Origin of the sequence: Streptomyces sp. WAC07094, from assembly GCF_036320405.1 — a bacterium.
Taxonomy (GTDB): Bacteria; Actinomycetota; Actinomycetes; order Streptomycetales; family Streptomycetaceae; genus Streptomyces; species Streptomyces lannensis.
This window is the reverse complement of sequence record NZ_JAVMJZ010000001.1, coordinates 4980704-5038374: the sequence shown is the minus strand read 5'-3', so window position 1 is coordinate 5038374 and position 57671 is coordinate 4980704. Positions and strand designations below refer to the sequence as shown.

Here is a 57671-nt window from a genome sequence, read left to right as displayed (position 1 = left end):
GAGCGCGCGGCGCGACCCCACGCCCGCGGGCATGTGCAGCGGTCCAGTAGCCCACCTCGGCCGACGGCCGGCCGGCGACGGCCTCCTTCAGCACCACATGGCCCACCAACTGCCCGTCGGCCGGACCGGACCGCTTCTCGAGGACCGCGAAACCGAAGCGCTCCCCCGCCGACCAGCCCCGCTCCTGGCCCCGCACCCACCGCGCCGCATCGGCCTCGTTCTCCACGACCGAGCTGGTCCACTGGCGCAGTACGGGATCCCGGAACACTTCGACGAGGGCGGCGACGTCCTTTGCACACCAGGGACGAAGGAGGAGGGCCGCAGCGGACGGCGTGGCGTCCGCATGCAGGACGACGGTGTCGTTCACCGGCAGATCGTATGCGTCGGCGCTCTGCCCCGTCGCCGACGATTCCCGGCCCACTACCGCTCCATTCGGACCCGCACGGCCTGGACCGACCAACCGAGCGCCGGTGCCAGGCTCTCCGGGGCAGGCCAGCCGTTGATCACTGCCAGCAGCTCGACGTACCGATCCCGGCGCGGGTCGCTCACGCTCTCCAGCCGGGCCAGCAGCAGTCGGCGCAGCTCGTTGTCGTCGGGGCGGCCGAGAACCTGCGCCTGGTGGGCCGCCAGTGCCGCGACGATCGGATCGGCCCGGCGGGAAGCAGGATCCATACCTGCCGCCAGGGCGGGGCCGACCCGGTCACGGACGACGGCGGCGAGGCCGCGGCGCGGGGTGGCGGTGTCGCCCAGTGCCTGTTCGGCCGCGTGGTCCTCGACCATCCGCCGCATGCCGGCGCGGAAGTCCGGGTCCAGGACCAGTTCGTCCCACTCCACCCACGCCCGCAGCTGCTCCGCATCGGGACTGTCGGGCATCTCGGGTGACATCGAGCGTCTGACTCCGGCGAACGCGGCACCCGAGCCGAGACCCCCGAATGCGGCATCGAGGAATTCCCCGATCAGACGCCGGCGCTCGTCCTCGGAGAGCTGGGCCAGTCTGTGCATGACATCCGCCTCCTCAGCGGTCAGCCCGCGCTCGGCCACCGCCGTCAGCAGCGCATGCCGCAGGCGCAGGACGCGGATCTGCACGGCCAGGGCTCCGGCGTGTGCCGCCGCGACCTCGGGAAGCGCGAGCTCCCGATCCACGACCCTGCGGATCGTGGACAGGTCCAGCCCCAGGTCCCGCAGGGTCCGTACCAGATCCAGGCGCGCGACGGCGTCGCCGTTGTAGCGGCGGTAGCCGGCCGGGCTGCGGTCCGTGGGCGCCACGATTCCGCGATCGGAGTAGAACCGGATCGTCTTGACCGTCAGACCGGTCCGCCGGGCCAGTTCGCCGATCGAGTAGAGCGTGTCGCCGTCCATGCCCCCACCTTGGCGTCTCCCCTTACGGGAGACTCAAGACCATCCGTCCGCCGACGGCCGGCCGCTGGGGGCCCGGACGCGCGAGCCCTCCCACTCAGAGCGGCTGACGTGACCCCTCACGCAGCGCGGCCAGTGCCTCCGAGGTCACGGGCGAGACGACACCCTCTTCGGTGACGATCGCCGTCACCAGCTCGGGAGGCGTCACGTCGAAGGCCGGGTTGTACGCCTGGGTCCCCAGAGGGGCCACCGGTATCCCGCCTCCCGCTTCCGCTCCCGCCATCGGCGCCCGGGGGGCGGCGACTTCCGTCACCTCGTGTGCGGCCCGCTGCTCGACCTCGATGGACGCCCCGTCCGGCGTGTCCGGATCCACGGTGGTCACGGGCGCCACCACGATGAACGGCACATGGTGATACCGGGCCAGCACCGCGAGCGGATAGCTTCCGACCTTGTTCGCCACCGAACCGTCGGCGGCGATCCGGTCCGCCCCGATCAGTACGGCGTCCACCTCCCCGGCCGCGAACAGCGAGCCCGCCGCGTTGTCCGTGAGCAAGGTGTAGGCCATCCCGTTGCGGGCCGCCTCGTACGCCGTCAACCGAGCGCCTTGCAGCAACGGACGCGTCTCGTCCACCCAGAGCCTGCGCAGCCGGCCCGCGCGATGCGCCTCGAGCGCCACCGCGAACGCCGTGCCCTCCCCGCCGGACACCAGCGTTCCGGAGTTGCAGTGCGTGAGCACCCGGTGTCCGCCGCCCGGCAGCAGTTCGTCCAGCAGGGCCATGCCGTGCCGCGCCATCCGGGCGCTCGCCTCGGCGTCCTCCCGGTGCAGCGCCCGGGCCGCGCCGAGCGCCGCTTCGGCGGCCCGCTCCCGGCCGCCGCCGTCGGCGAGCACCGCCCCGTACGCCTCCCGGGCCCTGCGCACACCGACGGCCAGGTTCACCGCGGTGGGCCGCGCACCCGCCAGCGCGGCGGCGGCCTCGTCCACGTCGAAGCCGCGTACTGCGGCCAGCGCGACCCCGTACGCCCCGGCGATACCGAGCAGCGGCGCACCACGGACCGCGAGCGTGCGGATCGCCTCCACCAGGGCGGGCGCATCCGTGCACACGAGTTCGACCTCGTCCGTGGGCAGCCTTCTCTGATCGAGAAGCACCAGCACGGGCCCCTCGGGCGGCTCGTCCCAGCGGATCACGGGTATCCCCGTCGACTGCTTGTCCTCGCCGAATTGCGCGTACTGATCAGCCATGCGGTCAGTCTGCCCCGTACCCGGCCGACAATTGAAGGTATACAGCGGGCTCTCCCCCCGGTCCCCTGACGAACGCAGCGTGGCACGATGGCTGCCTACTGGCCGCCGCGTCCCGCGGACGGGCACCGTGAAGGAGCGATGATGGAAGACACTCCGGGCTGGGCCTCGCCCGGATCCGCCCCCTCCGACGGGCAGCAGCCGGACACCTCCGGCGCGCAGCCCCCGGGGCAGCCCTCGGACCAGGGCGGCGATCGGTCGCATGGCCCGAACTGGTCCAAGGAGCAGCCCCCGCCCGCCCAGTGGTCCGCTCCCCAGCCTCAGGGACAGCCCCAGGGGCCCGGCCAGGCGCCTCCGCCGCCTCCTCCCGGCCCGGGCTGGGGCGGCTACCCGCCCGCCGCTCCCGGCGGCTACGGAGGCCAGGGCGCCGGATACGGCGGCTGGGGCGGTCCCCAGCCGGGCTACGGCGGCGGCCACGGGGCCTGGGGAGGCAACTGGGGTCCGCCCCCCGCCGCCAAACCCGGAGTGATACCGCTGCGCCCGCTCGGCGTCGGCGAGATCCTCGACGGCGCCGTCTCGACCATGCGCACCCACTGGCGCACGGTGCTCGGCATTTCGCTGGCCGTCGCCGTGCTCACGGAGACGCTGGTCATCCTGCTGCAGAAGCTCGTCCTGAACGACAGCGCCACCGCGGACACCCTCAACGACCCCAACGCCTCCCTCAGCGAGGTGAGCCGCACTCTGGGCGGCGTGCTGGTGAGCTCCGGCGTCGTCTCGATCATCGCCCTGCTCGGGACGATCATCGCCACGGCCCTGCTCACCACCGTCACCAGCCGAGCCGTCCTCGGCAGGGCGGTGACCACCGCGGAGGCCTGGCGGGACGCCCGCCCGCAGTTGCTGCGGCTGCTGGGCCTCACACTGCTGCTGCCGCTCATCGCCTTCGTCATCATCGCCGTGGGCACACTGCCGGGCATCATCGTCGCGGTGAGCGCGTCGGTGCCCGTGGGCGTCGCGCTGGCCGTCGTCGGCGGAGTCGCCGGCGGTGTCGTCGCCCTGTGGCTCGTCATGCGCTTCTCGCTCGCCTCGCCCGCGCTGATGCTGGAGAAGCAGAGCATCCGCAAGTCGATGAGCCGCTCCGCGAAGCTGGTGCGCGGCTCCTGGTGGCGGGTCACCGGCATACAGGTGCTCGCCCAGATCATCGCGAGCATCGTGTCGTCGCTCGTCGTGGTCCCCTTCGCCATCCTCGCCGGAGCACTCGGCGGCAGCGGCTTCGGCGGCTTCCTCGACGGCACCGAGGCCGGCATCGGCTGGACGTTCCTCATCGTCAGCGGGATCGGCTCGGTGATCGGGCGTACGCTCTCCTTCCCGATCACCGCGGGCGTGACCGTGCTGCTCTACATCGACCAGCGCATCCGGCGCGAGGCCCTCGACCTCGACCTGGCCCGTGCGGCCGGCGTCCCGGAGCAGGGCTCCGCGGCCCCCGGCACCACCCCCGGGAGCTGATGCGGTGAGCCTGACGGGGGGAGTGCTCGAAGTCGTGCCGGTGCTTTGGCGCTCGGGCGACGAGCCACCGGTGACGATCCCGCGGGATCCGGCGCGGGAGGCGGCCCGGCGTGAGCTGGCCAAGCGGATGTACCACGAGAACGACCCGGGGCTGCTGCAGCGTGCTCTGAACGCCTTCTGGGACTGGGTCGAGCGGCTCTTCACCGCCGCCTCGACCGCGACGCCCGGTGGAGCGCTGGGGCTGGTCGTCATCGTCCTGGCGGTGCTGGCGGTTCTCGGGGCCCTGTGGTGGCGGCTGGGCACCCCCCAGCGCACGCCCACGGCCTCAGCGACGCTCTTCGACGACCGCCCCCGCAGTGCCGCCGAACATCGCGCGGCCGCCGAGGCACATGCCGCCCAGGGCCACTGGAGCCAGGCCGTCCAGGAACGCATGCGCGCCATCGTGCGCTCCCTGGAGGAACGCGCCCTGCTCGACGTTCGGCCCGGCCGCACCGCCGACGAAGCCGCCTCCGAGGCCGGCCGCGCCCTGCCCGGCCATGCGGACCGACTGCGCGCCGCGGCCCGCGACTTCGACGACGTCACATACGGCGGACGGTCCGCCGGCGAAGGAACGTACCGTCGGCTCGCCGACCTCGACGCCGATCTCGAGCGCACCCGGCCCGCGCCGGCCGCCACGGCCCTCGACGCCCGCCAGGGAGCCGCCGGATGACCATCGAGGCCCCACCCGCGTCCACCTCGGCCTCGCCCACCACCCGTCAGGTGTGGACCCGGGCGCGCGGTGTCCTGCTCGCCGTCGTGCTGCTCCTGGTCGGCGCGGTCGTGATCGCCGTCGTCCGCTCCGACGCCCATCACGGCCGTCTGGACCCGCGGTCCGCCGACCCGTACGGCAGCCGGGCCGTCGCCGCCCTGCTCGCCGACCGGGGTGTGTCCACCCGCGTCGTCACCACCCTCGCCGAGGCGCGTGATGCGGCCGGCTCCGACACCACGCTCCTGATCGCCGTGCCCGATCAGTTGACGAGCCGTCAACAGCGGGTGGTGCGCAAGGCGATGGAGGGCTCCGGCGGTCGCACGGTCCTCGTCACCCCCACGGCCTCGGTCCGCACGCTCGCCCCCGGGATCTCGCCCGATCCCGCCGTCGCCTTCGCCTCGACGCTGGAACCGGACTGCGCACTGCCCGCGGCCCGGCGAGCGGGCACGGCCGACACGGGCGGAGTCCGCTACGTGACGAACGCGGCGGGCGCCGACATCTGCTACCCCAGCGACGGGCTGCCCACCCTGGTGCGCCTCCCGGCCGCCTCGGGGGGCGGCGACAGCCGTCGTCCTCGGATCGCCGGACATCCTCTACAACAACCGTCTCGACGAGGGCGGCAACGCTTCGCTCGCCCTCCAACTGCTCGGCTCCCGCCCGCATATGGTCTGGTACCTCCCCTCGTTCTCCGACCCCTCGGCCACGGATTCCGGCCGTAAGAGCTTCTTCGACCTGCTGCCCTCGGGATGGCTCTGGGGCACGCTGCAGCTCTTTGTCGCCGCGGCACTCGCCGCGCTCTGGCGGGCACGCCGACTCGGCCCGCTGGTCCCCGAAAAACTCCCCGTGGCGATCCGTGCCTCCGAAGCCGTCGAAGGCCGCGCTCGCCTCTACCGCAAGGCCAATGCCCGCGACCGCGCGGCCACCGCCCTGCGCTCCGCAACCCGCACCCGCCTCGCCCCTCTTGTGGGCGTCCCGCTCGCCCAGGCACACACGCCCGAGGTCCTGCTCCCCGCGCTGTCCGCTCACCTCCACGGCGACGGACCGTCCTTGCACTCCCTGCTCTTCGGCCCGCCGCCCGGCGACGACGCGGCCCTGATCTCCCTCGCCGACCAACTTGACGCCCTCGAAAGTGAGGTACGCCGTCCATGATGGACCCGACCACTGACAACGCCGGGTACACAGGGGACGCGGGCACGGCCCGCCCCTCGCTGGAGGCCCTGCGCGCCGAGATCGCCAAAGCCGTGGTCGGCCAGGACCCCGCCGTGACCGGTCTCGTCGTCGCACTCCTGTGCCGTGGCCACGTCCTTCTCGAAGGAGTGCCCGGAGTCGCCAAGACGCTGCTCGTCCGGGCCCTCGCGTCCGCCCTCGAAATCGAGACCAAGCGCGTCCAGTTCACGCCCGACCTGATGCCGAGCGACATCACGGGCTCCCTCGTCTACGACGCCAGGACCGCCGAGTTCTCGTTCCAACCGGGCCCGGTCTTCACCAACCTGCTGCTCGCCGACGAGATCAACCGCACGCCGCCGAAGACCCAGTCGTCCCTCCTCGAAGCGATGGAGGAGCGCCAGGTCACGGTCGACGGCACCCCGCGCCCCCTCCCGGAGCCGTTCCTGGTGGCGGCGACGCAGAACCCGGTCGAGTACGAGGGCACGTATCCGCTGCCGGAAGCCCAGTTGGACCGCTTTCTGCTCAAGCTGACCGTGCCGCTGCCGTCCCGGCAGGACGAGATCGACGTCATCACCCGGCACGCCGCGGGCTTCAACCCCCGTGATCTGCGCGCCGCCGGCGTACGCCCGGTGGCGGGTCCAGCCGATCTCGAGGCCGCACGCGCCGCCGTCGCGAAGACGACGGTCTCCCCGGAAATCGCCGCCTACGTCGTGGACATCTGCCGTGCCACCCGCGAGTCCCCGTCCCTCACCCTCGGGGTGTCGCCCCGAGGCGCGACGGCACTGCTGTCCACCGCACGCGCCTGGGCCTGGCTGACGGGCCGTGACTACGTCACCCCCGACGACGTGAAGGCGTTGGCCCTCCCGACGCTCCGTCACCGCATCCAACTGCGCCCCGAGGCGGAGATGGAGGGCGTGACCGCCGACTCCGTCATCAACGCGATCCTCACCCACGTCCCCGTGCCCCGCTGATGGCGCTCACCGGACGCGCCGCCCTGCTTGCGGCACTCGGCACCCTCCCGGTAGGCATCTGGGAACCGGGCTGGACGGGCATCCTCGCCGTCAACGGCCCGCTCGCACTGGCGTGCGCCTGCGACTTCGCGCTGGCCGCACCGGTGCGCCGGCTCGGTCTGACCCGCTCCGGCGACACCTCGGTACGCCTGGGCGAATCCGTCGACGTGACGCTCACCGTCACCAACCCCTCGGGTCGCCCGCTGCGGGCCCGAGTGCGGGACGCCTGGCCGCCGAGCAGTTGGGAGCCAGGGACCGAGAAGGCCGCGTCCCGCCACGGTCTGACGGTCCCTCCGGGGGAGCGCCGTCGCCTGACGACCCGTCTGCGGCCCACCCGTCGCGGCGACCGGCAGGCGGACCGCGTCACGATCCGCTCCTACGGTCCGCTCGGCCTCTTCGCCCGCCAGGGCACCCACAAGGTCCCCTGGACCGTCCGGGTCCTGCCGCCCTTCACCAGCCGCAAGCACCTTCCTTCCAAGCTGGCCCGCCTCCGCGAACTGGACGGTCGCACGAGCGTGTTGACCCGCGGCGAGGGCACCGAGTTCGACAGTCTGCGCGACTACGTTCCCGGGGACGACACCCGCTCCATCGACTGGCGCGCGACAGCGCGCCAGTCGACCGTCGCGGTACGCACCTGGCGCCCGGAACGGGACCGCCACATCCTGCTCGTCCTGGACACGGGCCGCACCTCGGCCGGACGCGTCGGTGACGCCCCGCGCCTGGACGCAGCCATGGACGCGGCACTGCTGCTGGCCGCCCTGGCGTCCCGTGCCGGCGACCGCGTGGACCTGCTCGCCTACGACCGCCGGGTACGGGCCCTGGTGCAGGGCCGCGCCGCGCGCGAAGTCCTGCCGTCCCTGGTCAACGCCATGGCGACGCTGGAGCCGGAACTCGTGGAGACGGACGCACGGGGTCTGGCGGCCACCGCTCTCCGCAGTGCACCACGCAGCTCTCTGATCGTCCTCCTGACCACGCTCGACACGGCACCCGTCGAGGAGGGACTCCTCCCCGTGCTGTCCCAACTCACCCAGCGCCACACGGTACTGCTCGCTTCGGTGGCCGATCCGCACATCGCCGGCATGGCGACGGCCCGGGGTGACACGGACGCGGTGTACGAGGCGGCCGCGGCGGCCCAGGCCCAGGCGGAACGCACACGGACGGCCGAACAGCTCCACCGCCGGGGGGTCACCGTCGTGGACGCGACTCCCTCGGAACTGGCGCCGGCACTCGCCGACGCCTATCTCGCGCTCAAGGCCGCGGGTCGTCTCTGAATTCTTGTCAAGGGTTTCGCATCAAGGGCGGAGGGGGAGTCCGGACTCCCCTGAAACCCGGCACCCAAAGGGCCCGGAAACGCGGAAAACCCCGTACCAACGGTACGGGGTTTCCCTCACAATTTGTTCGGCGGTGTCCTACTCTCCCACAGGGTCCCCCCTGCAGTACCATCGGCGCTGAAAGGCTTAGCTTCCGGGTTCGGAATGTAACCGGGCGTTTCCCTCACGCTATGACCACCGAAACACTATGAAACAGAACGCCACACCACCCACAACAATGGGCGGGGCTGTTCGTGGTTTCAGAACCAACACAGTGGACGCGAGCCTCTATGGACAAGCCCTCGGCCTATTAGTACCGGTCACCTCCACACGTTACCGTGCTTCCAGATCCGGCCTATCAACCCAGTCGTCTACTGGGAGCCTTACCCCATCAAGTGGGTGGGAGTCCTCATCTCGAAGCAGGCTTCCCGCTTAGATGCTTTCAGCGGTTATCCCTCCCGAACGTAGCCAACCAGCCATGCCCTTGGCAGAACAACTGGCACACCAGAGGTTCGTCCGTCCCGGTCCTCTCGTACTAGGGACAGCCCTTCTCAAGACTCCTACGCGCACAGCGGATAGGGACCGAACTGTCTCACGACGTTCTAAACCCAGCTCGCGTACCGCTTTAATGGGCGAACAGCCCAACCCTTGGGACCGACTCCAGCCCCAGGATGCGACGAGCCGACATCGAGGTGCCAAACCATCCCGTCGATATGGACTCTTGGGGAAGATCAGCCTGTTATCCCCGGGGTACCTTTTATCCGTTGAGCGACGGCGCTTCCACAAGCCACCGCCGGATCACTAGTCCCGACTTTCGTCCCTGCTCGACCCGTCGGTCTCACAGTCAAGCTCCCTTGTGCACTTACACTCAACACCTGATTGCCAACCAGGCTGAGGGAACCTTTGGGCGCCTCCGTTACCCTTTAGGAGGCAACCGCCCCAGTTAAACTACCCATCAGACACTGTCCCCGATCCGGATCACGGACCCGGGTTAGACATCCAGCACGACCAGACTGGTATTTCAACGACGACTCCACCTGAACTGGCGTCCAAGCTTCACAGTCTCCCAGCTATCCTACACAAGCCGAACCGAACACCAATATCAAACTGTAGTAAAGGTCCCGGGGTCTTTCCGTCCTGCTGCGCGAAACGAGCATCTTTACTCGTAGTGCAATTTCACCGGGCCTATGGTTGAGACAGTCGAGAAGTCGTTACGCCATTCGTGCAGGTCGGAACTTACCCGACAAGGAATTTCGCTACCTTAGGATGGTTATAGTTACCACCGCCGTTTACTGGCGCTTAAGTTCTCAGCTTCGCCCACCCGAAAGTGAGCTAACCGGTCCCCTTAACGTTCCAGCACCGGGCAGGCGTCAGTCCGTATACATCGCCTTACGGCTTCGCACGGACCTGTGTTTTTAGTAAACAGTCGCTTCTCGCTGGTCTCTGCGGCCACCCCCAGCTCGAGCAGCACGTGCTCTCACCAGATGTGGCCCCCCTTCTCCCGAAGTTACGGGGGCATTTTGCCGAGTTCCTTAACCATAGTTCACCCGAACGCCTCGGTATTCTCTACCAGACCACCTGAGTCGGTTTAGGGTACGGGCCGCCATGAAACTCGCTAGAGGCTTTTCTCGACAGCATAGGATCATCCACTTCACCACAATCGGCTCGGCATCAGGTCTCAGCCACAAGTGCAACGGATTTACCTATCACACGGCCTACACCCTTACCCCGGGACAACCACCGCCCGGGATGGACTACCTTCCTGCGTCACCCCATCACTCACCTACTACCACCTTGGACCGGCGGCTCCACCACTCCCCTTCACCCGAAGGATCCAGGACGGCTTCACGGCCTTAGCATCAGAAGGTTCGATGTTTGACGCTTCACAGCGGGTACCGGAATATCAACCGGTTATCCATCGACTACGCCTGTCGGCCTCGCCTTAGGTCCCGACTTACCCTGGGCAGATCAGCTTGACCCAGGAACCCTTAGTCAATCGGCGCACACGTTTCCCACGTGTGAATCGCTACTCATGCCTGCATTCTCACTCGTCAACCGTCCACAACTACCTTCCGGTGCTGCTTCACCCGGCAGACGACGCTCCCCTACCCATCACAACACCCGTTAGGGCTATATGCTGCAATGACACGACTTCGGCGGTACGCTTGAGCCCCGCTACATTGTCGGCGCGGAATCACTAGACCAGTGAGCTATTACGCACTCTTTCAAGGGTGGCTGCTTCTAAGCCAACCTCCTGGTTGTCTGTGCGACTCCACATCCTTTCCCACTTAGCGTACGCTTAGGGGCCTTAGTCGATGCTCTGGGCTGTTTCCCTCTCGACCATGGAGCTTATCCCCCACAGTCTCACTGCCGCGCTCTCACTTACCGGCATTCGGAGTTTGGCTAAGGTCAGTAACCCGGTAGGGCCCATCGCCTATCCAGTGCTCTACCTCCGGCAAGAAACACACGACGCTGCACCTAAATGCATTTCGGGGAGAACCAGCTATCACGGAGTTTGATTGGCCTTTCACCCCTAACCACAGGTCATCCCCCAGGTTTTCAACCCTGGTGGGTTCGGTCCTCCACGAAGTCTTACCTCCGCTTCAACCTGCCCATGGCTAGATCACTCCGCTTCGGGTCTTGAGCGTGCTACTCCAACGCCCTATTCGGACTCGCTTTCGCTACGGCTACCCCACACGGGTTAACCTCGCAACACACCGCAAACTCGCAGGCTCATTCTTCAAAAGGCACGCAGTCACACCAAAGTGCTCCCACGGCTTGTAGGCACACGGTTTCAGGTACTATTTCACTCCCCTCCCGGGGTACTTTTCACCATTCCCTCACGGTACTATCCGCTATCGGTCACCAGGGAATATTTAGGCTTAGCGGGTGGTCCCGCCAGATTCACACGGGATTTCTCGGGCCCCGTGCTACTTGGGTATCTTCCAAACGAGCCGCTGACGTTTCGACTACGGGGGTCTTACCCTCTACGCCGGACCTTTCGCATGTCCTTCGTCTACATCAACGGTTTCTGACTCGTCCCACGGCCGGCAGACCGCAGAAGAAAGAACCCACAACCCCGCACACGCAACCCCTGCCGGGTCTCACACGTATACGGTTTGGCCTCATCCGGTTTCGCTCGCCACTACTCCCGGAATCACGGTTGTTTTCTCTTCCTGAGGGTACTGAGATGTTTCACTTCCCCTCGTTCCCTCCACACTGCCTATGAGTTCAGCAGCGGGTGACAGCCCATGACGACTGCCGGGTTTCCCCATTCGGAAACCCCCGGATCAAAGCCTGGTTGACGACTCCCCGGGGACTATCGCGGCCTCCCACGTCCTTCATCGGTTCCTGGTGCCAAGGCATCCACCGTGCGCCCTTAAAAACTTGGCCACAGATGCTCGCGTCCACTGTGCAGTTCTCAAACAACGACCAACCACCCATCACCCCGGACCACGATCCGAGTTCACTGGGGTCGGCGCCGAAGGACGACCAAACGGCCGCACCCTCAGACACCCAACAGCGCGCCCGACCCGAACCCGTCCGAAGATCATGCGTTCCACGCTCTCTCACGAGCAGTACTAGCAGCCCCCGACCCGAGGTCCAGACCGAATAGTCAACGTTCCACCCATGAGCAACCAGCACCGGACGTTCGCCGATGTACTGGCCTCTGACCAACCGAAGTTGGTAAGAAGTGCTCCTTAGAAAGGAGGTGATCCAGCCGCACCTTCCGGTACGGCTACCTTGTTACGACTTCGTCCCAATCGCCAGTCCCACCTTCGACAGCTCCCTCCCCGAGGGGTTGGGCCACCGGCTTCGGGTGTTACCGACTTTCGTGACGTGACGGGCGGTGTGTACAAGGCCCGGGAACGTATTCACCGCAGCAATGCTGATCTGCGATTACTAGCGACTCCGACTTCATGGGGTCGAGTTGCAGACCCCAATCCGAACTGAGACCGGCTTTTTGAGATTCGCTCCACCTCACGGTATCGCAGCTCATTGTACCGGCCATTGTAGCACGTGTGCAGCCCAAGACATAAGGGGCATGATGACTTGACGTCGTCCCCACCTTCCTCCGAGTTGACCCCGGCGGTCTCCCGTGAGTCCCCAGCACCACAAGGGCCTGCTGGCAACACGGGACAAGGGTTGCGCTCGTTGCGGGACTTAACCCAACATCTCACGACACGAGCTGACGACAGCCATGCACCACCTGTACACCGACCACAAGGGGGCACCCATCTCTGGATGTTTCCGGTGTATGTCAAGCCTTGGTAAGGTTCTTCGCGTTGCGTCGAATTAAGCCACATGCTCCGCCGCTTGTGCGGGCCCCCGTCAATTCCTTTGAGTTTTAGCCTTGCGGCCGTACTCCCCAGGCGGGGCACTTAATGCGTTAGCTGCGGCACCGACGACGTGGAATGTCGCCAACACCTAGTGCCCACCGTTTACGGCGTGGACTACCAGGGTATCTAATCCTGTTCGCTCCCCACGCTTTCGCTCCTCAGCGTCAGTAATGGCCCAGAGATCCGCCTTCGCCACCGGTGTTCCTCCTGATATCTGCGCATTTCACCGCTACACCAGGAATTCCGATCTCCCCTACCACACTCTAGCCTGCCCGTATCGACTGCAGACCCGGAGTTAAGCCCCGGGCTTTCACAATCGACGCGACAAGCCGCCTACGAGCTCTTTACGCCCAATAATTCCGGACAACGCTTGCGCCCTACGTATTACCGCGGCTGCTGGCACGTAGTTAGCCGGCGCTTCTTCTGCAGGTACCGTCACTTTCGCTTCTTCCCTGCTGAAAGAGGTTTACAACCCGAAGGCCGTCATCCCTCACGCGGCGTCGCTGCATCAGGCTTTCGCCCATTGTGCAATATTCCCCACTGCTGCCTCCCGTAGGAGTCTGGGCCGTGTCTCAGTCCCAGTGTGGCCGGTCGCCCTCTCAGGCCGGCTACCCGTCGTCGCCTTGGTGAGCCGTTACCTCACCAACAAGCTGATAGGCCGCGGGCTCATCCTGCACCGCCGGAGCTTTCCAACCTCCCAGATGCCCGGGAGGCTCGTATCCGGTATTAGACCCCGTTTCCAGGGCTTGTCCCAGAGTGCAGGGCAGATTGCCCACGTGTTACTCACCCGTTCGCCACTAATCCACCCCGAAGGGCTTCATCGTTCGACTTGCATGTGTTAAGCACGCCGCCAGCGTTCGTCCTGAGCCAGGATCAAACTCTCCGTGAATGTTTACCGGATATCCGGTCGAACACCACGAGAGCGGAACCAGGAGAAGGAATAATCCCCCCGGTCCACAGCGTCCTCGCTGTGTTATTTCAAAGGAACCTCGCCCCGATCAAACCGACCGGAGACGGGGTATCAACATATCTGGCGTTGACTTTTGGCACGCTGTTGAGTTCTCAAGGAACGGACGCTTCCTTCGTACTCACCCTCTCGGGCTTTCCTCCGGGCGCTTCCCTTCGGTGTTTCCGACTCTATCAGACCATTTCGCGATCCGATTTCCTCGGTGCTTTCCAGGTTTACGCTCTCGCGTTTCCCTTTCCGGCGGATCCGACTTTATCAGAGTTTTCGGAGCCGATTGACCGGCGACCTTTTCCTGAATCATCGGGATTGGCTTCCCGGGATCAATGCCCCGGAAGCGGCTAGACGCTCACCGTCGCCAGGTGGACCATGCCACCTCTAGGCAACTGTTCGAATCTACCTCCCCACTCGTGCCGTGTCAACAGCTCTCGTGGGGCGAAGAGGAGACTAGCAGGCCAACGCGGGGAGACGCACATCCGGCGGGGCCGGTCACCCGGCTGATCGGGTCACGCCGCCGTCGGCACCGTCGCGCTGCGTTCGGCCGCTGCCAGGTCGCCGGTGTCCCCGGCCCTCGCCGCCCGGCCGCCGAGGACGAAGACGTACGTGAGGAAGGCCAGCTCGGCGACGATGCCGATGCCGATGCGGGCCCAGGTCGGAAGCCCGGACGGGGTCACGAAGCCTTCGATGGCCCCCGAGACGAACAGGACCAGCGCCAGGCCGATCGCCATGCCCAGGGCCGCCCGGCCTTCCTCGGCGAGTGCGGTGCGCCGAGAGCGGGGTCCGGGGTCGATCAGTGTCCAGCCGAGGCGCAGGCCCGTGCCGGCGGCCACGAAGACCGCCGTCAGTTCCAGAAGGCCGTGTGGAAGGACGAGGCCCAAGAAGGTGTCCAGTCGGCCCGCGGAGGACATCAGGCCGATGCCCACCCCCAGGTTCAGCATGTTCTCGAGGAGGATGTAGAGGACCGGGAGCCCCAGGAAGATCCCGAGTACCAGGCACAGAGCCGTGGCCTGGGCGTTGTTCGTCCACACCTGCGCCGCGAAGGAGGCCGCGGGATGGCTGGAGTAGTACGTCTCGTACTCGCCGCCGGGGCGCGTCAAGGTGCGCAGGTTGGCGGGCGCCCCGATCGCCGCCTGGACCTCGGGGTGGGTGCCTATCCACCAGCCGAGGAGCGCCGCCACCGCCGTGGAGATCAGTGCCGTGGGTACCCACCAGTGCCGCGAACGGTAGACCGCGGCGGGAAAACCGTGGGCGAGGAACCGCGTGACATCGCGCCACGAGGCTCGGCGTGTGCCGGTGACGGCACTGCGTGCACGGGCCACCAGCTGGCTGAGCCGGCCCGTGAGCTGGGGGTCCGGTGCGCTGGACTGGATCACGGAGAGATGGGTGGCGGTGCGCTGGTAGAGGACGACGAGTTCGTCCGCCTCGGATCCGTTCAGCCGGCGCCGCCGTCGGAGCAGGGTGTCGAGACGGTCCCACTCGGCGCGGTGGGTGGACACGAACACGTCGAGGTCCATGGGATGGGCTGCTCCTCGTCCTCTCGAACTGTGTGTCAGCTTGTCGTACTGCGGCGCGATGCGCCCTCAGCTTGGCAGACTGGCGTACCTCGGGGCAGGCCAGGGGAAGGACGACGAGCGTGAGTGAGCTAGTGACGGGCGAGGCGGTGGCGCTGGAACTGCGCCCTGCGAAGCTGCCGAGCCGGGTGCTGGCGGTGCTGCTCGACCTGGCGGTGGCGATGACCGTCTACATCCTCGTGACGATCGGGCTGGTCACGGCCACATCGGGTCTGGACGACGCCGCGCAGACCGCGCTGTCGATCACGACCTTCGTGCTCCTGCTCGTGGGCGGTCCGATCGCGGTGGAGACGCTCAGCCACGGTCGTTCGCTCGGCAAGCTGGCATGCGGACTGCGGGTGGTGCGGGACGACGGGGGGCCGATCAGGTTCCGGCACGCGTTGGTCCGGGGTGCGGTCGGTGTGATCGAGATCCTGATGACCTTCGGGGTCATCGCCTGCATCGCCTCGCTCGTGTCCGCGCGGGGCCGGCGCCTCGGTGACGTGTTCGCGGGCACGCTGGTCGTGCGGGAGAGGGTGCCGGCGGGACGCGCGGGCCTCGTGCCCCCGCCGCCCCCGTGGCTGGCCGGACGGTTCTCCCAGCTGGACCTCTCGGCGGTGCCGGACGGGCTGTGGCTGGCGATCAGGCAGTACCTGACGCGGATGCAGCAGCTGGATCCGCAGGTGGGCTGGTCGATGGCGGAACGTCTCGCCTCGGACCTCACCGCGTACACGGGGACGCCTGCGCCGCACGGGATTCCCGCGGGGGCGTATCTGGCGGCGGTCATGCAGGAGCGGCAGGCCCGGGAGGCGCGCCGCGCGTTCGGAGGTCCGGCGGCGGGCGGGCATCCGTCGGCCCCGGTCGTCGGCGGCGGGTATCAGGCGCCGCAGCAGTGGACCACCCCCGCTCCCTCGTCCAAAGCGGCGACCTGGCCGGCATCCGCAGCCGCGGGGAGCTCCTGGTCCGCGCCGGACACGACCACCGGCGACGACCGGCTCGGGGCACCGGGACAGGCGCAGCCGTACGCCCACCCCGGGCCCGGGCCCTCGGCTCCCGGCACCCCGCGGGACGGGGAGCCCTCGGTGGTGCGTGCCGAGCCGTCGGAGCACCGCGGCACGGGATTCGCGCCCCCCGCGTAGCCGGCGGTCGGGACCGGTCTCCGGAGTCGGGTGTTCGTATGCCCCGCCCCGGCCCTCTGGACGCGCCCGGGCCCGCTTCGCCCGTCCTCACGACCGCCGCGGCGCCCTTCGCGTCACATGGACTCGGACGGCGGCGACTCGAGGTGTTCCAGCTCGATGCCGGGCGCCGCGAGCACCACGTCGCCGGAGATGTGGACGGTGTGCCGCTCCCCCGTGTCCAGGGCTGTGACCTGGTATTCATCCACGATCAGGGGGGCGTTGTCAGTGGCGTGTGCTTCTCTTTCGACCAGAGCCCAGGACTGGTCCACGGTGCGGGGGGCGAGGACCGGATCCGTGAAGGCGACGAGGCGTACGCGCGTCGCGGAGGACGAGGGGGTGAGGCGCAGCAGTCGGGCGGTGGCGACGAGGAAGGCCGGAGACGTGCCGGTGAAGGCGTGGGCGCTGACATTCCCTTCGGTTGCCTGGGTGCCGGCGGGGTCGGTGCGGACCCAGGTCACGCCGTCGAGAGCGGCGCCACGTACCTGCCAGCTCGCGGCATGCAGTTCGAGGCGGATGGGACGGCCGAGTTCGTCGAGGGCGAGGTCGACGGAACCGACGTGGTCGCCGGCAGGGGACGTCAGCTGGGAGACGTAGCGCCACCCGGACGGGCCGGGCGCGCAGTGGAAGTGTTCCTCGGCGAGGAGGGTGTGGTCGTGCGGGTCATGGAGCGAATATCGGCCGCGGGGCATGGACGTCCTGGGTCGTGACGGACTGGTCCGGCCAGTCTGCCTGGTCGGACCAAAGGGGCAGGCCCCCGGCACGGGGGTGCGGGGGCCTGCCTCGGTACCTGCTGCTGGTGGGGCACGTCAGTGCACGGACGTGCTCACCTCGTGGCTCGCCGCTGGTGCGCGCACACCGCCGGTCGATGGGGTGCGCGCCTGCCGGCGGCGTACGTGATCAGTAGCGGTAGTGGTCCGACTTGAAGGGGCCTTCGACGTCGACGCCGATGTACGCCGCCTGCTCGGGGCGGAGCTTGGTGAGCTTCACGCCGAGCGCGTCCAGGTGGAGCCGGGCGACCTTCTCGTCGAGGTGCTTGGGCAGCGTGTAGACGCCGGTGGGGTACGCGTCGGGCTTGGTGAACAGCTCGATCTGGGCCAGCGTCTGGTCCGCGAAGGAGTTGGACATCACGAACGACGGGTGACCGGTGGCGTTGCCCAGGTTCAGCAGGCGGCCCTCGGACAGAACGATGATCTTCTTGCCGTCGGGGAAGGTCCAGGTGTGGACCTGCGGCTTGACCTCGTCCTTGACGATGCTGGGGACCTTGGCGAGACCGGCCATGTCGATCTCGTTGTCGAAGTGGCCGATGTTGCCCACGATCGCCTGGTGCTTCATCTTGGCCATGTCCGCGGCCATGATGATGTCCTTGTTGCCGGTCGTGGTCACGAAGATGTCGGCCTTGTCGATGACCTCGTCGAGGGTCGTGACCTGGTAGCCGTCCATGGCCGCCTGCAGCGCGCAGATCGGGTCGATCTCGGTGACGATTACACGGGCGCCCTGTCCGCGCAGGGACTCGGCGCAGCCCTTGCCCACGTCGCCGTAGCCGCAGACCACGGCGGTCTTGCCGCCGATGAGGACGTCGGTGGCCCGGTTGATGCCGTCGATCAGGGAGTGGCGGCAGCCGTACTTGTTGTCGAACTTCGACTTGGTGACGGCGTCGTTGACGTTGATCGCCGGGAACAGGAGGACGCCGTCGCGCTGCATCTCGTACAGGCGGTGGACGCCGGTCGTGGTCTCCTCGGTGACGCCGCGGATCTCCGAAGCCAGCTGGGTCCACTTCTGGGGGTCCTCGCCCAGGGTGCGGTGGAGCAGCTGAAGGATGACGCGGTGCTCGTCGGACTCGGCGGTGTCGATCGCCGGGACCTTGCCGTCCTTCTCGTACTCGACGCCCTTGTGGACGAGGAGGGTGGCGTCACCGCCGTCGTCGAGGATCATGTTCGGGCCGCCGGTGGGGCTGTCCGGCCAGGTCAGCGCCTGCTCGGTGCACCACCAGTACTCCTCCAGCGTCTCGCCCTTCCAGGCGAAGACGGGGATGCCCTGGGGGTTGTCGGCGGTGCCGTTCGGGCCGACGGCGATGGCGGCGGCCGCGTGGTCCTGGGTGGAGAAGATGTTGCAGGAGGCCCAGCGGACCTGCGCGCCCAGGGCCACCAGCGTCTCGATGAGCACGGCGGTCTGAACGGTCATGTGCAGGGAGCCGGTGACGCGGGCGCCGGCCAGCGGCTGCGTCTCGGCGTACTCCTTGCGGATCGCCATCAGGCCGGGCATCTCGTGCTCGGCGAGGGTGATCTCCTTGCGGCCGAACTCGGCCAGGGAGAGGTCGGCGACCTTGAAGTCCTGTCGGCTGTCGACAGTCGTCATTACGAGCTGCTCCTCGGGGTTGGGGCGAGGTGGGTACGGCTGGTCTGCGCGGCGGCGGACACAGGGGTGCCCGAAGAGGACACAGGCATGCCCACGTGCGCGCAGCGCAGTCCGTCGGAGGCCCTCTCTCCCTCGGCCGGTTCCCGGAGGCACCGCCCGACCGCCATCAGCAGCGACGTCTGGCTCGGCTTCCAAGCTACACCGGGCGGCCCCGGGCTCCCCAGTCCGCCTCCAAAGACGTCCGGATCCCGTGCCGCCGCGGCGGCCGACTCAGTGACCGGCGACCTGTCCCGGTCCGCCGGGCGTCGCCTCGGGATCCGCGCCCTTGGCCGCCTCCGCCTCGCTGTAGATGTCGGGTTCCAGGTAGATGACGCGGGCGATCGGGACGGCGGCGCGGATGCGGGCCTCGGCGGCGTTGATCGCCGAGGCGACCTCCGCCGCCGTGTCGTCGTGCTTGACGTCGATCTTGGCGGCCACCAGCAGTTCCTCGGGGCCGAGGTGGAGCGTGCGCATGTGGATGATGCGGGGGACCGTGTCGCCGTCGACGATCGCGGCCTCGATCTCCTTGACCACCTCGGCGCCCGCGGCCTCGCCCAGGAGCAGCGACTTGGTCTCGGCGGCGAGCACGAGGGCGATCAGCACCAGCAGCGCGCCGATGCAGACGGTGCCGATGCCGTCCCAGATGCCGTCGCCGGTGAGCAGCGAGATACCGACACCGCCGAGGGCGAGTACGAGACCGATCAGCGCACCGAAGTCCTCCAGGAGGACGACCGGAAGCTCGGGCGCCTTGGCCCGGCGGATGAACTGCGCCCAGGACAGCTTGCCGCGCAGTTCGTTGGATTCCTTTATGGCGGTACGGAAGGAGAATCCCTCGGCGATGATCGCGAAGACGAGCACGCCCACCGGCCAGTACCAGTGCTCGACCTCGTGCGGGTGGCTGATCTTTTCGATGCCCTCGTAGATGGCGAACATGCCACCGACCGTGAACAGGACGATCGAGACGAGGAAGGCGTAGATGTAACGCTCGCGTCCGTAGCCGAAGGGATGCTGCGGCGTGGCCTCGCGCTGGGCCCGCTTGCCGCCGATCAGCAGCAGGAACTGGTTTCCGGAGTCGGCGAGTGAGTGGACGCCCTCGGCGAGCATCGACGATGAGCCACTGAAGGCGAACGCCACGAACTTCGATGCCGCGATCGCGAGGTTGGCGCCGAGTGCCGCCACGATCGCCCTGGTGCCGCCTGACGCGCTCATATGTTCGCGTTGTCCCTTCGTAGCCGTCCCGCCCCGGACCCACGCATCCTTGCGTACACCGCCCTGGGCTTTGCCCGTCCTTTGCCGGTGGGCCATTGTTGCAGCCGGGCCCGGCGGCAACGCGCCGGACCGGCGTGACGACGGCGTACCGCCCGGCTCAGGCGACGACCGTGGCCCGGAAGACCGTGCCGGCGCCGGACACCTCGGCCGTTTCGCCGGCGGGCACGAAGACCGACTGGCCGGGGGCGAGCAGGAGTTCCCCGGCTCGAACGGTACCCGCGGTGCACAGCAGGATCTGCGGGGTCGCACGGGTCAGCTCGCGCGGAACGGCGCCCTCGGCCAGCACGTACCGGGAGAGGCGGAACTCGTCGATGGGGGTCTCGTAGACCTCCTCGCCGTCGGCGGACGCCTCCGGGCGCAGAACGCCCGGGTCGCTCGCCTCGAAACGGACGATGCGCAGCAGCTCGGGAACGTCGACGTGCTTGGGGGTCAGTCCGCAGCGCAGGACGTTGTCGGAGTTGGCCATGATCTCGACACCGAGGCCGTCGAGGTAGGCGTGCGGGACGCCGGCGCCGAGGTACAGGGCCTCGCCGGGCTGGAGCTGCACATAATTGAGCAGCATGGCCGCGATCACGCCCGGGTCGCCGGGGTAGTGGTGGGCGATGTCGGCGTAGGGGGCGTAGGCACCGCCGAGACGGGCGCACGCGATCGCGGCCTCGCCGACCGTGTGGGCCATGGCCTCGGGGTCGGCGCTCAGGACGGCGGTGAGGACCTCCCGCAGGGCGTCCTCCTCGGGGTGCGCGTGCAGCAGGTCCACATAGGGCTTGAGGGAGTCCACGCCGAGGCCCGCGAGCAGCTCGGCGGCCTCGTCGGGCGCGCGGAAGCCGCACAGCCCGTCGAACTCGGTGAGCGCGCAGATCAGCTCGGGCTTGTGGTTGGCGTCCTTGTAGTTGCGGTGGGGGGCGTCGACCGGGATGCCACGGCGCTCCTCATCGGCGTAGCCCTCCTTCGCCTGCTCCAGGTCGGGGTGCACCTGGAGGGAGAGGGGTGCGCCCGCCGCGAGGATCTTCAGCAGGAAGGGCAGCCGGGGACCGAACCGGGCGACGGTCCTGCTGCCCAGCTCCTCCTCCGGCGCCTTGTCGATCACCTCGTTCAGGGGGCCGCGCGAGGTGCGCGAGGGCGCGCCCGGGTGGGCGCCCATCCACATCTCCGCCTGCGGTTCACCGGTCGGCTCCTCGCCCAGGAGCCGGGGGATGGCGGTGGTCGAGCCCCAGGCGTAGGGGCGGACGGTGTTCTCGAGGCGATCCATGGGTGTCTTTTCTCCGTACGTGCACTGTTCGGCGGCGCTGGCCCAGCGGGCGTGAGCCAAGGTCAGGCCCCTGAGGCGAGCGCCACGTAAACGGCGGCGAAATCCGTGATGGCGATCAGCTCGGCGAGGGTCTCCAGCTCGCTGCCGTCCTCGGGCTCGAGCTCGCTGATCGCCGTGTCGTGGCTGAGGGCCAGTTCGCGCGCGGCGGGGGCCGCGCTCAGGCCGCCGATCGGGCGGTCGCGCAGGAGCACCACGCGGGCGTGCAGGGCCTGGGCTTCCTCGACGCGGTCGCGAAAGAAGTCGTCGGGGTCGGCGCCGGCCGCGAGTGCGCCAGAGAGCAGGACGCTGTGCGAGCCGAGCGCCTCCGGCAGTTGCGCGGTGAGCGCGGGGCGGCCGGCGAGCTCCGCGAGCGCGGCGGCGAACCGCTGGCCGGCCGGTGCGGCGGAGACGCCCTCCGTCCAGATCACGGGGAGGGACTCGGCCAGCTCGGCGGCGAGATTCTTCGCCGGGTTGCTGTAGGTGGCGATGGCCGGGCCGCAGCGCTCGGCGACTTGGTCGAGCCGGTCGGCCACCTTCCCCAGGGCGTCGGCCGGAGCGGACAGCAGCCCGGTGCGGTCGAGGAGGGCGAGCAGCGGCGTGAGCAGGGCCCACAGCACACCCGGCGCGGATGCGGTGAGGGGCTGGTCCTGCTCGTACGGAGCGGTCGCCATCGGGACGAACAGGCCATGGGCGCCGCCCACCGCGTCCGTGATCGGCGATCGGTCGGGGGCGACGGCGACGACCGTGCAGCCGCGGCGGTAGGCCTGTTCGACGAGGATCGACAGGCCCGGTTCGGTGCCGTCGGGCGTGGCGATGAGCAGCAGGTCCACGGGGCCCGCCCAGCCGGGGAGGTCCCAGCGCAGGGCACCGGCCGCCGGGGCGACGCCCGTCGGGTGGATCCGGGTGACCGGGCACGCGGCACCCGCGAGGGTGCCGAGCAGTTCGGCGACGCCCACGGATGCGGTGCCCGGACCGGCGATGAGGAGCGCGCGGGGACGGCCGTCGGGCTTCAGGTCGTTGACCCCCGCCTCCACGGCGTGCCGTACGGCGGTACGCACGCGCGCTCCGGCCTCGGCGGCGCCGCGCAGCAGTGCGCGCCGGTCGGCACGCGTCAGCGCCTCGGGGTCGTCGAGCAGCGTTTCGTCCAGCATGGGCGACAGCCTCCGATCGGCGGGCCGTTACGCGGGGCGGCGGGCCTCGTCGACGAGCAGGACCGGAATGCCGTCCCGCACCGGGTAGGCGAGGCCGCAGTCCTGGGAGGTGCAGACCAGCTCGCTCTCCTCCTCCTTGAGGGGGGCGTGGCACGCCGGGCAGGCGAGGATCTCCAGGAGGCCGGCTTCGAGCGGCATGAAAGGTCCCTTCGGGCGGAGGCGCTGTGCCTGGTCAGAGTACCGCTGCGGGGGCCTGCATGCGGTGGTTGGGCAGGTCCGGCCTCCCTTCCGCGCGGGAGGGGAGGCCGGTGGCGAGGGACGTCAGCCCCGGATGATCGCCAGTACCTCGTCCCGGATCTTCGCCATGGCCGCCTCGTCCTTCGCCTCAGCGTTCAGGCGGAGCAGCGGTTCGGTGTTGGAGGGGCGGACGTTGAACCACCAGTCGGCGGCGGAGACGGTCAGTCCGTCCAGCTCGTCCAGCTCCAGGCCCTCGACACCCTGGTAGGCCGCCTTGACCGCCGCGAGGCGGGCCTTCTGGTCGTCGACCGTGGAGTTGATCTCCCCGGAGCCCACATAGCGGTCGTACTCGGCGACCAGCCGCGACAGCGGCTGGTCCTGGCCCCCCAGCGCCGCGAGCACGTGCAGGGCGGCCAGCATGCCCGTGTCCGCGTTCCAGAACTCCTTGAAGTAGTAGTGCGCCGAGTGCTCACCGCCGAAGATCGCGCCCGTGCGCGCCATCTCCGCCTTGATGAAGGAGTGGCCCACGCGTGTGCGGACCGGCGTCCCGCCGTGCTCCCGCACGACCTCGGGCACCGACCACGACGTGATCAGGTTGTGGATGACCGTGCCCCTGCCGCCGTTCTTGCCGAGCTCCCGCGCGGCGACCAGAGCCGTGATCGCGGACGGTGAGACCGGGTCGCCCTGTCCGTCCACGACGAAGCAGCGGTCGGCGTCGCCGTCGAAGGCGATGCCGATGTCGGCGCCCTCCTCGCGCACCCGCTTCTGCAGGTCGACGATGTTCGCCGGGTCCAGCGGATTGGCCTCGTGGTTGGGGAACGTGCCGTCGAGCTCGAAGTACATGGGGACGAGGTCGATCGGAAGTCCGTCGAAGACGGTGGGGACGGTGTGCCCGCCCATGCCGTTGCCCGCGTCCACGACGACCTTCAGGGTGCGGATGGACGTCAGGTCGACGAGGGAACGCAGGTATGCCGCGTAGTCGTCCAGGGTCTCGCGCTGTGTGATCGTCCCCGGCGTCTGCGCGGGCTCCGGCGCGCTCGAGTCCAGCCACTTCTCGACCAGTTCGCGGATCTCGGTCAGGCCCGTGTCCTGGCCGACCGGGGCGGCGCCGGCACGGCACATCTTGATGCCGTTGTACTTCGCCGGGTTGTGCGAGGCGGTGAACATCGCGCCCGGCAGCCCGAACGCCCCCGACGCGTAGTAGAGCTGGTCCGTCGAGCACAGCCCGATCTCGGTCACGTCCACGCCGCGTGCGGCCGCACCGCGCGCGAAGGCCCGCGACAGCCCCGGGGACGAGGGGCGCATGTCATGGCCGACCACGATCGCTCCCGCACCGGTCACCTGTGCGAAGGCGGCCCCGAAGAGCTCGGCGAGCGACTCGTCCCACTGGTCCGGAACGACACCGCGCACGTCGTACGCCTTCACGATCTGCGACAGATCAGCAGCCACGGCCAACCCTCCTGAGGTCTGAACAATGGCCCCCAAACTACCCGCTGGGACCGGGGCCGGGCGAAGCGGTCCCGTCTCCCCGGCGAACAGTTCCCGCGGAGTTCACACCAAGGCTCATCCGACACCCGGGCGCACCGGCACCGGAACCCGGAGGACACGGAATCTCCGGGGAGGCGGGGTCGGGACAGCGCCGCGGTCGGCACCGCGCTCGGGGAACTGTCGCAGGAGACGGAACGCCGGGCGAGGGCCGGTCAGTTGTCCGGCGAGCGCAGCACCCGCAGATGGCCGCGCCGGGCGACCTCCATCGGATCCGCCGTACGGCCACCGCCACCGCCCGCCTCGGCCGCGCGCTGTTGCGGACGGGCTGCCTCCCGCACGGCGTTGGCGAGTGCTTCGAGATCGTCGCCGCTGGGGCGGGCCGGGGTCGAGCCGTCCAGAAGGCGGACGACCTCCCAGCCGCGCGGTGCGGTCAGACGCTCGGAGTGCTCGGCACACAGGTCGTAGCAGTGGGGTTCGGCGTATGTGGCGAGCGGGCCGAGGACCGCGGTCGAGTCGGCGTAGACGTACGTCAGCGTCGCTACGGCAGGACGGCCGCAAGCGGTGCGCGAACAGCGACGTACAGGGCTCACGACGTTGGACGGTACCGCACTCTTGAGCGGGCCGCGACGACTCTCCCCCAGGTCACTCCACCGTGTCGTGCTGTGAGTCGACCCGCACGCCCTCCCGGGCCGCACGGTCTGACCTGCGCAGACCCGTCGCGTGCAGCTACCGGGCACCCAAGGAACCGGTCACCACTTAGTACAAACCTCGACAATTCTCATGAGGTCGGCGGTCCATGGGAGATACCGAATCGAGCCCAAGCTTGGCTGGAATGGTCATCATGCGACATGAAGTGCGCCTCGGGACACCTTCGCGGCCACGGCCCCGGCGAGCCGGTTGGACAGATCGGCTTCGGGGCGCACGAGGTGTGTGGGGCAGGGCGCGAGGGCCCCGCTGGGACTACGCTTCGACAGTGATGGACACCCCTGTAACGCCCCGCGACGCCGCACCCGGGCCCCGCCGCCGCGACCGTCACGGCAGAGGCATGCGCGGCCCCGTGGCCCCGCCCCAGGTTCCCCTCTCCGCGAGCCGCGCCGAGGGGTTCGCGGACCTGGTGCAGGACTCCGTGGAGCGTCTGGAACGGCACTGGCCGCAGCTCGCCGACATCGACTTCCTCGTCCTGGAGGTGCCGCGGCTCGACGGAACCGCCGACGCCTGGGACGACGAGGCGGTGCCGCTCGGGGGCACGATTCCGGCACGCGAGGGCCGCCGGGCACGGGTGGTCGTCTACCGCCGCCCGGTCGAGATCAGGACGAAGGGCCGCGACGAGCGCGCCGCCCTGGTGCACGAGGTCGTGGTGGAGCAGGTGGCGGAGCTGCTCGGGCTGACCCCGGAGACGGTCGACCCGCGCTACGGCGAGGACTGATCCGCGGCCGTACCGGAGCCGGCCGGGGCCCGCGGGCCCCGGCCCGTCACTTCTTCAGCAGCACCGACAGGTCCTCGTCGGCCTGCGGCACCGCGACCGTCCCCCGGTCGTCGGGAAGGGTCTGCACCGTGAACGCCGGCACCCCCTCCATCGTGGTCTGGAGGATGCGGGCGGCATGGACGGGGCCGCCGGAGAGCGGCTCGACCGTGAGCGCATAGGTGCCCTTGAGGTTGTTGGGCACGGGTGCCTCCACGTTCTGGGTCGTGCCCCCCTTGATCGTGTACTTCTTGGTCGCCGCGGTGCCGCCCTCGCTGCCCGCCGAGGCGGTCACCTTGACCGTGGCCGAGCCGCCCACAGCGGTCAGCGCGAGGGTGCTGCCCTTGGCGCTGTTGTCCGCGACCGACGCACGCGTACCGACCGGGGCGGTGGCCGGGATGAACGCCGACTCCTGCTTGTCGCCCTTGCCCCGGACCACCCGCAGGGCGGCCACCACCGGGACCGGGCTGTCGCCGGCGGACAGCACCAGGGAGCCCGCCTCGCCGCGCGTGAGCGGTCCGAGATCCACCGCCGTGGTCATGCCGCCCTTCACATGCAGCGTCTCGTTCCCGGCGGGGGTGATCTGCCCGGAGGGCGAAGCGAGGCGCACCTTCAGATCGGCGTCGGCGTCACCGGGCGCGAAGGCGATCAGTCGGACGTCCGTGGCGTCCTTCGGGATGCCGGGCAGCACGAGTGAGCTCGCCGGGTCCGTGGAGGCGGGCAGCCAGTCGCCGCCCAGCTTGTCGTCGAGGGCCAGCACGGCTGCGGCGACCCGGCCGCTGCGGACGCTGACGTGGACCGTGAGGTCGTTCTCCTTCGCCGCGGCGAGCGTGGACAGCAGGACCGGCTCGGTGGAGTGCGGCTGGACGGTGATGCCCTCGCCGACCACCGACTTGAGGTTGCCGTCCTTGCCGTACAGCTCGATGTCGACGACCGCGGCGGAGTCGTCCGGGTTGGTCAGGTGCACGTAGTCGGTGCGGGTGCCGGCGGTGCTTGCGCCAGGGAACCAGAACTCCGTGTCCGGGGCGGTGCAGTTGGTGCCCAGCAGCCCACGACCGGTACCCGCGGCGACCTGGGTCGTCTCCTGGACCGTCCAGCCGGGTGCGAACCGGCCCGTGGCCGTGCCGATCAGCGCGGGCGTGTCCGAACCCGAGCCGTCCCCGGTGACCGGTGTCCCGGGCGATTTGGGGGTCACGGTGGGCGCATCGGACTTCTTCGTGCTCTTGCCGCTCTTGCCGTCCTTGCCGCTCTTCCCGCTCTGGGAGGAGCCCGAGGCGTCCGCCGACTGCTCGCCCGCCGCGACGAGTTGGGCCTTGCCGCCGCCGTCCGTGCCCTGCGCGAGCGGTGTGAAGGACGTGTACGTGGTGTCGGCGATGTCGGAGGTGCTCGGCTCGGGGCACAGCAGCCGGGTCTGCTCCACGGGCAGCCGGGCAGCCGGCTTCGCCGCGCCGCTGCCGGAGGCGGACGGAGCCGTGATCGCCGCGAAGCCGGTGACGGCGGCGAGCGCGGTCGTGCCGGCGATCAGGGACAGGGTCGTGCGCTTCACTGCTGGCTCCCGTCGGGGCGCTCATGGTCGGTGCCGTGCGCCGGGTCGTACGGCATGGCGTAGCCCTGGGTGTACGTCTGGTCGTACTGCGCGGGGTTCCCGTAGGCGTAGGGGTCGTACTGGGCGCCCTCATAGGGGTCGCCCTGGTACGGCTGCTGTTCGTAGGTGCCCTGCGCGTACTGCTGCGGGACGCCCTGGTACTGATCGCCGCCGTAGGTGCCGTACTCGCCGTTCCCGTAGCCGGCCGTGTCCCACTCGTCGTACACCGGCTGCTGCGGGACCTGCGCGGGCTGCTCCTCCGGAGGCGGCGCCGGCGCGTCGGCGTCGGGTGCCTGCTCCTCCGCCTCCGCCTCCGCCTGAGCGCGCAGCCTGCGGGCGCGGCGGCCCTCGCCGGTGGTGTCCTGCACGGGCACGAACCGCTCCTCGGGGAGGTCGTCGTCGACATCGCGGCGGCGGCCCGGCAGGGCCAGCACCAGCACGACGACGGCGAGTGCGCCCTGTGCCCACAGCCATGCCGTGTGGCCGATGGGTGTGTCGTACGTGAGGTCCAACGTGCCGCCGGAGGAGGGCAGTTCGAAGCCCTGGGCCCAGCCGTCGACCGTGGTGCGGGTCAGCGGCCTGCCGTCCAGGGTCGCGGTCCAGCCGGCGTCCGCGGTGTCGGCGATCCGCAGGACACGGCCCTCGGCACCGGACGGGATCTTCGAGTGGATGTCGACGGGCCCGGCCGGGACGGCCTCCGGCGCGGCGGAGCCGCTCACGATCGCCGCCCGGGAGACCTGCCGGTCCACCCGCCACAGGGCGCTGCCGTCCTGCTGGCTGAGCCGGGTCAGTCCGGGCGTGGCGTCCAGCACCCGGCTGATCTCGCGCGGAGCGCCCTTGCGGACGAGGACGTAACGCACGGCGAAGCCGCCGAGCTCGTCGGCCTGGTCGGCGCCGGAACCCGCGACGAGATTGGCGACGACCTTGTCGAGGTTTCTGTTCTCGCCGTCCTGCGTGGCGAGTTCACCGTCGCCGAGGCGGGCGCCGGAACCGCGGACCAGCGTGTATCCGACGCGTGCGGTGGACTGGCTGTCGAGGACGAGGGTCCGGGCCTGGTCGGAGGTGCCGCCCTCCTCGGCCACGAACGCGGGCACCTGCACGGCGTCGCGCCGCTCCAGGGGCCCGTCGGCACCGCGGATCATCCAGCCGGCGGCGATGAGCAGGGGGCCGGCCGCGGAGGCGAACGCGATGAGCGCGGCGACGGGCTGACGCCAGCCGAAGCTCTGCTCGGCCACGCGCTCCTGGGCGCCGTCGGCGCCGACGACCGCCGCCGACAGGAGCGCCAGGCCGTAGACGAGGGTCGCGGGTCCGGCCCAGGCGGAGCCGTTGGACAGGACCGCGAAGACGAGGGCCACCAGTGCGACCGCCCATGCCGTCCGGATGCCGGCCGCTCGTTCGGAGCGCATCAGGGCGGCCAGCGCGGCGAGCACGATGCCGATCAGCATCAGCCCGCTGACGGTGCCGGGACCGCCCGGGCTCGCTCCGAGCAGGTCCGAGGCGGAGGCCGCGCTCTTGCCGTAGTCGAGACCCGCTTCCTTGAAGAAGCCGAAGGGCAGCAGCGACAGCGACCAGGGGGCGAGGAGCAGCAGCGGGGTGCCCAGCAGGACGAGGAAACGCAGGCCGTAGGCGACGATGTCGCTCCTGCGCACCGCGAGCAGCGCGACGCCGAGCACCAGGGCGATCGGCCACACGATGGGGGTGAACGCGGTGGTGATCGTCAGCAGCAGGGCGTAGGCCCAGGTGGCGCGCCAGCTGCCGCGGGTGCCCGAGGCGTGGGCGAGGCCTCCGGCGGCGACGGCCGCGCGCGCGATGAGCGGCAGCAGCACCGCGAGGACCGCCGTGCCGATGCGGCCGCCCGCGAGCGCGCCGGTGGCGGCGGGCAGGAAGGCGTAGGCGACGGACGCCCACGCACGCAGCAGCCGCGACTCGACGAGCGGCCGCGAGGCGAAGTACGCCGTGAGGCCGGCCAGCGGCACGGAGCAGACGAGCAGCACCGTGACCGCGAGTCCGGTGGAGCCGAACAGAATGCTCGACAGCAGGGCGACGAGGGCGAGGTAGGGCGGCGCGGACTGGGTGCCGCCCGCACCGACCGGATGCCAGGCGTCGAGATACCGCGACCACAGCTCGGAGGAGTCGGCGGGCGCGGGCAGCATCGCTCCGCCGGCGAGCGCGCCACCGCCCAGCAGGGCACGGCAGGCGATGAGGGAGAAGACCAGGAGGACGACGAAGAGCACAGGTCCGGGCTTGCGGCCGATGCGCTTGAGCCGGGCGAACTGCTCGACCTCCAGGAAGTCGGCGTCGTCACCCCCGGGTCCGGACTCCAGGCCCGCGCCGTGCCGGCCGGCCGCGGAGACCTCGGGGTCGGAGCGACCCACGAGGTTGCTCGCGGCCTGTTCGAAGGTGGCCCGGACGGTCGCTCCCCGCGGCGGGAACAACGGCCGCAGCTCGTCCTTGTCGACCAGCGGGCGGCCGCGCCTTCGGCGGCCGGCGATGATCCGCTCGGGCCGCAGCGCCGTGCCCAGCAGGCCGCGGATCTCGTCGAGGGCCTGTCCGGGCACCTTGCCGACGAGATAGGCCACCGTGCGCAGCAGGGTGCCGAGCACCAGCCGCAGCAGGATCCAGGGCAGCTGTGCCGTGCGCGCGTTGACGAGGAGGGTGTAGACGGCGCCCGCCTTGTCGACCTTGTGCGGGGAGGCCGCGGTGCGGCCCACGCAGTCGACGGCGCGGCGCTCGCGGGAGGCCGCCTCGGCGTGGCGCACGACCGCGTCGGGGGCGACGAGGACGCGGTGTCCCGCCGCGTTGGCGCGCCAGCACAGGTCGACGTCGTCGCGCATCAGCGGCAGATGACGGTCGAACCCGCCCAGCTCCTCGAAGACGTCGCGCCGGACGAGCATGCCGGCCGTGGAGACGGACAGCACCGGGCGGATGTGGTCGTGCTGGCCCTGGTCCTGTTCGCGGCGGTCCAGACCGGTCCAGCGGCGACCGGAGTTGGCGATGGTCACGCCGACCTCGAGGAGCTGCCGGCGGTCGTACCAGCCCCGGAGCTTGGGGCCGACGACGGCCACGTCGTCCCGGCCCAGCTCGAGTTCGTTCTCCACGAGGCGGAGCATCTCGGCCAGGGCGTCGGGCTCGGGCGCGCAGTCGTCGTGCAGAAGCCACAGCCAGTGCACCGGCTCGCCGTACGGCAGCTCCGGCATCTCGTACGCCTCGTCGCGCCAGGTGCGGGTGACGGGGTCCCAGCCGCTGGGGCGTTTGAGATAGGGAAGATCTTCGGGGCTCAGCACGGGCGCGCTGCGGTTCGCCTCCTCGACGGCCTGGCCGAAGCCGGTACGGCGGGCGAGGTGCAGGACGCGATCGGGGCCGAGGGCCTCGGAAAGCAGCTGTGCGGAGGCGTCCGCGCTGCCGGTGTCGGCAGCCACGGCGTACTGCACGGGGCGCTCCTGGCCGAGCAGCCCGGTGAGCGCGTCGGGCAGCCAGCGGGCGCCGTCGTGGGCGACGAGCACCGCGGTGACCACGTGACGCGGGAACTCTGGCGTGGCGGCGTTGTGTTGGGCCGCCGTATGGCTGTGCACGGACATCGAGGTACGGGCCCCGGTTCGATGGACTGCGGTGGACGCCTGTGCCCCGAGGGGGGCAGCGGGACGTCTCGGACGGAGGCCCACACTAACCGCTGGACAAGATCACGGTCCGCCGCCTGTGGACAACCTCTCGGCGCGGGGCCGTTCGTTACGTATGGATGTGCGCCTTTCATCGCCAGCCGAAGGACCGGCGAGAGGCCCGTGCACACGCTCTTCCCGGGACGTCCTCGAGGACGGTTCGCGGTCCGTGGGCGTCAGACGGCGGCCTTCTTGAGGCGCCGGCGCTCCCGCTCGGACAGACCGCCCCAGATGCCGAACCGCTCGTCGTTGGCGAGCGCGTACTCGAGGCACTCGGAGCGGACCTCACAGGCGAGGCAGACCTTCTTGGCCTCGCGGGTGGAGCCGCCCTTCTCGGGAAAGAAGGACTCGGGGTCGGTCTGGGCGCACAGCGCGCGCTCCTGCCAGCCGAGTTCCTCGTCCGCGTCGTCGACCAGCAGTTGCTGCACCAGCTCGGTCATGTGCGCCCCTCGTCAGTCTTTCGCGTCCCCGTGATGTAGCCGTTACCGATTTCGGCTGAACGACACGAGTGAAATTACAAGTGTGCCGATCCGGGCCAGTCAAGCCGAGATCTGCTATTGGGCCCCTTATTCACTCTGCGGAACCAAGGCTTTGCGGAAAGTGTTCAAATCGGCATAAACCCTGACAGCCATCGGGAGTCCGCGCGAGCTGCCCGCCCCCACAGGGAAGGACGCCCACAAGTTCGATCTCGTTCCGACGTGAACGGCGAAGCGAACCGGATCACAGTCGGATCACGAGATCGCAACGGCGTCCACACGTCCGGCGGTGCGCTCCATGTGTCCCTGACTCCCCCTGCACAAACCTTTTATCTGTCAGATGAACCGGATGGGGTGAAACAGTTCCCACATTCCGGGACCGAAGTTGACAGCGAAGGTGTGAACCGATGTCCTAGTGAGCATGCTCGTGAACTCGGCTGCCGCCTCGACCCGCCCCGTCGGGTTGCTCGGTGCTGCCCGCGCACGCTGTAGCTGTTGCTGTTCCGGCTGTTGAGCCTGCCCCACCGCTCCGGCCGCTCCTGAGTCCACCCGACTCGGCTGTTGTTAACCGCGCCCGTACCAGGGCCCGCGCCGCGCCCGTGACCCGGGCGGACGGCACACGACACCCAGCCCCCCGCACCCTTCCGCCGAGGAACCTCCGCACCCATGAACAGCGACAGCGACCTCCAGATCGCCGGCGACATCCTCGAAGTACCGCATCTGCTCCAGCCGCCGCGCGAGCACCCCTCCACCGTGGCCGAGTTCGCAGGCCTCGCCCGCGCCATCGCCACCGACCGCGCCAGGTGGGCCTCCCTCGTGCAGTACGACGCCGCCTCCCGCTGGTACCACCGGCTGCAGACCGGCCCCGGCTACGAGGTCTGGCTGCTGTCCTGGGTGCCGGGGCAGGGCAGCGGACTGCACGACCACGGGCGTTCGTCCGGCGTGCTGACCGTTCTGGACGGCGCACTCACCGAGCGCACGGAGCGCGCCACCCGCGCGTTGCGTGCGGGGGCGCAACGCGTGTTCGCGCCGGGATATGTGCACGAAGTGGTGAACGACACGCTGGAGCCGGCCGTGAGCCTGCACGTGTACTTCCCGGGGCTGACCGAGATGCCGATGCTCACGGCGTCCCCGCTCCGGTCGACCGGAGCGGGGACGGTCTCGGCGTGCGCCGCCCACCGCGACGGAACGGCGGGCGCGGTCACCGCCTGAACAGGACCCCGCCCCGGCGCCGGGTGTGCCGAGGCTCCACAACCGGGTCACGCACTGTCCTGCCCGCCTGCAAGACTGGCCCCCATGCGCATTGTGGTTCTGGCAGGCGGCATCGGCGGTGCCCGGTTTCTGCGTGGTCTGAAGCGGGCGGTGCCCGACGCGGACATCACGGTCATCGGCAACACCGGCGACGACATCCACCTCTTCGGGCTGAAGGTCTGCCCGGACCTCGACACGGTGATGTACACCCTCGGCGGCGGCATCAACGAGGAACAGGGCTGGGGCCGGGCCGACGAGACCTTCCACCTCAAGGAGGAGCTCGCGGCCTACGGCGTCGGGCCGGAGTGGTTCGGACTGGGCGACCGCGACTTCGCCACGCACATCGTGCGGACCCAGATGCTGGGTGCCGGCTATCCGCTCAGCACGGTCACGGAAGCACTGTGCGACCGCTGGAAGCCGGGCGTCCGGCTCATCCCCATGTCGGACGACCGTGTCGAGACCCATGTCGCCGTCGAGTTGGACGGCGAGCGCAAGGCGATCCACTTCCAGGAGTACTGGGTGCGGCTGCGCGCCTCCGTGCCGGCCGAGGCGGTGGTACCGGTCGGCGCCGAGCAGGCGAAGCCCGCCCCGGGTGTCCTGGAGGCGATCGCGGAGGCGGACGTCATCCTCTTCCCGCCGTCCAACCCCGTCGTCTCCGTCGGCACGATCCTCGCGGTGCCCGGCATCCGCGAGGCGATCGCGGACGCCGGAGTGCCGGTGGTGGGTCTGTCCCCCATCGTCGGCGACGCGCCCGTGCGCGGGATGGCCGACAAGGTGCTCGCGGCGGTCGGTGTCGAGTCGACGGCCGCGGCGGTCGCCGAGCACTACGGCTCGGGGCTGCTGGACGGCTGGCTCGTGGACACGGTGGACGCGGCCGTCGTGGACCGTGTGGAGGCCGCGGGCATCCGCTGCCGCGCGGTGCCGCTGATGATGACCGACCTCGAGTCGACGGCCCGGATGGCCCGCGAGGCACTGGCCCTCGCGGAGGAGGTGCGGACGGCGTGAGCGAAACACCCGGCTACCGGGTCTGGGCCCTGCCCGGGCTGCCCGAGGTACGTCCCGGGGACGACCTCGCCAAGCTGATCGCGGCCTGCGAACCCGGTCTCGTCGACGGGGACGTCCTGCTCGTCACGTCGAAGATCGTGTCCAAGGCCGAGGGACGCGTCGTGCACGCGGACGACCGGGAGGCCGCCATCGACGCCGAGACGGTGCGCGTCGTGGCCCGGCGCGGGCCGCTGCGGATCGTGGAGAACCGCCAGGGGCTCGTGATGGCCGCCGCCGGGGTCGACGCCTCCAACACCCCGGCGGGGACCGTGCTGTTGCTGCCCGAGGACCCCGACGCCTCGGCGCGGACCCTGCGGGAGGGGCTGCGGGACACGCTCGGTGTCGACGTCGGCGTGATCGTGACGGACACCTTCGGAAGGCCGTGGCGCACCGGACTCACCGATGTCGCAGTCGGTGCCGCGGGCGTACGGGTCCTGGACGACCTGCGCGGCGGCACGGACGCGCACGGCAATCCGCTCAGCGCGACCGTCGTCGCCACCGCGGACGAACTGGCCGCCGCCGGCGATCTGGTCAAGGGCAAGGCCGCCGGGCTGCCGGTCGCCGTCGTGCGCGGCCTTTCCCATGTGGTGGCCGACGACGACGGCGAGGGCGCCCGCACGATGGTGCGCGTCGCGCGCGACGACATGTTCCGGCTGGGCACCTCCGAGGCGGTCCGGGAGGCGGTGACCCAGCGGCGGACGGTGCGGACCTTCACCGACGAACCGGTCGACCCCGGTGCCGTGCGCCGTGCGGTGGCCGCCGCCGTGACCGCTCCGGCACCGCACCACACGACGCCGTGGCGGTTCGTGCTCCTGGAGTCGCAGGAGTCGAGGACCCGGCTCCTGGACGCGATGCGTGACGCCTGGATCGCCGACCTGCGGCGGGACGGGAAGACCGAGGAGTCGATCGCCAAGCGGATCCGGCGCGGGGACGTACTGCGCAACGCGCCCTGCCTGGTCGTGCCCTGCATGGTGATGGACGGCTCCCACACCTACGGCGACGTCAGGCGGGACGCGGCCGAGCGGGAGATGTTCGTGGTCGCGACCGGCGCAGGCGTGCAGAACCTGCTCGTCGCGCTCGCCGGGGAGCGGCTGGGCTCGGCCTGGGTGTCGTCGACCATGTTCTGCCGGGACGCCGTCCGCGAGGTGCTGGACCTGCCGCGGAACTGGGACCCGATGGGCGCCGTGGCCGTGGGGCACGCAGCCGAGGAGCCGAGGGCCCGGCCGGAGCGGGACGCCGGGGCGTTCATCGAAGTGCGGTGAGCACGCGCCCGGTCCGCGGCGCCGCGGACCGGGGGCCCGTTGTGTCGTGGACTGCCGCCCCTCGCGGCACCGCGCCCTCTACCCTCGTAGGACACCCCAGCATCACCAGGACGTCACCCGTGGCCGGACGATTCGCTCAGCGCCCCACTCCCACCACCGCGCGCGGTGGGCATGTCGTCGTGCCCGCGGGTGTGCCGCGGCAGGGCACCGTCCCCGGCCGCCGACGGTCCTGGACGCCGCCCGGGCCGCTCGACCTCGGGCTGGTGCTCGGGCCGTTGCGGCGCGGCCCCGCCGATCCCACGTTCCGGACGACGCCCGACGGTTCGGTCTGGCGGGCGAGCCTCACCCCGGTGGGCCCGGGCACCCTGCGGGTCGCGCTACGCGCCGGAACCGCCGAGGCGGAAGCGTGGGGCCCGGGCGCGGAGTGGCTGCTGGAGCAACTGCCCGAGATGCTCGGTGCGTCGGACGACCCCGGCGTCTTCGAACCGCGGCACCGGCTGGTCGCGCTCGCACGACACCGCCGGCCTGGGCTGCGGTTGATGCGCTCGGGTCTGGTCCTGGAGTCGCTGATCCCGTCGGTCCTGGAGCAGAAGGTCACGACGGACGAGGCGTACCGGGCGTGGCGCCTGCTCGTTCGGAAGTTCGGTGAGCCGGCGCCGGGTCCCGCGCCGGGGCGGATGCATGTGATGCCGGCGCCGCGGACGTGGTCGCTGATTCCGTCGTGGGAGTGGCACCGGGCCGGGGTCGACAACAAGCGGGCTTCGACGATCCTTCGGGCGGTACGGGTCGCGGCGCGCCTGGAGCAGGCGACGGCGATGGAACCGGCCCGGGCACAGGCGCGGCTGGAGCTGGTGTCCGGGATCGGGCCGTGGACCTCCGCGGAGACCGTGCAGCGCAGTCATGGGGCGGCGGACTCGGTGACCGTCGGGGATCTGCACCTGCCGGGCATCGTCGGCTACGCGCTCGCCGGCGACCGCAACGCGGACGACGAGTTGATGCTGTCGCTGCTGGAGCCCTATGCGGGACAGCGGCATCGGGCGGCGCGGCTGATCCTGCTGAGCGGATGTGTGCCGCCGCGACGTGCTCCTAAGATGCCGCGCGGGGACATCGGACGGTTGTGATCGGGCGGTTGCAGGGGCCGGGGCGGCGGGCCCCGGCCCCTGGGCCGTGTCCTACTGGTCCGACGCCCTACTGGTCCGACGAGAAGCGCACCGCGCCCGCGGGGATCCGTGCGTCGCACCAGACCCGTACGCCGTCGCGGAGTTCGTTGTCCGCGCCGACCACCGCGCCGTCCCCGATGACCGCGCCGGAGACGACCGAGCGCTCGCCGATGCGGGAGCGGGCGCCGATCAGTGAGTCCGTGATGACCGCGCCGGGTTCGATGACGGCGCCCGCGAGCAGCGTGCTGCCGGAGATCCGGGCACCCTCCCCGACGAACGCTCCCTCGCCGACCACCGTGCCGCCCGTCAGCTTCGCGTCCGTGGCCACCGAGGCCGTCGGCAGGATCAGGCGGTCGCCGCAGCGGCCGGGCACGGCGGGCGACGGGGCCCGCCCGAGGACCAGGTCCGACGAACCGCGGACGAAGGCCGCCGGGGTGCCGAGGTCCAGCCAGTACGTCGAGTCCACCATGCCCTGCAGATGGGCACCGGCGGCCAGGAGGTCCGGGAAGGTCTCCCGTTCGACCGAGACCGGGCGGCCCTCCGGAATGGTGTCGATCACCGAGCGGCGGAACACGTATGCCCCGGCGTTGATCTGATCGGTGACGATCTCCTCCGGGGTCTGCGGCTTCTCCAGGAACGCCGTCACCCTTCCCGTGCCGTCCGTGGGGACCAGGCCGTAGGCCCTCGGGTCCGCCACCTTCGTGAGGTGCAGGGACACATCGGCGCCCGACGTCCGGTGGGTTTGGACGAGGGCGCGGATGTCCAGGCCCGTGAGGATGTCGCCGTTGAAGATCAGGACCGGCTCGTCCGGTCCCGAGTGGAGACGGCTCGCCACGTTGCGGATGGCACCGCCCGTGCCGAGCGGCTCCTCCTCCGTGACGTACTCGAGCCGGAGCCCGAGGGCCGAGCCGTCACCGAAGTGGGGTTCGAAGACCTCGGCCAGATACGAGGTGGCGAGCACGATGTGCTCCACGCCCGCCGCTCTCGCCCGCGCCAGTTGGTGTGTGAGGAAGGGGACCCCGGCCGCCGGGACCATGGGCTTCGGCGTGTGCACCGTGAGCGGGCGCAGCCGGGTGCCCCTGCCGCCGACCAGGAGGATCGCTTCTGTCACCTGTCGTCTCTGCTTCCTGCCGGGACCGGCCGAACGGTTCGATCGGCCGGCCAGTGTATGCAGACCGTGTTGAGAGGACCGCTAAAGGCGTTATGAGGACCGTTAGAGGCGCCTTCGATGACAGTGGGGTGTCCTTCGACGGCTGGGTGTGGGGCGCCTCCGCACACCTTCGTGCGGAAGAACTCGTACGGCTGGTGCCGGGGTCGTGCGGTGAGTGGCGGTCACCGCACGACATCGTGCGGGTGGTCGGTACGACGTCGGGCGACGGCCCCGACCTCAGCGGCCCTGCAGACGGGCCGCGGCGGTGCGGATCGAGCCGAGTTTGCCGTAGAGCAGCTTTCCAGGGCACTCAGTGGCGAACCCGTCACGATGGCCGGAGATCACGTTCAGTCGTACGTTCGCTCCCTTTGGGTAGAGATTGCCACCGCCGGACGTCAGGTATGTCGTGCCACGCGGATCGATGCCGGTGAGGCCGAGTTTCCACGCGGTGAGTGCGGCGACGGAGTTGACGGCGGCGGCCGACGGCGCGGTGCTGGTGAAGGAGCCGAGGACGGCGATCCCCGTGGTGTTGGTGTTGAACCCGAGGGTGTGGGCCCCCATCACGGGCTTGTCCACGCCGCCTGCACGCCCTTCGTAGATGTTTCCGCACTTGTCGATGAGGAAGTTGTAGCCGATGTCCCGCCAGCCGCTGCTCACCACGTGATAGCGGTAGATACCGCGGATGACGGAAGGCGCCTGCGCGCAGGTGTAGTTGTTGCCCGAGGCCGTGTGGTGCACGAAGGCCGCCTTCACGCTGCCGGTGTAGACGAAGCCCGACTCGCGCAGGCTCTCGTCGGCACCCCAGCCGCCGCGCGTGACGATGCGGGGACGCGGCGCGGCGAACGGCTTCGCGGCCGCCGAGGGTCCACCGCGCACCTCCCCCGCCTGATCGACGTCGGCCTCGTTCGTCGTCTCGTCGGACGGCGCGGGGAACATCGAGGCGTTCATCGAGGCGTTCAGGGACGCGAGCCCGGCCTCGACGGCGGAGGCGATGGCATCCGCGCCGGTCCCGCCGTAGGGCAGGTCCTCGTCCGACCGCTGCACCGGGTCGGCCTGCGAGGACGGGGCGAGGGCGCCCTGCCCCGGCTCCGCTCCGGGGTCGACCAGCTCGACCCGCAGACCGTCGGGGAGGGTGGGCGTCCGGGTCCCGCCGACCTGGTCCGCCTCGGCGCGGACCCGCACCTCCACACCGTCCGAGTCGCCGACCCACAGCGGCGCGGTCGAACCGCGCATCCGGGACGAACTGCCCTCGTCCGAAGCCGGATCCGGGCCATGGCCGTGGTTGTGCGTCTCGACGTCCTGCCAGGCGGACCACCGGTCCGCGCCGCTCGCGCGGGTGCGGATCTGGACGTGGCCGTGCAGCTCGGTGGCCGGGTCGTCCCAGACGACACCGACCAGCGAGAAGGACCGTACGGACTGGGGGGCCAGCCCCATCTCGGGCGCCGTACCGGCGGCACGATCGGGGTTGAGGGGGACGAGGGGGAACGACTGGGTGCTACCGGGGACCGTGGCCCCGGTGACGGGCCGGGTGGCCGGTGGACGGTGCACGCCCGGCCCTCCCGCCGCGGCGGCGGGAAGAGGAGCGGACAGGGCCAGAACGGTCGCGCACGCGACACCGATCGAAGAAGCAAAGTATCCACGCATGCTGCTGATCTTGAACATAGTCAGACATATATGTCCATACCGGAATTGACGGACCGTCGGATTTGCTCGTCCGAACCGGTGGCACGTTCACCCGCCCGCAGCTGAGCCCGGCCGGCCGGCCCCGCGTACCCTTGCGCGCGTGAACGCCACCGACCGCACCTCCGCCGACCTGCTGCGGTCCGCGCTCGCCGCGGACCCCGCACGCCCCCTGGTGACCTTCTACGACGACGCGACAGGTGAACGCGTCGAGCTCTCCGTGGCCACCTTCGCCAATTGGGTGGCCAAGACCGCCAACCTCCTTCAGGGCGATCTCGCGGCCGAGCCCGGTGACCGCGTCGCACTGCTGCTGCCCGCCCACTGGCAGACGGCGGTGTGGCTGCTCGCGTGCGCGTCGGTGGGCGTCGTCGCGGACGTCGGCGGCGACGCAGGCGCGGCCGACGTGGTCGTGAGCGGACCCGACGCGCTCGACGCGGCGCGCGCCTGCTCCGGGGAGCGTGTCGCCCTCGCCCTGCGTCCCCTCGGCGGTCGCTTCCCGCAGACCCCCGACGGCTTCCTCGACTACGCCGTGGAGGTGCCGAGCCAGGGCGACCGCTTCCAGCCCTACGCGCCGGTCGCCCCGGAGGAGCCTGCGCTGATCGTCGCCGGAGCGGAGTACACGGCCGCGGAGGTCGTGGAGCGGGCTCGTGGGGACGCGCCCGATCTCGGCCTGACGGGGCCCGGCTCGCGCCTGCTGTCCGCACTGCCCTACGACACCTGGGAAGGGCTGAGCGCGGGGCTGTACGCGCCCTTGGCCACCGGGGCCTCGGTGGTCCTGTGCCGCCACGTGGAGCAGCTCGGTGAGGACTCTTTGGCGAAGCGGATCGAGAGCGAGCGGGTCACCGCGACGGCGCTGGGCTGAGCGGCGCCGGAAGCACCGGGTGGAAGCCTTCCCGCCCGCCCGGTGCCCGCGCACGGCACCTGCCCGTTTCCGCACTCCCGGCTCGGTCCCGCCCCGGTCCGGGCCTCTGCGCGCACTGTTGGCGGGACCCCGCCCCGTCCCCCGTTCGGCCTAACACCGCCCACCCCCGCCCCCGGCCCGGGGTCATGGTCGTAAGAGCCCTGCACGCTCGTACGCCTCTAGGGGGTGCACCCGCCAGTGACCAGCGAAAGCACTCCCTGGCGGCCCAAGGCGGCCGCACCCGGCCGCCGCGAACCCGTCGGCGCCACCCCCACGGGCACCGGGCTCCGACGTCGCCGGCGCCGGCGCTGGACATGCCGCTGCTCCCTCGGCCTGGCCGTGCTGCTGTTCGGGGCCGCGGGCGCCGGATGGGTCGCGTACGAGAAGCTGGACTCGAACATCACCGCGGACACCGACGCCGCCTCCGAACTCGCCCGCCACGAGAAGGAGCGGCCCGCCTCGATCGCGCCCGGTGCGCTGAACATCCTCGTCATCGGTTCCGACTCGCGGTCGGGCGCCGGCAACAGCCGGTACGGGCGGGACTCGGGGACCGAACGGTCCGACACCACCATCCTTCTGCACCTCGCGGCCGACCGGCGCAGCGCCACCGCCGTCTCCCTCCCGCGCGACCTGATGGTGGACGTGCCCAGTTGCCGGCGGCCGGACGGCAGCCAGAGCGAGGCGGCCTTCACGATGCTGAACCACGCCTTCGCGAACGGCGGTTCGGCGTGCACGATCCGTACCGTCGAGAAACTGACGAACATCCGGATCGATCACCATATGGTCGTCGACTTCGAGGGCTTCACGAAGATGGTCGACGCTGTCGACGGCGTCGAGGTGTGCCTGAAACAGCCGATCGACGACCGGGCCGCAGACCTGAAGCTGCCCGCGGGCCGGGTGACGCTCGACGGCGAGCAGGCGCTCGGCTATGTCCGCGCCCGCAAGAGCCTCGGCGACGGCAGCGACACGGAACGGATGGAACGCCAGCAGCGCTTCCTCGGCGCACTGGTCAGCAAGGTGCGCAGCGACGGCGTCCTGCTGAATCCCGTGAAGCTGTATCCCGTGCTGGACGCGGCCACGTCGTCCCTGACCGCGGACCCCGGCCTCGCGAGCCTGCGCCGGCTCTACGACCTCGTCCACGGGCTGCGGAACCTGCCCACGGACGACGTGCAGTTCCTGACGGCACCGCGCACCGCATACCCGTACGACACCGATCGCGACCAACTCGTCGAACCCGAGGCGCACGAACTCTTCGCACGGCTGCGTGCGGACCAGCCCGTCGCGGTCACGAAGGAAGTCGCCGCCAATTCGCCGTCAGGAACGCACGCCAGGACGGCCGATGACCGTGACGGTGAGCAGTCGTACGGCGACGGAAAGTCCTATGGAAAGACAGCAGCCGACTCGGTCCTTCCCGATCGGCCTCCGACACCCCCGCCCACTTTTCGGGGAAACACGGCCACCCAGGACGCCTGCGGGTAAAGCGCACACCAAGACGAGGAACGTCTGAGCTAAGAACTCACTGGGAATTAGGGCAGATTGCCCGGTTGTATGGGAGTGGAATTTGTCACCGCCGTCGCTTGACGTTGAACTGGGCGGATAGTGTGAGCGACCCGGTGCCCTGCCCGTGAGATCCATCGCGGTTCGCGCACTGACTGAAGAGACCCGAGCGCCTCGAGGGGGAAGGCGCCGCGTGGCCCCGACGGAGGATTCGGACAACCGTGGACGCGCAAGGCCGTGGGCGGGCAGAGAACATCGACCCCGCAGACCAGTGGGTACTCAACCCGAGCACCGGCGAATACGAACTGCGACTGAGCCCTTCCGCACCGCATTCGTCCGTGCCGAGACCGCGGCGGGCAAACCCGTCGCAGGGACCTCAGGGGGGCACACGAACGGCACCCGGCCCACGAAGGCCGGCACCGGACGGACCCGCCCCCGACGCCCTGCCCGGGCAGCGCCGCCGACGAGGGGCGCCCGAGGAGCCTCCGCCGGGTCGGCGCCGCGGACGCACGAAGCCCAAGAAGGGCAAGGCCAAGAAGGTGCTGCTGTGGACCGGCGGCAGCATGGCGTTCATACTCATCGCGGTCACGGGCGCCGGCTATCTCTACCTCAGACACCTCGAGGGCAACGTCACGACGACGGATGTCGGCAGTGCCGCGAAGAACGGCTTCAGCAAGGACGAGGCCTTCAACATCCTGATCATCGGCACTGACAAGCGCACCGGCAAGGGCAACACCGGCTACGGGGACACGGGCAGTGTCGGGCACGCGGACACAAACGTCCTGCTGCACGTCTCCAAGGACCGGACCAACGCCACCGCGCTCAGCATCCCGCGCGACCTCATCGTCGACGTGCCTGACTGCCCGACCAAGCAGCCCGACGGCAGCACCAAGGTCATCCCGGGCACGCAGGGCGTCCGCTTCAACACCAGCCTGGGTCAGGACGGCCGCGACCCCGGTTGCACGATGCGCACGGTCAAGGCGGTCACCGGCATCACGCCGGACCACTTCATGATGGCCGACTTCAACGCGGTGAAGACGCTCACCTCGGCGGTGGGCGGCGTCGAGGTCTGCGTGGGCAAGCCGATCGACGACAAGGAGTCGCACCTCAAACTGCCCGAGGGGAAGTCGGTGATCGAGGGCGAGCAGGCGCTCGCCTTCGTGCGCACCCGGCACAGCTTCGGCAACCAGGGCGACCTGGACCGGATCAAGGTGCAGCAGCAGTTCCTCGGCGCCCTGGCCCGCAAGATGACGTCCAGCGACACGCTCACCAACCCGAGCAAGCTGCTCGACCTGGCGGAGGCCGCGACCAAGGCGCTCACCGTCGACCAGGGCATCGGCAAGGTGAGCACGCTCAAGGACGTGGCCCTGGAGCTGAAGAAGGTGCCGCCGAAGAACATCAGCTTCACCACGGTGCCGGTCAACGACAACCCGGCCGAGAAGATCAAGGCGACGGTGGTGCTCCAGCAGCCGGCGGCCGGACAGCTCTTCCAGACGATCAGCAGCGATGTCTCGCTGACCGCGGTCAAGCAGCAGCAGAAGAAGGAGAGCAGCGCGGTGGCGGCCCGGCTCAAGGGCTCCCGCTCGGCTGCCGCCGATGTCCGCGTCGACATCTACAACGGCGGCGCCCCGGGGGGCAGCGCGCAGGAGACCCTCAACTGGCTGCAGAACAACGAGGGTGTTCTCAAGTCCAGCCAGCTCGGCAACGCGGACACGCCCCTGAGCAAGACGACCCTTGAATACGCTCCCGACCAGGCCGACCAGGCTCGCAAACTGGCGGACATCATGGGGCTGCCCGCGTCGGCGATGAAGCCGGGCCAGAGCGAGAAGAACTCCCAGGGCCTGCCCGCGATCGTGCTGACCCTCGGCAAGGACTTCAAGGGGGCCGGAGTTCCGCTGACCGCGCCGATCAAGGCGCCGGCGGACCTGGTGAAGTCCACCGCGGACAAGCAAGTGTGCTCGACGTGATGACCTGACGGGTTCGACGCGCGTCTTGCAGGACGAAGACGCGCCCGACGGGATGCATCCTGTCGGGCGCGTCAAGCGTCTAGTTACTGAACGCGAGACATATCCGGTGGGACGCACGTCCGGTCCGCCGAACAGCGAAGCACGGGAGGCGCGACGGGGCGTCCTCCCGGCTCGCGGGACGGACCCGTTGTCGGGCGCAGGGTGGGGAGGCAGGACTTGGTGCAGAGCGGTGTGCGTGGAAAGGGGGGGCGCCCACATGTGCGGCAGGCCGGTGAACTGGGCTGGGACGAAAGCCTCTACGACCGGCAGGACGACGGCGCCCAGGAGGGCTCCGACGGTCCACCGCAGAAGCGGGGCGGCCATGACGGGCACGGCGGCGGGAGGGGCACCGGGCAGAAGGGGCGCCCGCGTCGCAGACGCCGGGTGCTGCGCTGGTCGGCGACCGTCCTGGCGGTTGTCATACTCGGCACCGCCGGCGCGGGATACGTCTACTACCAGCACCTGAACAACAACATCAAGAAGGACGACCTCAACATCGGCGACGCCAAGGACCGTGCGGCCGCGCCGAAGCCGAACGCGGCGGGTCAGATGCCGCTGAACATCCTTCTCATCGGGTCGGACGCGCGCGACACCAAGGAGAACCAGGAACTCGGCGGCGCCAAGGACACCTTCGGGGGCGCCCCTCGCGCGGACGTCCAGATGCTGCTCCACGTCTCGGCGGACCGCACCAACATGTCGGTGGTCAGCATGCCCCGCGACACCCTGCTGCGGCTCCCCAAGTGCACCGACCCCGTGTCGGGAGAGGTCTACCAGGCGACGACGTCCCTGGCGATGACGAACGACTCACTGGGCCGCGGGGGCCCCGGCTGCTCGGTGGCCACCTGGGAGAAACTCACCGACATCCACATCGACCACTTCATCATGGTCGACTTCGCGGGCGTGGTCTCGATGGCGGACGCGATAGGCGGCGTCCCGGTGTGCGTGGACAAGAACATCTACTCGCACACCTCGTCCGGCCACGGCTCCGGCCTGAAGCTGAAGGCGGGCACCACCTCCGTGAAGGGCACACAGGCCCTGCAGTGGCTGCGCACGCGCTACGGGTTCGAGGACGGCAGCGACATCGCCAGGACCAAGGCCCAGCACCAGTACATGGGCGCGATGGTCCGCCAGCTGCGTGAGAACGCCACCCTGAGCAATCCGAACAAGCTCCGCAAGCTCGCGGAGACGGCCACCGCGTCGCTCACCGTCGACAAGGGGCTCGGCTCGGTCACGAAGCTCTACGACCTGAGCACCGAGTTGAAGAAGGTGCCCTCGAACCGCATCACGCTGACGACGATGCCGTACGACTACGCGGGTGCCCGTGTGGTGCCCAAGCCGGGCGACGCGGAGAAGCTGTTCCGCCTGGTGCGCGAGGACATCCCGCTGGACGGCAAGGGTGCGAAGAAGAAGACCACCGAGGCCACGACGGCTCCGACGGACAGTGATGACAAGATCGCCGTCCAGGTGCAGAACGGCACCCGGACGTCCACGCTGGCGCCGGTGGGCGGACGGGCCGGGGCGGTGGCCCAGATCCTCGGCCAGGACGGCTTCACGGAGGCCAAGGCCGACTCCTCGACGGTGCTCTCCGAGGAGAAGACGCTGGTCCGCTACCCGAGCGCGGACCTCAAGGGCGATGCCCAGCGGGTCGCCAAGGCCCTCGGTATCCCGGCGAGTTCGGTCGAGCAGTCGACGGATGTCTCCGGCGTCACCCTCGTCGTGGGTTCCGACTGGCGGTCGGGCACCACGTACACGGCGCCGAAGGAGGACAACAAGACCCCCACGTCGGCGAACATACTCAATGGCGCAACCAAGCAGTGCATGAAGGTGGACCCGGCCTACAGCTGGTGACCGCGGGATCGGGGCCCCCTCCACCCGGAGAGGGCCCCGGCGAGGCACGCCGTGCCGCTCAGTCGGCGGCGGCGCCCCGTGCGGACTCAGTCGGCGGTGGCGACGACCGCCGGACGCCGGGACGCGATGACCCTCTTCGCCAGCGTCTTCGGGCTGGTCAAGAAGCCCCAGCCCCAGGACATGTGCATGGTCGCGAGAGCGACGGGGATCTGCAGCCGCGACCGCAGCGGCAGGCCCTTGCCCGCGGGGAGGGAGCCCAGGGCGATCGCCGCGAGATAGCCGCCGGGGATCAGGAAGGCCCACGGGGTCAGCGCGGCACCCACGACGACGCCCGCGGCGATCGCGCACACCGCGGTCGGCGGGGCGAGGTACCGCAGATTGATGGAACCCTCGTGGTACCGGGCGACGACGTGCCGCCAGCGCCCGTAGTCCTTGTACTGCTTGGCCAGTGCCCGCACCGAGGGCCTCGGGCGGTACGACACCTTCAGCTCCGGGGAGAACCAGATGAGCCCGCCCGCCTCGCGGATGCGGAAGTTGAGCTCCCAGTCCTGGGCGCGGATGAACTCCTCGTTGTAGCCGCCCTGCTGCTCGAGCGCCGGGCGCCGGAAGACACCCAGATAGACGGTCTCCGCCGGGCCGGCGTCGCCGCCGGTGTGGAAGGCCGCGTTCCCGACGCCTATCTTCGAGGTCATGGCCGCGGCGACCGCGTGCTCCCAGTCGTTCTCGCCCTCGGCGTGCATGATGCCGCCGACGTTCTGTGCGCCGGTCTCCTCGAGCAGCCGCACGGCGGTCGCGATGTAGTTCGGCGAGAGCATGCCGTGCCCGTCCACCCGGACCACGATCGGGTGGCGGGAGGCCTTGATCGCCGCGTTGAGGGCGGCGGGCGTACGGCCGGTCGGATTCGGGACCGTGTGCACACGCGGATCCTCGCGGACCAGTTCGGCCGCGATCTCGTCCGTGCGGTCCGCGGAGGGACCAAGGGCGATCACGATCTCCATCTCGCCGCCGTACTCCTGGGCGAGGATCGCTTGGACGGCTCCGCGCAGATGCCGCTCCTCGTTGAGGACGGGCATGATCACGGACACGGCGGGGAGCGGCACGTGGGGCTTGGCGTTCATAGGAACCTCACGTTACCGCGAACGGGGGACCCCGATGCGCGCCGCCCGAGAGCCGCAGATCGTATCGGCCTACGGTGCTCAGGGATCCCACGCCCAGCTCCGCGGAGGTCTCCCCCGTGCCCACGCCGACCCGCTCGCCCGCGCGCCGTCAACCGGTGCGCCGGTCCCCCGCCCGGCGGCCGCAGGTGCGGCGCAGGAAGTCCGGCTGGGCGGCGCGGGCGGCCACCACGCTGTCCGTGGGGGTCCTCGCGGCAGGGGGTATCGGGCACGCGGCGCTCAGCCTCCTCGACGGCGGCATCTCCCGCATCGACCCCTTCAGGGACATGAAGGACCGCCCCGCCGCGGGGCACGGCATGAACATCCTCCTGGTCGGCACCGACGGCCGGGACAGGATCACGGAGAAGGAGCGCAGGACGTACCGCCTGGGCGGAAACCCCTGCCACTGCACCGACACGATCATGATCGTGCACATCTCGGCGGACCGGGACCGGGCGACCGTGGTCAGTCTGCCGCGCGACACCTACACACACATCGCGGCGCGCAAGGACCCGGCGACCGGTGTGCAGCACCCGGATCATCCGATCCGGCTGAACGCGGCGTACGCGGTGGGCGGCCCGAGCCTGACCGTGCAGACGGTCGAGAGGATGACGCACCTGAAGATCGACCACTACATGGAGGTCGACTTCATCACCTTCATGAAGACGGTGGACGTGCTCGGGGGTGTACGGGTGTGTACCGCGCAGCCGCTCAAGGACCGCTTCACCGGGCTGAACCTGTCCGCGGGCACGCATGTGCTGGGCGGCGGGCAGGCACTGCAGTACGTACGGTCGCGGCACGTCGACGGAGCGTCCGACCTGGGCCGGATGCAACGGCAGCAGAAGTTCCTCGCGGCACTGATCGAACGGGCCACCTCCTCGGGGGTGCTGCTGAACCCGCTGAAGCTCCGGGACGTGACGCGGGCCGTGCTCGGCTCGGTGCGGGCCGACCAGGGCTTCGGTGCCGACCAGCTGATCGGGCTCGGCAGGGCGATGCGGAACTTCTCGCCGAGTTCGTCGGAGTTCACGACCGTGCCGATCGGGGACATGACCTTCCGGGACAAGGAGCTCGGCTCGACGGTGAAGTGGGACGACGCGAAGGCGGGGGCGCTGTTCCGGTCGCTGCGCGACGACAAGCCGCTCGCCCCGCCCCGGCCGAAGAAGAAGGGACCTGCCGCGGTGGACGTCGACGTGCCCCCGCAGCAGATCCAGGTGCAGGTCGAGAACGGGACACCCACGGAAGGGCTCGGCCGGCGTGTGGACGACGGGCTCCTCGCCAGCGGGTTCCACACGACGCGCCGGCCCGCGAACGCGACGGACCGGACGGTGCGGCGCACGGTGATCGTCTACGACCCGCGCTGGGACCGCTCGGCGAAGTCCCTGGCGGCGGCCCTGCCCGGCAGTGAGCTGCGCCCCGCACCCGGCCAGGGCCCCACGCTGAAGGTGGTCGCGGGCGCCGACTTCAAGCAGGTGCGGCGGGTGAGGGCGGCCGAGCCGCAGCAACCGGATCAGGTGGTGACAGGGGACCAGGTGGTGTGCCCGTGAGACACCTCCGGGGTCCTCGGCGCCGAGGACCCGGACCCGGCGCCCCGCCGTGCCTACTCAGTCCTGGTGGCCCTCCGCGACCCGCTTCTCCCGCAGCTCCATGATCGCGCGGCGGCGGGCCAGACGATGGGTGCGGCGGATCTGGGCCTCCTGGTAGCGGCGCTTGTCCCGCTCCGTCTCCGGCAGGACCGGCGGCACCGTCCTGGGCTTGCCGTCGGCGTCGACCGCCGTGAAGACGAGATAGGCGGAACCGACCTGGGTGGGTGGCGTCGACTCGTTCCAGCGCTCGGCGAGTACCCGCACACCCACCTCCATCGAGGTGCGCCCGGTCCAGTTGACCTGGGCCTTCACATGTACGAGGTCGCCGACCCTGACCGGCTCCAGGAACGCCATCTCGTCCATGGACGCGGTGACGGCGGGACCGCCGGAGTGCCGGCCGGCCACGGCGCCTGCCGCGTCGTCGACGAGTTTCATGATCACACCACCGTGCACCGTACCGAGAAGGTTGGTGTCGCTGTGGGTCATGATGTGGCTGAGGGTGGTCCGGGACGCGGAGGTGGGCTTCCCGGGGACATCCCCCGTCGTTTGGCCCGGAATTTCTGATTCCGTGGCCGGGGCCTGGTCTGTCATGGCGTCCACCTTATGCGGGAGCGCACCCGGGGAGACTTTGTGTCAGCTTGGCAACAGCCCTGACCCCGTTCTTCTCCGGCCCTTGTCGGGCCCATACCTCGACCCTGCACACTGGGGCGCATGAACGATTGGCCCGAGGCATGGTCCGACGACAGTCGCGGCAACAGGTACGGACGCGGCAGCGCCGGCGCACAGCCGGAGAGTGCGCGCGTGATGCGGCAGGTCGGGCGCCAGCCCGGCGCGCCGCGTGACCCCCAGGGCGCGCCGCCCTACGGCAGGGTGCCGCAGCAGCCGACCTACCCGGGCGGTTACCAGGACGACCAGGGGTACGACAGCGGCTACAACACGGGCCAGGTGTACGGCGGCGGCGGGAGACGCGGCGGCTACATACCCAACGACGACACCCAGGATCCCGAGTTCCAGCACTACCGGCCGCGCCCCAGCTGGGGCCGCCGCATCAAGTGGATCGCGATCACGCTGCTCACCGTCGTGGTCGTGACCTCGGTGGCCACCTACTTCTGGGCCGACTCCAAGCTCCACCGTGACGTCGACCTCTCCAAGGTCATCGACCGGCCGGCGGCGGGCCAGGGCACCAACTACCTGATCGTCGGCTCCGACAGCCGCGCAGGAATGTCCGCCGAGGACAAGAAGAAGCTGCACACCGGGTCCGCCGAGGGCAAGCGGACGGACTCGATGATGATCCTGCACGTCGGGGGCAACGGCGACACGCTGATATCCCTGCCCCGTGACTCGGACGTGGAGGTCCCGACCTACGTGGGCTCCGACTCCGGCAAGACGTTCAAGGGCACCGGCCGGCATGTGAAGCTCAACGCGGCGTACGCGGAGGACGGCCCGACGCTCCTGGTCCGCACGATCGAGTACAACACCGGGCTGCACATCGACCACTACGTGGAGATCGGTTTCGCCGGCTTCGCGAACATCGTGGACGCGGTCGGCGGTGTCGACATCGACATCGACAAGGGCTTCAAGGACAAGTACTCGGGCGCCGACTTCCAGGCGGGCAAGCAGACCCTCAACGGTGAGCAGGCCCTGGCCTTCGTCCGCACCCGGCACGCCTTCGCCACGAGCGACCTGCAGCGCACGAAGAACCAGCAGAAGTTCCTCTCCGCCCTGGCCCACCAGGTGGCCACCCCTTCGACGGTCCTGAACCCCTTCAAGTTCTATCCGACGATGGGCGCGGGCCTGGACTCCCTGTCCGTCGACAAGGACATGAGCCTGTGGAACCTGGCGACCATGTTCTGGGCGATGAAGGGCGTCAGCGGCGGTGACGGCAAGTCGATGAACATGCCGATCTCCGGCTCGGCCGGCGGCAACCTGCTGTGGGACAAGGGCAAGGTGAAGACCTTGGTCAACGAGCTGAAGAACGACGAGCCGGTGACGGTGTCGGGGAACTGAGCCCCGGGCGCCGGTACGCGGACAGGGCCTCGCCGAGCGGTACGGCGGGGCCCTTTCGCGTACCCCCGAACGGTTCACCCACCAGGAATCCCCCGGGCCGCCGTGCGACCGTGAACCGAACCATGATCACGACCCACGGAGCCCGTCATGGCCGATCTTCAGGACGAACTGGACACCATCACCGAGGCCGTGGGCGGCCTCGCCCCTGCGCTCGAACCGCCGTCGCGGTCCGAGGACACCGCACCCGATGCGGGTACCGACGCTCTCGACCGCGCCCGCAGCTTCCTCGCGGGGCACCCCGTGGCGGTCGGCTACACCGGGGTGCCCTGGGCACTGCGGCATCTGCCCCGGTACGACGTGGAGTTCGGCGAGGGGAACGGGAGCGCGGACGTGCCGCGACTGCGGGAGGGGTATGTGGGCGCGCTGTTCTGGTCGCTGCACCTGCCGGGGGAGCCGACGGGCGACCGGGCCGCGCGGGCCACCCTCGACCAGCTCGACCTGGTGCTGACCGCGGTACGGGCCCACCATGAAGGGCTGCGGCTGGCCGACGACGCCGCGCAGATCACCGATCTGCGCAACCGCGGCCGCGTCTCCGTCGTGATCGGTCCCGCGGGTGCCTGCGCGCTCGGCGACTCGCTCGGGGTCCTGCGCATCCTGCGAGCCCTCGGGCTCAGGCTGCTCACGCTCTCCGGCGTGTCCTGGGCGGGTGACGACGGACTCACCCGGTTCGGCGAGGAGGTGGTGCGGGAGATGGACCGCCTCGGCGTCCTCCCGGACCTCTCGGGCGCCTCGGCGGCCACGGTCCACCGCACCATCGGACTGTCCAGGGCTCCGGTCGTCTTCACCCGCTCCGGGGCCCGCGCCCTGCGCCCGCACCCGGTCAACCTCCCCGACGACGTGCTCGTCGAGCTGGGCCGCGCTCAGGGGCTGTGCCTGGTTCCGCTCGCACCGGAGCAGACGGGGCCCTCCGTGCGGGACGTCGCCGACCACCTCGACCACGTCCGGGAACTCGCGGGCCCGGAGTGCGTCGGCCTGTCGGGGGCCTACGACTCCGGGGCCGCGCAGACCTCGGATCCGACGGACGCCTCCAGCTATCCGCGGCTGATCGCCGAACTCCTCGTCCGTGGCTGGACCGAGGCCGATCTCTCGCTGCTGACCTGGGGCAACGTCCAGCGCGTGCTGCGCACCGCCGACTTCACGGCCCGCGCCGCACAGCAGAGCCGAGGACCGTCCATGGCGAGGATCACCGACCTGGAGGACTGACCCGGATCGAGCACACCTAGGCGTGCTCGATCCGGCAGAGGCAGAACGGATGCCCGGCCGGATCCGCGTACACCCGGAAGTCCCGTTTGCCGTTCAGGTCGTTCACGTCCAGCGGGCGGGCGCCGAGCGCGAGCACCTTCTCCTGGGCCGCCTCGATCGCCTCGACGGTGTCACCGGCGTCGAGGTCGAGGTGCAGCTGCTGCGAGTCGGCGTCGGCCCTCGGCCACTCCGGCGGCTTGTGTTCCGGCGCCCGCTGGAAGGCGAGCCGGGGTCCCGCCGGTACGTGCAGGTCGACCCAGTCGCCGTCGCCCTCCACCGTGCCGCCCAGCACCTCGGCGTAGAACTCGGCGAGCGCACGTGGGTCCGGGCAGTCCAGGACGACGGACCGCATACGGGCGACGGGCAGTGCCATGGGGGCCTCCTCGATGAGCCGGCGCCCTTCTCAGCAGGCGCAGAGACAGAACGGGTGCCCCGCCGGGTCCGCGTAAACGCGCCATGTGCGCGAGCGGTCCGACGCGTCCAGCGGCTTGGCGCCGAGCGCGAGGACCCCCTTCTCGGCCGTGTCGAGATCATCGACGACGAGATCCAGGTGGAACTGCTGCGAGTCGTCGGGGGCCGGCCACGCCGGCGGCACGTGCCCGGCCGCGGCCTGGAACGCCAGCGCCTGCCCGTCAGGTGCCTTGAGGTCGATCCAGTCGCCGTCGCCCTCCACCGTGCCGCCCAGCACCTCGGCGTAGAAACCCGCGAGTGCTCGGGGGTCGGGACAGTCCAGGACGACGACGCCCAGCTTGGCGAGAGCCATCACTTCCTCCTCGGAGTCTGCGGTTCGTGTCTGTGTGATCCACACGGATCAGTGGTTACCCATAAAGGCGTTCAACAGGTAACCGTTACCGCATGCTCCCGCACTGGAGGTAACGTCGCAAGGGGAATCACGAAAGGTGGCGTCGCGCGCATGAGGTCGCAGAGATGAGTGACAGACCCCCCGCCCCCGGCGGTCTCGCCCTGGTGGAGGCTCTGGTCAACACCGTGGACCTGGAGTCGGGCAGTGATCGCCTGGACACCCCCGAGGGACGCGCCGAGCTCGGCGTCGGCGAGCAGGAGCTGGCGGACGTACGCGAGCTGCGCGAGTCCCTGCGCGCCGTCTGCCTGGCGCACGCGGGCCATCCCCCGCACCGAGAGGTGACGCCCCTCGGCGACCTGCTGGCCCGGGCGCCGCTGTACGTCGCCGTCGACGCACGGGACGGTTCGGCGCTCCTCGCCCCCGTCGAGGAAGGGCCCCTGCTCTCCAGGGTGGCCGCGGCCGTCGCGGAGTCGCTCACGGCGGGTACCTGGCTGCGTCTGAAGGCCTGCGAACTGCCGCAGTGCCACTGGGCCTACTACGACCGCAGCCCGGCCGGGAAGGGCCGCTGGTGCTCGATGGCGGTGTGCGGGGCGCGCGCGAAGATGCGGCGGTACCGGGCGAAGTAGGCGAACGGCCCGCGGGGTCGGGGACTCGCCGGTCGCCGGTGGGGGCCGTGGGGCAGAATGCAACCGGACGCCGGTCCGGCCGACTGAGCCTCGGCCGGACCGGCGTCACCGGTTTCGCTACGCCGTGGGGCGGCCCATCGCCCGGTACGTCCACCCCGCCCGGCGCCACAGCTCCGGGTCGAGCGCGTTGCGGCCGTCGAGAACGATGCGGGAGGCGGCCTCCCGGCCCAGCTCGGCCGGGTCCAGCTCGCGGAACTCCCGCCATTCGGTCAGGTGGAGCACGACGTCGGCACCGCGGACCGCCTGGAGCGCGGAGCCGGCGTATCCGAGCGTCGGGAACAGGCGCCGGGCGTTCTCCATGCCCTTGGGGTCGTAGACCGTGACCTGACCGCCCTGGAGGTGTATCTGCCCGGCGACGTTCAGCGCCGGCGAGTCACGGACGTCGTCGGAGTCGGGCTTGAACGTCGCGCCCAGCACCGCGACCCGCTTGCCGAGGAAGGAACCGCCGCCCAGCGCCTCGCGCGCCATCTCCACCATCTGCCCCCGGCGGCGCATGTTGATGGAGTCGATCTCGCGCAGGAAGGTCAGCGCCTGGTCGGCGCCCAGTTCGCCGGCGCGTGCCATGAAGGCCCGGATGTCCTTCGGCAGACAGCCGCCGCCGAAGCCGATCCCCGCCCGCAGGAACTTCTTTCCGATCCGGTCGTCGTAGCCGATGGCCTCGGCCAGCCTGGCGACATCGCCGCCCGCGGCCTCGCAGACCTCCGCCATCGCGTTGATGAAGGAGATCTTGGTGGCGAGGAAGGAGTTGGCGGAGGTCTTCACCAGCTCCGCCGTCGGGAAGTCGGTGACGACGAAGGGCGTCCCTTCGGCGACCGGTGTCGAGTACACCTCGCGCAGCAGCTTCTCGGCCCGGTCGCTGCGCACGCCGACGACGATCCGGTCGGGGTGCAGCGTGTCCTGGACGGCGAAGCCCTCACGCAGGAACTCCGGGTTCCAGGCCAGCTCGGCGTCCGCGCCCGCGGGCGCGTGCTCGGCGAGGTAGGCGGCCAGCCGGTCCGCGGAGCCCACGGGCACCGTCGACTTGCCGACGACGAGGGAGGGGGCCCTCAGATGCGGGGCGAGCGAGGCGATCGCGGCGTCGACGAAAGACATGTCGCAGGCGTACTCGCCGTGCTTCTGCGGGGTGTTCACGCAGACGAAGTGGATGTCGCCGAACGCGGCCAACTCGGCCCAGTCCATGGTGAATCTCAGCCGTCCCGAGGAGCCCTCGATGCCCGCGACGTGCTTGCGCAGCAGATCCTCGAGACCGGGCTCGTACATGGGGACCTCGCCCCGCTGGAGCATCTCGATCTTCTCCGGCACGACGTCGAGACCGAGCACCTCGAACCCGAGCTCGGCCATGGCGGCGGCGTGCGTGGCGCCGAGATAACCGGTCCCTATGACGGTGATCTTGAGGCTCATGGGGTGCTCCAGGGGGGACGGCGGTGAATCGGTGCCCGAGCATAGCCGGGCCTCTCGGCGGGCAGGTTTCCCGCTGTCGCCAAGCTCACGTATCACTCGTGTGGGCGTACCCCTAAAATTTGGGTTACTTAACGGTAATTAGCGTCGGCACCGCAGCTTCCTTGGAGCGTGAGAGACCTTGGCCGGATCGGCTGAATTCGACCTGTACCGCCCGTCCGAGGAGCACTCCATGCTCCGCGACGCCATTCGCGCGCTGGCCGAGGCGAAGATCGCGCCGTACGCCGCCGCGGTGGACGAGGAGGCGCGCTTCCCTCAGGAGGCGCTGGATGCCCTTGTGGCGAACGACCTGCACGCGGTGCACGTGCCCGAGGAGTACGGCGGCGCCGGCGCGGACGCCCTCGCCACGGTCATCGTGATCGAGGAGGTGGCGCGTGCCTGCGTGTCGTCCTCGCTGATCCCGGCCGTGAACAAGCTCGGCTCCCTGCCGGTGATCCTCTCCGGCTCCGAGGAGCTGAAGAAGAAGTACTTGGGGCCGCTGGCCAAGGGCGACGCGATGTTCTCGTATTGCCTTTCCGAGCCCGAGGCCGGATCCGACGCGGCCGGTATGAGGACGAAGGCCGTCCGTGACGGCGACCACTGGGTCCTCGACGGTGTGAAGCGCTGGATCACCAACGCGGGCGTTTCCGAGTATTACACGGTCATGGCCGTGACCGACCCGGAGAAGCGCTCCAAGGGCATATCGGCCTTCGTCGTCGAGAAGTCGGACCCGGGTGTGTCCTTCGGCGCCCCGGAGAAGAAGCTCGGCATCAAGGGCTCCCCCACCCGCGAGGTCTACTTCGACAACGTCCGCATCCCGGCCGACCGCATGATCGGCGCGGAGGGCACCGGCTTCGCGACCGCGATGAAGACCCTGGACCACACCCGGATCACCATCGCCGCCCAGGCGCTCGGTGTCGCCCAGGGCGCCTTCGACTACGCCAAGGGCTACGTCAAGGAGCGCAAGCAGTTCGGCAAGGCGATCGCCGACTTCCAGGGCATCCAGTTCATGCTCGCCGACATGGCGATGAAGATCGAGGCGGCCCGCCAGCTCACCTACGCGGCCGCCGCCAAGTCGGAACGCGGCGACAGCGACCTGACCTTCCAGGGCGCCGCCGCGAAGTGCTTCGCCTCGGACGTGGCGATGGAGGTCACCACGGACGCGGTCCAGTTGCTGGGCGGTTACGGCTACACGCGCGACTACCCGGTCGAGCGGATGATGCGCGATGCCAAGATCACCCAGATCTACGAGGGCACCAACCAGGTCCAGCGGATCGTGATGGCGCGCAACCTGCCGTGACACCACGGCCGGTCACGGCTGCGCACGGAGGTTTCCGGGGCACCCTGCGGGGTGCCCCTTTCCGTGGTGCGCGGCGGATCCCGTCCGTGGATCGGGGGCGTGGGCCGGACCCACGCCCCCTCGCCGTCAGCGGTCCAGCTCCTCCAGCGTCGCGTTCGACGGGCCCCGCCTGCCCTTCAGGCCCCGGGCCACGTCCTCGGCCGCACCCAGCACGCGCACCGCGTTCTGCCAGGTCAGCTTGGCCAGGTCGGACTTCGACCAGCCGCGGTCGAGCAGTTCGGCGATCAGGTTCGGATAGCCCGAGACATCGTTGAGGCCGTCCGGCGTGAAGGCCGTGCCGTCGTAGTCGCCGCCGATGCCCAGGTGGTCGACGCCCGCCGCCTCACGCATGTGGTCCAGATGGTCGGCGACCGTCCCGACCGTCGCGACGGGGCGGGGGTTGCGCTCCTCGAAGGCGCGGTGGACCTTCATCGCCTGCGGGGTCGTGTCGAGATGGTGGAAACCGTGCGTGCGCATGTTCTCGTCCGCGGCGGCCGTCCAGTCGACCGCCGCACGCAGCACGAACTTGGGGACAAACGTCACCATCGCCACGCCCCCGTTGGCGGGCAGGCGCTCGAGGACGTCGTCGGGGATGTTGCGCGGGTGGTCGCAGACCGCACGGGCGGAGGAGTGCGAGAAGATCACCGGGGCGTCCGTGGTGTCCAGCGCGTCCCGCATCGTCGTCGCCGCCACGTGCGAGAGGTCGACCAGCATCCCGAGGCGGTTCATCTCACGCACGACCTCGCGGCCGAAGGTGGTGAGGCCGCCGGCCGCCGGCCGGTCGGTCGCCGAGTCCGCCCACGCGACGTTGTCGTTGTGGGTGAGGGTCATGTACCGCACGCCGAGCTCGTACAGTCCGCGCAGGGTGCCGAGCGAGTTTGCGATCGAATGGCCGCCCTCCGCGCCCATCAGCGACGCTATGCGGCCCTCCGCGCGCGCCGCCTCCATGTCGGCGGCGGTCAGCGTCGGTCGCAGGTCCGCCGGATAACGCTCCGTCAGCTGCCGTACGCAGTCGATCTGTTCCAGCGTCGCGGGCACCGGGTCGGGCAGATCGCTGCGCACGTACACCGACCAGAACTGCGCCCCGACCCCGCCCTCGCGCAGCCGCGGCAGGTCGGTGTGCAGGTGCTCGTTCTGATGGTGGGCGATGTCGCGGGCGTCCAGGTCGTAACCGACCTGCTCGCGCAGCGCCCAGGGCAGGTCGTTGTGCCCGTCGACCACCGGGAACTCGCGCAGCAGGTTCCGGGCCGCCTCCAGGGAGGGCGAGGTCACCGGCGTCACTTCCCCGTGCCGAAGCCGAAGCCCGCCGTCGCGCCCTCGACCTTGGAGCGCAGCCGCTTGCCCTTCTCGGTGGCCTGGTCGTTGAGGTCCTGCTGGAAGTCGCGCATCTTCCCGAGCAGGTCCTCGTCGTGCGCGGCGAGAATACGGGCCGCGAGCAGCCCCGCGTTGCGGGCACCGCCCACCGAGACCGTCGCCACCGGAACACCGGCGGGCATCTGCACGATCGACAGCAGCGAGTCCATGCCGTCCAGGTACTTCAGCGGGACCGGGACGCCGATGACGGGCAGCGGGGTGACGGACGCGAGCATCCCGGGCAGGTGCGCGGCGCCTCCGGCGCCCGCGATGAGCACCTTCAGACCACGGTCCGCCGCGTGCTCACCGTAGGAGATCATCTCGCGGGGCATGCGGTGCGCGGAGACGACGTCGACCTCGTACGCGACCTCGAACTCGTCGAGGGCCTTTGCGGCGGCCTCCATGACGGGCCAGTCGGAGTCCGACCCCATGACGATGCCGACCAAGGGGAAGGGGCGTGCGTCAGCGCTCGTGGCGGGGTGGCGGTCGGGTGACGGGAGGGCAGGGCTCATTCGGTGATGGTGCCTCTCAGGTAGCCGGCAGCGTGACGTGCGCGCTCCAGCACGTCGTCCAGGTCGTCGCCGTAGGTGTTGACGTGTCCGACCTTGCGGCCGGGCTTCACGTCCTTGCCGTACATATGGATCTTGAGCTGGGGGTCCCGGGCCATGCAGTGCAGATACGCGGAGTACATGTCGGGGTAGTCGCCGCCCAGCACGTTGACCATGACGGTCCACTTGGCCCGCGGGCGCGGGTCACCGAGCGGGAGGTCGAGGACGGCCCGTACATGGTTGGCGAACTGCGAGGTGATCGCGCCGTCCTGGGTCCAGTGGCCCGAGTTGT

Annotated in this window: 44 protein-coding genes, 3 rRNA genes and 1 pseudogene (2 of these 48 running past the window's edge); 20 read left to right on the top strand and 28 right to left on the bottom strand. The window is 70.1% G+C overall.

Annotated features, from left to right (window positions below; translation table 11 throughout):
- The 3 genes from RCR19_RS22315 to mtnA all read right to left on the bottom strand — a co-directional run.
- Positions 1–367 carry the 5' portion of a GNAT family N-acetyltransferase gene (locus RCR19_RS22315; RefSeq protein ID WP_331266729.1) on the bottom strand. 200 nt of this gene lie to the left of the window's left edge, so 367 of the gene's 567 nt are visible here — the first part of the coding sequence; the start codon lies at positions 365–367; the stop codon falls past the left edge of the window.
- A gap of 53 nt (positions 368–420) precedes the next feature.
- Positions 421–1359 (bottom strand): MerR family transcriptional regulator, encoded by a 939-nt coding sequence (locus RCR19_RS22310; RefSeq protein WP_331266728.1) that lies wholly within the window; start codon positions 1357–1359, stop codon positions 421–423.
- A 94-nt stretch (positions 1360–1453) separates the two neighbouring features.
- Positions 1454–2596: an S-methyl-5-thioribose-1-phosphate isomerase gene (mtnA, locus tag RCR19_RS22305; protein WP_331266727.1), complete on the bottom strand. Its 1143-nt coding sequence runs from the start codon at positions 2594–2596 to the stop codon at positions 1454–1456.
- A 141-nt stretch (positions 2597–2737) separates the two neighbouring features.
- On the opposite strand from mtnA, the gene RCR19_RS22300 reads away from it, so the two are divergent.
- The 5 genes and pseudogenes from RCR19_RS22300 to RCR19_RS22280 all read left to right on the top strand — a co-directional run bounded on the left by RCR19_RS22300 (position 2738) and on the right by RCR19_RS22280 (position 8292).
- Positions 2738–4096, top strand: coding sequence for a glycerophosphoryl diester phosphodiesterase membrane domain-containing protein (locus RCR19_RS22300; RefSeq protein WP_331266726.1), 1359 nt, complete (start codon positions 2738–2740; stop codon positions 4094–4096).
- 4 nt (positions 4097–4100) lie between these two features.
- Complete coding sequence (locus tag RCR19_RS22295) at positions 4101–4805, top strand: DUF4129 domain-containing protein (RefSeq protein ID WP_331266725.1); 705 nt, start codon at positions 4101–4103, stop codon at positions 4803–4805.
- Positions 4802–5993: pseudogene (locus RCR19_RS22290) on the top strand (DUF4350 domain-containing protein). Before RCR19_RS22295 ends, RCR19_RS22290 begins: the two are co-directional and overlap by 4 nt.
- Positions 5993–6982: a MoxR family ATPase gene (locus RCR19_RS22285; protein WP_331269521.1), complete on the top strand. Its 990-nt coding sequence runs from the start codon at positions 5993–5995 to the stop codon at positions 6980–6982. Before RCR19_RS22290 ends, RCR19_RS22285 begins: the two are co-directional and overlap by 1 nt.
- A complete protein-coding gene (locus RCR19_RS22280; RefSeq protein WP_331266724.1) occupies positions 6982–8292 on the top strand; it encodes a DUF58 domain-containing protein in 1311 nt (436 codons plus the stop codon). Before RCR19_RS22285 ends, RCR19_RS22280 begins: the two co-directional genes overlap by 1 nt.
- A 125-nt stretch (positions 8293–8417) precedes the next feature.
- On the opposite strand, the gene rrf is transcribed toward RCR19_RS22280, so the two are convergent.
- From rrf to RCR19_RS22260, 4 genes are all read right to left on the bottom strand, one after another.
- A 5S ribosomal RNA gene (gene rrf / locus RCR19_RS22275) occupies positions 8418–8534 on the bottom strand.
- Positions 8535–8621: 87 nt separating this feature from the next.
- A 23S ribosomal RNA gene (locus RCR19_RS22270) occupies positions 8622–11724 on the bottom strand.
- Positions 11725–12036: 312 nt separating this feature from the next.
- Positions 12037–13560, bottom strand: a 16S ribosomal RNA gene (locus RCR19_RS22265).
- Together the 16S, 23S and 5S rRNA genes form the textbook arrangement of a ribosomal RNA operon.
- Positions 13561–14141: 581 nt before the next feature.
- Positions 14142–15149, bottom strand: coding sequence for a stage II sporulation protein M (locus RCR19_RS22260; protein WP_331266723.1), 1008 nt, complete (start codon positions 15147–15149; stop codon positions 14142–14144).
- A 119-nt stretch (positions 15150–15268) separates the two neighbouring features.
- Here RCR19_RS22260 and RCR19_RS22255 point away from each other — a divergent pair, with 119 nt between their 5' ends.
- Positions 15269–16324 (top strand): RDD family protein, encoded by a 1056-nt coding sequence (locus RCR19_RS22255; protein WP_331266722.1) that lies wholly within the window; start codon positions 15269–15271, stop codon positions 16322–16324.
- A gap of 113 nt (positions 16325–16437) precedes the next feature.
- Here RCR19_RS22255 and RCR19_RS22250 read toward each other — a convergent pair whose 3' ends face one another.
- The 8 genes from RCR19_RS22250 to RCR19_RS22215 form a co-directional block, all read right to left on the bottom strand.
- Complete coding sequence (locus tag RCR19_RS22250) at positions 16438–17052, bottom strand: hypothetical protein (protein ID WP_331266721.1); 615 nt, start codon at positions 17050–17052, stop codon at positions 16438–16440.
- Positions 17053–17260: 208 nt separating this feature from the next.
- Positions 17261–18718 (bottom strand): adenosylhomocysteinase, encoded by a 1458-nt coding sequence (gene ahcY, locus RCR19_RS22245; protein WP_331266720.1) that lies wholly within the window; start codon positions 18716–18718, stop codon positions 17261–17263.
- Between the two features lie 270 nt (positions 18719–18988).
- The gene (locus RCR19_RS22240; protein WP_331266719.1) at positions 18989–19966 is read right to left on the bottom strand and encodes a cation diffusion facilitator family transporter; all 978 of its coding nucleotides are present in this window, start codon (positions 19964–19966) and stop codon (positions 18989–18991) included.
- Between the two features lie 157 nt (positions 19967–20123).
- The gene (gene manA / locus RCR19_RS22235) at positions 20124–21275 is read right to left on the bottom strand and encodes a mannose-6-phosphate isomerase, class I (protein WP_331266718.1); all 1152 of its coding nucleotides are present in this window, start codon (positions 21273–21275) and stop codon (positions 20124–20126) included.
- 62 nt (positions 21276–21337) lie between these two features.
- Positions 21338–22465, bottom strand: a complete 1128-nt coding sequence (locus tag RCR19_RS22230) for an SIS domain-containing protein (RefSeq protein ID WP_331266717.1) — start codon at positions 22463–22465, stop codon at positions 21338–21340.
- A 27-nt stretch (positions 22466–22492) separates the two neighbouring features.
- Positions 22493–22663, bottom strand: a complete 171-nt coding sequence (locus RCR19_RS22225; RefSeq protein WP_079050632.1) for a Trm112 family protein — start codon at positions 22661–22663, stop codon at positions 22493–22495.
- A gap of 123 nt (positions 22664–22786) precedes the next feature.
- On the bottom strand, positions 22787–24151 hold the full coding sequence (locus tag RCR19_RS22220; RefSeq protein ID WP_331266716.1) for a phosphomannomutase/phosphoglucomutase: 1365 nt from the start codon (positions 24149–24151) through the stop codon (positions 22787–22789).
- Positions 24152–24402: 251 nt separating this feature from the next.
- Positions 24403–24780 carry a DUF3499 domain-containing protein gene (locus RCR19_RS22215; RefSeq protein WP_059130798.1) on the bottom strand — a complete coding sequence of 126 codons (378 nt, stop codon included), beginning with the start codon at positions 24778–24780 and terminating at the stop codon, positions 24403–24405.
- Between the two features lie 386 nt (positions 24781–25166).
- On the opposite strand from RCR19_RS22215, the gene RCR19_RS22210 reads away from it, so the two are divergent.
- Positions 25167–25616: a metallopeptidase family protein gene (locus RCR19_RS22210; RefSeq protein WP_331266715.1), complete on the top strand. Its 450-nt coding sequence runs from the start codon at positions 25167–25169 to the stop codon at positions 25614–25616.
- A 46-nt stretch (positions 25617–25662) separates the two neighbouring features.
- Here RCR19_RS22210 and RCR19_RS22205 read toward each other — a convergent pair whose 3' ends face one another.
- The 3 genes from RCR19_RS22205 to RCR19_RS22195 form a co-directional block, all read right to left on the bottom strand.
- Positions 25663–27198, bottom strand: a complete 1536-nt coding sequence (locus RCR19_RS22205; protein ID WP_331266714.1) for a DUF5719 family protein — start codon at positions 27196–27198, stop codon at positions 25663–25665.
- Entirely contained in the window at positions 27195–30815 is a 3621-nt protein-coding gene (locus RCR19_RS22200) for a glycosyltransferase (protein ID WP_331266713.1), read from the bottom strand. The genes RCR19_RS22205 and RCR19_RS22200 overlap by 4 nt, the downstream gene beginning before the upstream one ends.
- Before the next feature lie 254 nt (positions 30816–31069).
- Positions 31070–31333 carry a WhiB family transcriptional regulator gene (locus RCR19_RS22195; protein ID WP_003975777.1) on the bottom strand — a complete coding sequence of 88 codons (264 nt, stop codon included), beginning with the start codon at positions 31331–31333 and terminating at the stop codon, positions 31070–31072.
- A gap of 702 nt (positions 31334–32035) precedes the next feature.
- On the opposite strand from RCR19_RS22195, the gene RCR19_RS22190 reads away from it, so the two are divergent.
- The 4 genes from RCR19_RS22190 (at position 32036) to RCR19_RS22175 (ending at position 36047) form a co-directional block, all read left to right on the top strand.
- Positions 32036–32581, top strand: coding sequence for a cysteine dioxygenase family protein (locus RCR19_RS22190; RefSeq protein ID WP_331266712.1), 546 nt, complete (start codon positions 32036–32038; stop codon positions 32579–32581).
- A gap of 84 nt (positions 32582–32665) precedes the next feature.
- Positions 32666–33625 carry a 2-phospho-L-lactate transferase gene (gene cofD, locus RCR19_RS22185; protein ID WP_059130793.1) on the top strand — a complete coding sequence of 320 codons (960 nt, stop codon included), beginning with the start codon at positions 32666–32668 and terminating at the stop codon, positions 33623–33625.
- Complete coding sequence (locus RCR19_RS22180; RefSeq protein ID WP_331266711.1) at positions 33622–34926, top strand: coenzyme F420-0:L-glutamate ligase; 1305 nt, start codon at positions 33622–33624, stop codon at positions 34924–34926. The genes cofD and RCR19_RS22180 overlap by 4 nt, the downstream gene beginning before the upstream one ends.
- 119 nt (positions 34927–35045) lie before the next feature.
- Positions 35046–36047 (top strand): DNA-3-methyladenine glycosylase 2 family protein, encoded by a 1002-nt coding sequence (locus tag RCR19_RS22175; protein WP_331266710.1) that lies wholly within the window; start codon positions 35046–35048, stop codon positions 36045–36047.
- A gap of 67 nt (positions 36048–36114) precedes the next feature.
- On the opposite strand, the gene RCR19_RS22170 is transcribed toward RCR19_RS22175, so the two are convergent.
- Both RCR19_RS22170 and RCR19_RS22165 read right to left on the bottom strand, forming a co-directional pair.
- A complete protein-coding gene (locus tag RCR19_RS22170) occupies positions 36115–37197 on the bottom strand; it encodes an NDP-sugar synthase (protein ID WP_331266709.1) in 1083 nt (360 codons plus the stop codon).
- 276 nt (positions 37198–37473) lie between these two features.
- The gene (locus RCR19_RS22165; protein WP_331266708.1) at positions 37474–38880 is read right to left on the bottom strand and encodes a peptidoglycan recognition protein; all 1407 of its coding nucleotides are present in this window, start codon (positions 38878–38880) and stop codon (positions 37474–37476) included.
- Between the two features lie 139 nt (positions 38881–39019).
- On the opposite strand from RCR19_RS22165, the gene RCR19_RS22160 reads away from it, so the two are divergent.
- From RCR19_RS22160 to RCR19_RS22145, 4 genes are all read left to right on the top strand, one after another.
- On the top strand, positions 39020–39778 hold the full coding sequence (locus RCR19_RS22160) for a TIGR03089 family protein (protein WP_331266707.1): 759 nt from the start codon (positions 39020–39022) through the stop codon (positions 39776–39778).
- A gap of 237 nt (positions 39779–40015) precedes the next feature.
- Entirely contained in the window at positions 40016–41296 is a 1281-nt protein-coding gene (locus RCR19_RS22155; RefSeq protein WP_331266706.1) for an LCP family protein, read from the top strand.
- A gap of 239 nt (positions 41297–41535) precedes the next feature.
- Positions 41536–43281 carry an LCP family protein gene (locus RCR19_RS22150; RefSeq protein WP_331266705.1) on the top strand — a complete coding sequence of 582 codons (1746 nt, stop codon included), beginning with the start codon at positions 41536–41538 and terminating at the stop codon, positions 43279–43281.
- 216 nt (positions 43282–43497) lie between these two features.
- A complete protein-coding gene (locus RCR19_RS22145; protein ID WP_331266704.1) occupies positions 43498–45168 on the top strand; it encodes an LCP family protein in 1671 nt (556 codons plus the stop codon).
- A gap of 86 nt (positions 45169–45254) precedes the next feature.
- Here RCR19_RS22145 and RCR19_RS22140 read toward each other — a convergent pair whose 3' ends face one another.
- A complete protein-coding gene (locus RCR19_RS22140) occupies positions 45255–46286 on the bottom strand; it encodes a glycosyltransferase family 2 protein (RefSeq protein WP_331266703.1) in 1032 nt (343 codons plus the stop codon).
- Between the two features lie 155 nt (positions 46287–46441).
- Between RCR19_RS22140 and RCR19_RS22135 the strand changes: the two genes are divergently transcribed.
- On the top strand, positions 46442–47866 hold the full coding sequence (locus tag RCR19_RS22135; protein WP_331269520.1) for an LCP family protein: 1425 nt from the start codon (positions 46442–46444) through the stop codon (positions 47864–47866).
- A gap of 57 nt (positions 47867–47923) precedes the next feature.
- Here the strand turns inward: RCR19_RS22135 and RCR19_RS22130 are convergent, their stop codons facing one another.
- A complete protein-coding gene (locus RCR19_RS22130; protein WP_059130783.1) occupies positions 47924–48496 on the bottom strand; it encodes an acyl-CoA thioesterase in 573 nt (190 codons plus the stop codon).
- A gap of 120 nt (positions 48497–48616) precedes the next feature.
- Here RCR19_RS22130 and RCR19_RS22125 point away from each other — a divergent pair, with 120 nt between their 5' ends.
- Positions 48617–49912 (top strand): LCP family protein, encoded by a 1296-nt coding sequence (locus RCR19_RS22125; protein ID WP_331266702.1) that lies wholly within the window; start codon positions 48617–48619, stop codon positions 49910–49912.
- 147 nt (positions 49913–50059) lie between these two features.
- Positions 50060–51175: a dipeptidase gene (locus tag RCR19_RS22120; protein WP_331266701.1), complete on the top strand. Its 1116-nt coding sequence runs from the start codon at positions 50060–50062 to the stop codon at positions 51173–51175.
- A gap of 16 nt (positions 51176–51191) precedes the next feature.
- On the opposite strand, the gene RCR19_RS22115 is transcribed toward RCR19_RS22120, so the two are convergent.
- Positions 51192–51587, bottom strand: coding sequence for a VOC family protein (locus tag RCR19_RS22115; RefSeq protein WP_059130780.1), 396 nt, complete (start codon positions 51585–51587; stop codon positions 51192–51194).
- Between the two features lie 30 nt (positions 51588–51617).
- Complete coding sequence (locus tag RCR19_RS22110) at positions 51618–51977, bottom strand: VOC family protein (protein ID WP_059130779.1); 360 nt, start codon at positions 51975–51977, stop codon at positions 51618–51620.
- Positions 51978–52141: 164 nt separating this feature from the next.
- Between RCR19_RS22110 and RCR19_RS22105 the strand changes: the two genes are divergently transcribed.
- The gene (locus tag RCR19_RS22105; protein ID WP_331266700.1) at positions 52142–52642 is read left to right on the top strand and encodes a CGNR zinc finger domain-containing protein; all 501 of its coding nucleotides are present in this window, start codon (positions 52142–52144) and stop codon (positions 52640–52642) included.
- Between the two features lie 117 nt (positions 52643–52759).
- Here RCR19_RS22105 and RCR19_RS22100 read toward each other — a convergent pair whose 3' ends face one another.
- The gene (locus tag RCR19_RS22100; protein WP_331266699.1) at positions 52760–54103 is read right to left on the bottom strand and encodes a UDP-glucose/GDP-mannose dehydrogenase family protein; all 1344 of its coding nucleotides are present in this window, start codon (positions 54101–54103) and stop codon (positions 52760–52762) included.
- 178 nt (positions 54104–54281) lie between these two features.
- Here RCR19_RS22100 and RCR19_RS22095 point away from each other — a divergent pair, with 178 nt between their 5' ends.
- The gene (locus RCR19_RS22095; protein ID WP_331266698.1) at positions 54282–55439 is read left to right on the top strand and encodes an acyl-CoA dehydrogenase; all 1158 of its coding nucleotides are present in this window, start codon (positions 54282–54284) and stop codon (positions 55437–55439) included.
- 126 nt (positions 55440–55565) lie between these two features.
- On the opposite strand, the gene RCR19_RS22090 is transcribed toward RCR19_RS22095, so the two are convergent.
- The 3 genes from RCR19_RS22090 to RCR19_RS22080 form a co-directional block, all read right to left on the bottom strand.
- The gene (locus RCR19_RS22090; protein WP_331266697.1) at positions 55566–56759 is read right to left on the bottom strand and encodes a dipeptidase; all 1194 of its coding nucleotides are present in this window, start codon (positions 56757–56759) and stop codon (positions 55566–55568) included.
- Positions 56756–57262: a 5-(carboxyamino)imidazole ribonucleotide mutase gene (gene purE / locus RCR19_RS22085; RefSeq protein WP_059130835.1), complete on the bottom strand. Its 507-nt coding sequence runs from the start codon at positions 57260–57262 to the stop codon at positions 56756–56758. The genes RCR19_RS22090 and purE overlap by 4 nt, the downstream gene beginning before the upstream one ends.
- 77 nt (positions 57263–57339) lie before the next feature.
- Positions 57340–57671: the 3' portion of a 5-(carboxyamino)imidazole ribonucleotide synthase gene (locus RCR19_RS22080; protein WP_331266696.1), read on the bottom strand. The gene runs 808 nt beyond the window's last position; 332 of the gene's 1140 nt are visible here — the last part of the coding sequence; its start codon lies beyond the right edge, outside the window — the gene reads right to left on this strand; it ends in the stop codon at positions 57340–57342.

What these genes read in the sequence shown, in the direction of transcription:
- purE (WP_059130835.1), bottom strand. Translation starts at nt 57,262, where the DNA reads ATGGGGTCGGACTCCGACTGGCCCGTCATGGAGGCCGCCGCAAAGGCC.
- RCR19_RS22100 (WP_331266699.1), bottom strand. Translation starts at nt 54,103, where the DNA reads ATGAGCCTCAAGATCACCGTCATAGGGACCGGTTATCTCGGCGCCACG.
- ahcY (WP_331266720.1), bottom strand. Translation starts at nt 18,718, where the DNA reads ATGACGACTGTCGACAGCCGACAGGACTTCAAGGTCGCCGACCTCTCC.
- mtnA (WP_331266727.1), bottom strand. Translation starts at nt 2,596, where the DNA reads ATGGCTGATCAGTACGCGCAATTCGGCGAGGACAAGCAGTCGACGGGG.
- RCR19_RS22210 (WP_331266715.1), top strand. Translation starts at nt 25,167, where the DNA reads ATGGACACCCCTGTAACGCCCCGCGACGCCGCACCCGGGCCCCGCCGC.
- RCR19_RS22250 (WP_331266721.1), bottom strand. Translation starts at nt 17,052, where the DNA reads ATGCCCCGCGGCCGATATTCGCTCCATGACCCGCACGACCACACCCTC.
- RCR19_RS22300 (WP_331266726.1), top strand. Translation starts at nt 2,738, where the DNA reads ATGGAAGACACTCCGGGCTGGGCCTCGCCCGGATCCGCCCCCTCCGAC.
- RCR19_RS22230 (WP_331266717.1), bottom strand. Translation starts at nt 22,465, where the DNA reads ATGCTGGACGAAACGCTGCTCGACGACCCCGAGGCGCTGACGCGTGCC.
- RCR19_RS22165 (WP_331266708.1), bottom strand. Translation starts at nt 38,880, where the DNA reads ATGCGTGGATACTTTGCTTCTTCGATCGGTGTCGCGTGCGCGACCGTT.
- RCR19_RS22260 (WP_331266723.1), bottom strand. Translation starts at nt 15,149, where the DNA reads ATGGACCTCGACGTGTTCGTGTCCACCCACCGCGCCGAGTGGGACCGT.
- RCR19_RS22120 (WP_331266701.1), top strand. Translation starts at nt 50,060, where the DNA reads ATGGCCGATCTTCAGGACGAACTGGACACCATCACCGAGGCCGTGGGC.
- RCR19_RS22240 (WP_331266719.1), bottom strand. Translation starts at nt 19,966, where the DNA reads ATGAGCGCGTCAGGCGGCACCAGGGCGATCGTGGCGGCACTCGGCGCC.
- RCR19_RS22130 (WP_059130783.1), bottom strand. Translation starts at nt 48,496, where the DNA reads ATGACAGACCAGGCCCCGGCCACGGAATCAGAAATTCCGGGCCAAACG.
- RCR19_RS22115 (WP_059130780.1), bottom strand. Translation starts at nt 51,587, where the DNA reads ATGGCACTGCCCGTCGCCCGTATGCGGTCCGTCGTCCTGGACTGCCCG.
- RCR19_RS22285 (WP_331269521.1), top strand. Translation starts at nt 5,993, where the DNA reads ATGGACCCGACCACTGACAACGCCGGGTACACAGGGGACGCGGGCACG.
- RCR19_RS22200 (WP_331266713.1), bottom strand. Translation starts at nt 30,815, where the DNA reads ATGTCCGTGCACAGCCATACGGCGGCCCAACACAACGCCGCCACGCCA.
- RCR19_RS22190 (WP_331266712.1), top strand. Translation starts at nt 32,036, where the DNA reads ATGAACAGCGACAGCGACCTCCAGATCGCCGGCGACATCCTCGAAGTA.
- RCR19_RS22195 (WP_003975777.1), bottom strand. Translation starts at nt 31,333, where the DNA reads ATGACCGAGCTGGTGCAGCAACTGCTGGTCGACGACGCGGACGAGGAA.
- RCR19_RS22105 (WP_331266700.1), top strand. Translation starts at nt 52,142, where the DNA reads ATGAGTGACAGACCCCCCGCCCCCGGCGGTCTCGCCCTGGTGGAGGCT.
- RCR19_RS22280 (WP_331266724.1), top strand. Translation starts at nt 6,982, where the DNA reads ATGGCGCTCACCGGACGCGCCGCCCTGCTTGCGGCACTCGGCACCCTC.
- cofD (WP_059130793.1), top strand. Translation starts at nt 32,666, where the DNA reads ATGCGCATTGTGGTTCTGGCAGGCGGCATCGGCGGTGCCCGGTTTCTG.
- manA (WP_331266718.1), bottom strand. Translation starts at nt 21,275, where the DNA reads ATGGATCGCCTCGAGAACACCGTCCGCCCCTACGCCTGGGGCTCGACC.
- RCR19_RS22310 (WP_331266728.1), bottom strand. Translation starts at nt 1,359, where the DNA reads ATGGACGGCGACACGCTCTACTCGATCGGCGAACTGGCCCGGCGGACC.
- RCR19_RS22110 (WP_059130779.1), bottom strand. Translation starts at nt 51,977, where the DNA reads ATGGCTCTCGCCAAGCTGGGCGTCGTCGTCCTGGACTGTCCCGACCCC.
- RCR19_RS22225 (WP_079050632.1), bottom strand. Translation starts at nt 22,663, where the DNA reads ATGCCGCTCGAAGCCGGCCTCCTGGAGATCCTCGCCTGCCCGGCGTGC.
- RCR19_RS22125 (WP_331266702.1), top strand. Translation starts at nt 48,617, where the DNA reads ATGAACGATTGGCCCGAGGCATGGTCCGACGACAGTCGCGGCAACAGG.
- RCR19_RS22140 (WP_331266703.1), bottom strand. Translation starts at nt 46,286, where the DNA reads ATGAACGCCAAGCCCCACGTGCCGCTCCCCGCCGTGTCCGTGATCATG.